Consider the following 44,190-nt stretch of genomic DNA (forward strand, 5'->3'; position numbering starts at 1 on the left):
CAGCACCGGGCCACTTCACGTGCTGCGCCCGTTCGGGGGAGACCCCCGGACCCCCCGGGCCCTAACCTGGCCCGTATGACCCTCTCTCTCGAAGTCTCCGAAGGCGTCGGCACCCTCCGCCTGGACCGGCCGCCCATGAACGCCCTGGACATCGCCACCCAGGACCGGCTGCGCGAGCTCGCGGTGGAGGCGACCGACCGGGCCGACGTCCGGGCGGTCATCATCTACGGCGGCGAGAAGGTGTTCGCGGCGGGCGCGGACATCAAGGAGATGCAGACGATGGACCACGCGGCGATGGTCGCCCGGTCCCGTGCGCTCCAGGACGCCTTCACCGCCGTGGCCCGCATTCCCAAGCCCGTCGTCGCGGCCGTCACCGGCTATGCGCTCGGCGGCGGTTGCGAACTCGCGCTGTGCGCCGACTACCGGATCGCCGCCGACAACGCGAAGCTCGGCCAGCCCGAGATCCTGCTCGGGCTGATCCCGGGCGCGGGCGGCACACAGCGGCTGTCCCGGCTGGTCGGCCCGTCCAAGGCCAAGGACCTGATCTTCACCGGCCGCATGGTCAAGGCCGACGAGGCGCTCACCCTGGGCCTGGTCGACCGCGTGGTGCCCGCCGCGGAGGTGTACGAGCAGGCGCACGCCTGGGCCGCCAAGCTGGCGCAGGGGCCTGCGATCGCGCTGCGCGCCGCCAAGGAGTGCGTGGACGCGGGCCTGGAGGCCGACATCGACACCGGCCTCACCATCGAACGCAATTGGTTCGCGGGCCTGTTCGCCACCGAGGACCGGGAGCGCGGCATGCGCAGCTTCGTCGAAGAGGGCCCGGGCAAGGCGAAGTTCGTCTGAGCCGCCGCCGGTCCTCCCTGGGGGTGGATTAGCCAGGCCTTAAGGCAGCCTTAAGCGAATATGGTGATCCACTCACGGTGATCATTCCCTTCCGGTCCGTCACCCCAGGTCAGGGCGCGTACCAAGGCCACCCGGTTGCCTCCCGCATATGACAGGACACCCCCTTGGATTCGTTGAATCCGGGGGGTGTTTTCCTCTGGAACGGCCCGGAGGGGCGGGCGGGCCGTCCATGATGGGTGCATGGCGGGCCTGGAGGGTGTGGAACAGCCGCGGCAGCGCGGCAGCGCTTCGGCGGTACGGCTCACGGCGGCTCTTGAGGACGAACAGGGTCTCAAGGCGCTGGAGTTGTACGGGAATCCGGCCGAGGCCGAAGTGACGTTGCCGTCCATGCCGGAGTCGGCGAGTACCGCGCGTCGGCTCACCCAGTGCGTGGTGATCCGCCTTTGGGGCCTCTCGCCGCAGATCGCCGAGCACGCCGTCCTGCTGGTGTCCGAACTCGTCGGCAACGCGGTCCGGCACACCGGCGCCCGCTCCTTCGGTTTACGGATGCTGCGGCGGCGCGGCTGGATCCGGGTCGAGGTGCGCGATCCCTCGCGCGGTCTGCCCTGTCTGATGCCGGTCCACGAGATGGACACCACCGGCCGCGGCCTCTTCCTCGTCGACAAGCTGTCCGACCGCTGGGGCGCGGACCTGCTGCCGCGCGGCAAGATCACCTGGTTCGAGATGCGGGTCGCCGACCGCCAGAACGCCTGAAGCCCCCGGGGCGCCGTGTGGGGCGGTGTGGGGGCTTCATGGGTGCGCCGAGGATCGAAGGGGGTGTGATCCTCGGCGTGGCGACTTCGCTCGGGTCAATGGGAAGTCGTGGTTCCGACTATGGCAGACGAGGGTCCAAACGCCAAAAGTCTCTACTTGGACATAAGTGTGCAAATCATAAGACTTTCTAGCTAAATCCTAGGTGAGATGGGCCACTCACCTCGCAATCCACGAATAAGTATCGACTGCTCTGTGTAAATCGTTGATCACATAGCGAGTGGGTCACTCTCTCGGCCCCTTCCGGTGAACGCCCCGAATTGGGTCAATCATTACCTTCCTGGTCATCCGCCCCTTAAATGGGCAGGTGCTCTCACATCCAGGCCGCCGCGCGGCCCTGCGTTCGGCCGTGCGCGCGGCCAGTCTCGGGGTGGCCGGTGCCGCGGCGGCCGGTCTCACCGCCGCCTGCGGGTCGGGCAGGCCCGCCCCCGCGTCCTCCGCCCCGCCCCCGGGTCCGGTCCGGCCCGCCCGGCCGCCGCAGGCCGCTCCGGCCGTCCCGCGCCGGTTCGCCGGGCAGCCCGTCGAGATCGGCCACGGCCCGCGCGACCGCCCCGAGGTCGCCCTCACCTTCCATGGCAACGGGGAGCCCGCCCTCGCCCGGGCGGTGCTGGCCGCGGCCGAAAGAGGCGGCGCGCGGGTGACCGTACTGGCGATCGGCACCTGGCTCGACGCCCACCCGGACATGGCCCGCCGGATCCTCGACGGCGGTCACGAGCTCGGCAACCACACCCAGCGCCACCTCGCGATCAACGACATGCCCGAGGCGGAGGCCTATGCGGAGATCACCGGCTGCGCCCAGCGGCTCAAGCGGCTCACCGGCTCCATCGGCACCTGGTTCCGGCCCTCCCAGACGCAGTACGCCACCCCGCTCGTGCGCAAACTCGCCCAGCGGGCGGGCTACCCCCACGTCCTGTCCTACGACGTGGACTCCCTCGACTTCACCTCGCCCGGCGCCGCGGCCGTCACCCGCACCGTCACCGGGACGATCCGGCCCGGATCGGTGGTGAGCCTGCACTTCGGCTACGCGGACACGGTCGACGCGATGCCTCCCCTCCTCGAAGAACTCGCGCGCCGCAGCCTGCGCGCGGTGACCACCACGGAGCTGCTGACCCCATGACGACCATCCGCCTTCCCCGGAAGGCCACCGTGCTGCTGGCCGGTCTGGTCCTCGCCGCCCTTGCCGGCTGTGGATCAGCCGGCAAGGGGCCCGCCGAGGCCATCGGCTCCAAGGGCCCGGCCCAGCCCGTGCCGGCCGTCCCGCCCGGGCTGCCCGGCATGCCGCCGCTCCTCGATCCGAACGACGTCTACGCCGCGGACCGGCCGGGCAAGCTCTCCCCGGTCGTCAAGGACTTCCCGTCGCGCGTCTACGTGCCGAACACCAACTCCAACACGGTGTCCGTCATCGACCCGGCGACCTACCAGGTCATCGACACCATCCCGGTCGGCGTCCAGCCCCAGCACGTGGTCCCCTCCTGGGACCTGAAGACCCTGTGGGTCAACAACAACCGCGGCCACACGCTCACCCCCATCAACCCGGCCACCGGCGAGGCCGGAAAGCCCGTCGAGGTGCACGACCCGTACAACCTGTACTTCACGCCGAACGGCAAGTACGCGATCGTCATGGCCTCGATGGACAAAGAGCTCGTCTTCCGCGACCCGCACACGATGGACCGCGTGAAAACCGTCCCCGTGACCTGTTATGGCGTCAATCACGCGGACTTCTCCGCCGACGGGCGCTACTTCATCGTGAGTTGCGAGTTCTCCGGCGAACTCCTCAAGGTCGACACGGAGAAGATGGAGGTCATCGGCCAGCAGAAACTGCCGTTCGAGGGCGCGATGCCGCAGGACGTCAAGGTCTCCCCGGACGGAAAGACCTTCTACGTCGCGGACATGATGGCGGACGGCATGTGGGTGCTCGGCGGCGACACGTTCGAGACGCCCAAACTGCTGCCCACCGGGAAGGGATGCCACGGCCTCTACGTGAGCCGCGACTCCAAGGAGATGTACGTGTCCAACCGGGGCGAAGGCACCATCTCGGTCTACGACTTCCCCCAGCACAAGCTCACCAAGAAGTGGACGCTGCCGGACGGCGGCAGCCCCGACATGGGCGGGGTCTCGGCCGACGGCAAGGTGCTGTGGCTGTCGGGCCGCTACAACTCCGAGGTCTACGCGATCGACACCGTCACCGGCAAGCAGCTCGCCCGGATCCCCGTGGGCGGCGGGCCGCACGGGCTCGCCGTCTACCCGCAGCCCGGCCGCTACTCGCTCGGCCACACCGGCGTCTTCCGGTAGCCGCCCCGGCCCCGCCCCGGCCCGGCCCCGCCCCGCCCCCGCCGCTGCGGACGGACGGGGACGACGGTGCCCCGGGGGCTCGCACAGCTCCCGGGACGCCGCCGCCCACCCGCCCACCCGTCCGGCCGCGGACTACCAGGCGACCGGAAGACGCTCCGGCAACCGCTTGATGAAGCCCGTGCGCCAGACGAGATTCTCGGCGGGCACCGCGAGCCGCAGTCCGGGCAGCCGCTCGACCAGCACCTCCAGCGCGATCTCGGCGTGCGCCCGGCCCAGCGCGGACGCCGGACAGAAGTGCCGGCCGGCGCCGAAGGCGAGGTGGGAGTGGGAGCTCTCGCGCTCGAGGTCCAGCTCGTCCGGGTCCTCGAATGCCTCCGGGTCGAAGTTGGCCCCCTCCAGGAGGACGAGGACGAGTTCGCCCTCCTTCACCAGGACGTCGCCGACCTGGATGTCCGCCAGGGCGATGCGCGGCAGCCCGTCGCCCACGGACAGGTTCCAGCGCAGCAGCTCGTCGACGGCCTTGCCCATGCGCTCCGGGTGCCGGCGCAGGTACCCGACGAGCTCGGGCCTCTGGAGCAGCGCGAGCACCGCGAGGGTGAGGAACGCCGAGGTGGAGACCGCGCCCGCGCCGAAGAGCGAGACGGCGACCGTCGCGAACATGTCGTCGGTCAGGTGAGCCGACTCCGGGTCGGCCTCCTTCAGCCCGGCGAACTTCCCGAGGAGCCCCGTACGCTCCTCGGGAGTCAGCGCGAGCTGGTCGCCGAGCCGGCCGGCGAAGTAGCCCACGTCCTTGTACCAGTTGAGCGCCGAGTCCGCGAACGGCTCGCGCGCGGTCATGAACGCGACGTCCAGACCCGACATCAGCCGGCGCCAGTCCTCGAAGGGCACCCCGAGCACCTGGCAGTGCAGGGCCGCCGAGAAGGGGTCGGCGAAGCCCGCCCGAAGGTCGGCCGGGCCGCCCTCGGCGACGATCCCGTCGATGAGTTCGCCGGCCTTGGCGCGCAGCCAGTCCTGGAGCCCCTTCTGGCGCGGGTTGAGCGCCTTCATGACGGCGTTGCGCAGGCCGGCGCTGTTGATGTTGCCCATGTTGTCGACGACCTCGGGCGGGATCGTCAAGGCGTACTGGCGCGGGACCCCGGCGTTCGCCGTGTCCTTGAGGCTGAAGCGCTCGTCCTCCAGTACCTGCTTGGCCAGGGCATAGCTGCTCACCAGCCAGGCCGGGTCCCCGGTGAGGGTGCGGACCTTGGCGACCGGAGCCTTCTCGCGCAGCCAGGTGCACTCCTCCGGGAGCACGTCACCGCGCCGCGAGAGCGGGAAGTCGAGGAGCGGCTGCTTCTGGATCTGCCGGCCCTCAAGCTGCTCGACGCTCATCGACGGTCCTTTCGGTCGGTGCGTGGTCCGTGGTGCTGTGGGGTGCCGTGGCCGCGGTGGCCGCGGCGGCCTCGGGCCGTACGACGGCGTACGCCTGGTTGCGAGTCGCGCGCAGTCCCCCACCGCGTGCGAAGAGGACGTCCGTGAGCGGCATCCTGACGTGGTAGGCCGCCACCGAGGACGGCACGTCGAGAATGCTCGGGGTGTCCACGAAGAACGGCAGCTCGGCCGCCATGTAATCGAAACAGACCTGCAACTGCTCGTCTGTGATCGATTCACCTTCCGGAACCTTGGACCCGACAAAGTGCAGGGCCATCTCCTCGCAGCCCTTGCGGAATTCGTCATCGGTTTCAAGAAAATGCAGGACGCGCCGGTGCAGCAGTTGGTAAACGGGGTTCGATTGGAACTCCGAAAGCGCTCTCACGCGGATTTCGGCCTGCGGAGGTCCTGACTCCTCCACGCCCTTGAGAATCCGCCGCCGGACCGCCTTGATTTCCTTCGCTGCGCGCTTCTCCGCATGCTCCCGGGTGTAGCCGAAGGCGGCGAACATCCGGTCCACATGGAGGTCTGCGTACACGAAGTCGACCTGTGCGAAGCGGGCCGTGGCCCACTGGGCGAGACTGGTGATGCGCTCGGAGCTGAAGTAGCTGTTTCCGGGACTCACTCCGATGAGCACATGGTCGCCGTCTTCCCAGATATGGCGGCAGGTGCGGGTGAAGGGCAGAACTTCGAATGATGCGTCAGCTGTGATCGTCACCTGTGTGATCGCCCTTGTTGCCGCTTGTCCCTGGGAGCCCTGCGCTCCTGGTGTGGCGGCAATGCCGTTACGTTATGCGGTGGCCCCGGAGCGTGACAAGTAGGGGCTGGATTTGTTGGCTGGAATTATCGCTTCCGTATTACGGAAGGGTAATGGAATTTCTATCTGCCGCTCGAACGGGACCCGCGGCGGGGACGGGCCCGCGAGGCCGCTACCCTGAGCCGGTCAACAAGCACCAAGAAGGGGTGGACCCAGTGGCGGACATCGAGAGCGCACGGACGACGTTCGGCAAGTTCGACGTGAACGGTGACGGCTTCGTCACGGCCGACGAGTTCAAGTCGGCCATGGCGGCCATGGGCGACCCGTTCGTCACCGGCCCGATCGCGGACGCCGTGATCGCCGCCAAGGACGCGAACGGCGACGGCCTGCTGAGCTTCGACGAGTTCTGGGCCTCCCTGAACAAGTAGTCCGAGTAGCCCCTCCGCGCCCGCACCGGCCCGCCGGCCGGTGCGGGCGTGTGTGTCAGGCCTGCGGTCCGGACATGTCCTCGACCTCGGCGAGGGCCTCCTCCAGCCAGTGCAGCCAGAACGTCTCCAGGGCGATCCCGCCGTGCAGGACGAGCCGGCGCAGCCGGTCCTCCACGGCGTCCCGCCCCGGCGGGAAGTCCTTCTCCTCGATGGCCTCGTACTGCGCCAGCTGGCGCTGGTGCAGGTCCAGATGGCGCCGCAGCTCAGGGCCGAGCCCCTGCGGCCCCACGACGCCCGCCGCACGGATCCGCAGCAGCAGCGGGTCGCGCATCGGCTTGGGGTCCTGGCTCTCGCCGACCCACCGGGCCAGCTCCGCGCTGCCGTCGGGGAGCACCTCGTACTCCTTCTTCTGCCCCCGCACGGGCACGTCGCTGGGCAGCTCCCGGATCAGCCCCGCCTCCTCCAGCCGCCCGAGCTCGCGGTAGATCTGCTGGTGCGTGGCCGACCAGAAGTACCCGATCGACTTGTCGAACCGCCGGGTCAGCTCCAGCCCGGACGAGGGCTTCTCGAGCAGGGCGGTGAGGATGGCGTGGGGCAGCGACATGCCGCCATCCTAGGTTTGCGGCGGCCGTCCCCGTACGGGCGCCGCCCGGTGGCGGCCCCGGCCCGCCCTGTCCAGGCTGAGGACGTGGCTGCCGAATACGACACTGCGAACCATGCGAACTACGCCGACCTCACCGCCGTCTACGTGAACTGCACGCTCAAGCGCTCGCCCGAGACCAGCAACACCGAGGGCCTGATCGGCAGGAGCCGCGCGGTCATGGAAGCGGCCGGCGCCCGGACCTCGCTGATCCGCGCCGTCGACCACGACATCGCGACCGGCGTCTGGCCGGACATGACCGAGCACGGCTGGGAGAGCGACCAGTGGCCGGTCCTCTACAGCCAGATCATGGACGCCGACATCCTCGTGCTGTGCGGCCCCATCTGGCTGGGCGACAACAGCTCCGTGATGAAGCAGGTGATCGAGCGGCTCTACGCCTGCTCCTCCCTGCTGAACGAGCAGGGCCAGTACGCCTACTACGGGCGGGTCGGCGGCGCGCTGATCACCGGCAACGAGGACGGGGTCAAGCACTGCGCGATGAACATCCTCTACAGCCTCCAGCACCTCGGCTACACGATCCCGCCGCAGGCCGACGCGGGCTGGATCGGCGAGGCCGGGCCCGGGCCCTCCTACCTGGACCCGGGCTCGGGCGGCCCCGAGAACGACTTCACCAACCGGAACACCACCTTCATGTCCTGGAATCTCATGCACCTGGCCGCCCTGCTCAAGCGCTCGGGCGGCATCCCGGCGCACGGCAACCAGCGTTCGCAGTGGGACGCGGGCTGCCGCTTCGACTTCCCCAACCCCGAGCACCGCTGAGCCCGTGCCGCGGCGGCGCGCCGAACGGTTGGTCCTACAGCGATGAGTTACTCCCGCCCGGGCGGTCTCATCCTCGTCGACAAGGCTGGAGGAAGCCGTGGATCAACTGCTGAGAGTCCAGAACTTCAACGTCTCGCGCGACGGGTTCGGTGCGGGAGAACACCAGAGCCTGGAGCGGCCGTTCGGCGACGCGGACCCGGGCGAGATGTTCGCCTGGGCCGGAGCCACGGCGAGCTGGCCACTTCGCACCGCCCCAGGAGGGAGCCGGGGTCTCGACGACTACTTCACGCGGGACTTCGCGCACAACATCGGCGTCGAGATCATGGGCCGCAACAAGTTCGGGCCGCAGCGCGGCCCCTGGCGCGACCACGACTGGCGCGGCTGGTGGGGGGAGGAGCCCCCGTTCCACACTCCGGTGTTCGTCATGACCCACCACGAGCGGCCTTCGTTCACCCTCTCCGACACCACCTTCCACTTCGTCGACGCCGACCCGGCCACGGTCCTCGGCATGGCACGGGAAGCGGCGCAGGGCAAGGACGTCCGGCTCGGCGGCGGGGCCACCACAATCCGGGAGTTCCTCGACGCCGACCTCGTCGACACCCTGCACGTGGCGGTCTCGCCGGTGGAGATCGGATCCGGGGCACGGCTGTGGGAGTCCCCCGACGAGCTGCTCGACCGGTTCCACCTCGATGTCGTGCCCAGTACGAGCGGCGTGACGCACCATCTGTTCTGGAGGCGGTGACCGCGGGCCGGCCGGGACGCCGGCGCGGGGGCCATAGGGGGTGTCCTGCCGTTCGCAGGGCCTGACCGGCACGACACGGACACGCCGGTTCCACCCGGCGAGGCCCGGGGCGCGCGCGACGCCCCGGGTCCGTCGGTCTGCAGTGGTTCAGTGCGCGATGTCCACGACGAACCGTTCCGGCGAGTGCAGGGTGTAGGCGCGGTAGTACGGCAGGGTGTCGAAGGCAGCGCCGAAGGTCACGTACCCCTCGTAGTCGCCGGTCATGGCGATGCCCTTGAGCTTGCTGAGGTAGATCTTCTGCAGCTTGGGCCCCTTGTAGACGCTCTCCCCTGCGTCGTTGTGCGCGGCGGCGGGGTTGAGGCGGATCTCCAGGAAGTGCTTTCCGGCCAGCGGCACGGGCTTCCCGGACCCGTCGTAGAACAACTGTGAGACGGGAGTGACGGTGACCGCGGGGACGTACCCCTGCAGGTCGATGACGATCCGGTCGAACGTGGCGTGCCCGCCCCAGCGGGCATTGACCACGAGCGGGGTCTGGGTCTGGGTGGCGGGGGTGTGGGTGGAGGCCGAGGCGGGCGCGGCGAACGAGAGGCAGGCGGCGAGCAGAGCGCCGGTTGCCAGGGCCGCGAACTGCCGGAGACGCGGGTGGATCATGACGTCCCCTCGATTCTCGAGAGTGGGGACTGGTGGCACAGCCTAGGACGCCACGAAGGATCCCGCAGTTCCGGTTCCGCCCGGTTGGTTTCCGGGCCGCTTGGTGTCACACGGACCGGACCCCCCGCGTCGGCAGGGGGCCTGAGGCCGTCGACGTGCCGGTGTCGCCGACGGTGGACCTCAGCGCTTCGCACGCGGGTTTCCGCGGGCTTGATTATCCGGAGGCGGTGTCGGGTCGATCGACGGCGAGGACCCGCGCACATTGTCGAGCAGGATGTTTCCCTGCTTGTCGAGCATGCGCGTCAGCGCTTCCTGGCCGATTCCGAAAGCGACGGCCCAAGCGGCTATCTGGGCTCCGCTGTCCAGCGCGGAAAGCCCCGGAATGAATTCGCCGTGTATCAGGACCAGGCCCAGGATGGCGGACAGGGCGCCGACGGGCACACGCAGGAGCAGGAGACTCATGGCCACCGTGTACGGGACGGCAGTGCCGCGCATCTTGTGTATCGCGACGGCACCGGCGAGAGCCGCGGCGCCGGCGCCGAGGGAAGCCACGAGAAGAACGTCGCCTCCCTGGGGCGAGACGGCCTGCCCGGGGCGTCCCGGCGGGCGCAGCGGGCATACCGTCGTCGTGGCGGCCGGATCCCGGGCGGTGGGTGTCGGCGGGTCGAAGCAGAGCTTGTCCGCGAGTGCGGCCGTGTTCTGGTATCCGGAGATGATGAACAGCACGACGATGATCGACATGATGGCGAATGCGAGCATCAAGGAATTGCGAAAGTTGCGAACTCGGGCTACTTCTTCTTCCTCGGTGTGATTTGCCTCGTGGAGAACGATGACTGCAAGGTCTCGGAAATCCGTGCCGAGCTTGTTGCCATTGTTGTGAAGGTGTTCTTCCAGGAGTTCCAGCCGGGGGTCGTCGGTTCTGAGATGCTGCTGCCCCATGGCCAGTACGGCGGGGCCGCGCCATCCGAGCTCGCATGGCGGGGCGATCTGCAGGAGTATCAGTTCGGCCTCGTGAATGCTGGCCAACGCGCGGTCCTTGGCCGATCCGATAGACCAGAAATGTCTCTTCGGCCACTTCTCCGTGGCATCCCGGGCCGCGTCCAGGAGGCTGTGGGCTTTTTTCGCGAGCTTCTCGTCCGGCTCCGCAAGTCCTTTGGCCTCGATGCGATCGAGCTGGCCCTGAAGTGCTGCGATGTGTGCGGACCACCGCTGACACCAGGGTCCGAACTGCTTGTGTGCAGCCACGTCTCGGTCGCTCATGGGTCGCTCCCCTTGGTTGACCCACCCCGCGTCACATACGACCAGTACAACGCCGTGCCAGACCCCCCGCAACTCAACGGGGGAGTGGATAGGGGCAGTTGACGCTTCACCTAGATTCCGGCGGGCTGCTTCCCGAGATGGCGGGCTGCCGCCGGCGGGGGAACGGCGAAGGGCCCGGCGGATGTGCCGGGCCCTTCGTGTCATGGGGACCGCGTCAGCACTCGATGACGTTGACCGCGAGGCCGCCGCGGGCCGTCTCCTTGTACTTGACCTTCATGTCGGCGCCGGTCTCCTTCATGGTCTTGATGACCTTGTCGAGGGAGACCTTGTGGGAGCCGTCGCCGCGCATCGCCATCCTGGCTGCCGTGACGGCCTTGACCGCGGCCATGCCGTTGCGCTCGATGCAGGGGATCTGGACCAGGCCGCCCACGGGGTCGCAGGTCAGGCCGAGGTTGTGCTCCATGCCGATCTCGGCTGCGTTCTCGACCTGCTCCGGGGTGCCGCCGAGGACCTCGGCGAGGGCGCCGGCCGCCATCGAGCAGGCGGAGCCCACCTCGCCCTGGCAGCCGACCTCGGCGCCGGAGATGGAGGCGTTCTCCTTGAACAGCATGCCGATCGCGCCCGCCGCCAGGAGGAAGCGGACCACGCCGTCCTCGTCCGCGCCCGGCACGAAGTTCATGTAGTAGTGGAGCACCGCCGGGAGGACGCCCGCGGCGCCGTTGGTCGGGGCCGTCACGACCCGGCCGCCCGCCGCGTTCTCCTCGTTGACCGCCATCGCGTAGATCGTCGCCCACTCGCTGCGGTGCAGCATCGGGTCGCCCTCGGTGCGCAGCTGGCGCGCCGTGGAGGCGGCCCGGCGCTTGACCCGCAGGCCGCCCGGGAGGATGCCCTCGCGGGACATGCCGCGCGCGACGCAGGACTGCATGACGCGCCAGATCTCCAGGAGGCCCTCGCGGATCTCGTCCTCGGTGCGCCAGGCCTTCTCGTTCTCCAGCATCAGCGAGGAGATCGACAGCCCGGTCTCGTTCGCGAGGCGCAGCATCTCGTCGCCGGAGCGGAACGGGTACTTCAGCACCGTGTCGTCGAGCTTGATCCGGTCCTCGCCGACCGCGTCCTCGTCCACGACGAAACCGCCGCCGACCGAGTAGTAGGTCTTCTCCAGCAGCGGGGTTCCCGCGGCGTCGTACGCGAAGAGCGTCATGCCGTTGGCGTGGTACGGCAGGGAGCGCCGGCGGTGGAGGATCAGCTGGTTCGGCTCGTCGAAGGCGATCTCGTGGACGTCGCCTATCTCCGCGCCCAGCAGCCGCAGGCGGCCGGTCTTGCGGATCCGCTCCACCTCGCCGTCCGCCGTCTCCACGTTCACCGTGCGGGGGGAGTGGCCTTCCAGGCCCAGCAGGACCGCCTTGGGGGTGCCGTGTCCGTGGCCGGTCGCGCCGAGGGAGCCGAAGAGCTCGGCCCGGACGGATGCGGTCTGGGCCAGCACGCCGTCCTTCTTCAGCCGCGTCACGAACATGCGGGCCGCGCGCATCGGACCGACCGTGTGGGAGGAGGAGGGACCGATGCCGATGGAGAAGAGATCGAAGACGGAGATGGCCACGGTGGCGGACTCCCTTGTCTGCTCGTGGGGTGGGAGGGGGCAGGAGAGGTGGATTGATCGGGTTTTGTCCGACAGACGAGCTTAACGCGGCAAGGTGAACGTTCTGCCTGCCGAGCGGGGTGGGAAGGATTACGCGGCCGGGTCGGTCGGGGTGCCGGCGCCGCGACCAGGGCGGCGGCCGTGACGATCGCGGCCGGGGTCTTCCCGCTGTGGGCGACGGTGACCAGGAGCGGGATGGAGAGGGGCGCAGCCCCGGTTTTCCTCCACAGGGCCCCGGGCCACTGGGCCGGGTGTCCCGGATGGCGCGGAGGCGGAGAAGGAGAAGGGCCCGGCCCTGTGCGCGAACAAGGCCGGGCCCTTCCAAGCCGTTGCCTAGAGCGACGGGTACAGCGGGAACTTCGCGGCGAGCGCCGAGACGCGCGCCTTCAGGCCCTCTCCGTCGTACGCGGGCTTCAGCGCGGCCGCGATGATCTCGGCGACCTCGGTGAACTCCTCGGCGCCGAACCCGCGCGTGGCCAGGGCCGGCGTACCGATCCGCAGACCCGAGGTGACCATCGGAGGCCGCGGGTCGTTCGGGATGGCGTTGCGGTTGACCGTGATACCGATCTCGTGGAGCCGGTCCTCGGCCTGCTGGCCGTCCAGCTCGGAGTTGCGCAGGTCGACCAGGACCAGGTGCACGTCGGTGCCGCCCGACAGGACGGAGACGCCGACCTCGGTGACGTCCGGCTGCACCAGGCGCTCGGCGATGATCTTCGCGCCCTCCAGGGTGCGCACCTGGCGCTCCTTGAAGTCCTCCGAGGCCGCGATCTTGAAGGAGACGGCCTTGGCCGCGATCACGTGCTCCAGCGGACCGCCCTGCTGACCCGGGAAGACCGCGGAGTTGATCTTCTTGGCCAGCTCCTGCGTCGACAGGATGACACCGCCGCGCGGACCGCCGAGGGTCTTGTGCGTGGTGGTGGTGACGACGTGGGCGTGCGGCACCGGGTTAGGGTGCAGACCCGCGGCGACCAGGCCCGCGAAGTGCGCCATGTCGACCATCAGGTACGCGCCGACCTCGTCCGCGATCCGGCGGAAGGCGGCGAAGTCCAGGTGGCGCGGGTAGGCGGACCAGCCGGCGACGATCAGCTGCGGCTTGGACTCCTTGGCGAGGCGCTCGACCTCGGCCATGTCCACCTGTCCGGTCTCGTCGACGTGGTACGGGACCACGTTGTAGAGCTTGCCGGAGAAGTTGATCTTCATGCCGTGGGTCAGGTGACCGCCGTGGGCCAGGTTCAGGCCCATGATCGTGTCGCCCGGCTTCAGCAGCGCGAACATCGCGGCGGCGTTCGCCTGCGCACCCGAGTGCGGCTGGACGTTCGCGGCCTCGGCGCCGAACAGCGCCTTGATGCGGTCGATCGCGATCTGCTCGACCACGTCGACGTGCTCGCAGCCACCGTAGTAACGGCGGCCCGGGTAGCCCTCGGCGTACTTGTTGGTCAGGACCGAACCCTGGGCCTCCATGACGGCGACCGGAGCGAAGTTCTCCGACGCGATCATTTCCAGGGTGGACTGCTGGCGCACGAGTTCGGCGTCGACGGCGGCGGCGACGTCCGGGTCGAGCTCGTGGAGAGGGGTGTTCAGTACAGACATCAGGGTCCCCTGGGGTCAGTTACCGGCGGTGAGCTTGGTGTACTCCTCGAAGGAGAGCGTGTCCTTCGGCTCCTCCGAGAGACGCACCTTGAAGAGCCAGCCACCCTCGAAGGGGGCGGTGTTCACGAGCGCCGGGTCGTCCACGACGTCCTGGTTGGCCTCGACGATCTCACCGGTGACGGGGGAGTACAGGTCGCTGACCGACTTCGTCGACTCCAGCTCGCCGCAGGTCTCGCCCTCGGTCACGGTGTCGCCGACCTCGGGGAGCTGGGCGTAGACGACGTCACCGAGCGCGTTGGCCGCGAACTCCGTGATGCCGACCGTCGCGACGCCGTCCACGGCGTCCGACAGCCACTCGTGCTCCTTGGTGTAACGCAGCTTCTCGGGGTTGCTCATGACCTGATTCTCCTGGATGCGGGGGAGTGGATACGAACTGTGGTCTTGGGTACTGAGACGGCGCCGTACGGGTACCCGTACGGCGGAGTCGTGAGCGGAACTACTTCTGCCGCTTGTAGAACGGCAGCGCCACGACCTCGTACGGCTCATGCGTACCGCGAATGTCGACGCCGACGCCGGAGGTGCCGGGCGCGGCGTGCGCCGCGTCCACGTACGCCATCGCGATCGGCCTGCCCAGCGTCGGAGAGGGGGCGCCCGAGGTGACCTCGCCGATCACCTGGCCGCCGGCGACCACCGGGAAGCCGGCGCGCGGGACGCGGCGGCCCTCGGCGATCAGGCCCACCAGCTTGCGCGGCGGGTTGGTGGCGGCGCGCTCGGCGGCGGACTCCAGCGCGGCGCGGCCGACGAAGTCCCCCTCCTTCTCGAACTTCACGACCCGGCCCAGCCCCGCGTCGAAGGGGGTCAGGGAGGTGGTCAGCTCGTGCCCGTACAGCGGCATGCCCGCTTCCAGGCGCAGGGTGTCGCGGCACGACAGGCCGGCCGGGACCAGGCCGACGCCCTCGCCCGCCTTGGTCAGCGCCTGCCACAGCTCCACGGCGTGCTCGGGGGCGACGAACAGCTCGAAGCCGTCCTCGCCGGTGTAGCCCGTACGTGCGATCAGCGCGGGCACGCCCGCGACGGTGCCCGGCAGGCCGGCGTAGTACTTCAGGCCGTCCAGGTCGGCGTCGGTGAGGGACGCCAGGATGCCGGGGGACTGCGGGCCCTGCACCGCGAGCAGCGCGTACGCGTCGCGGTCGTCGCGGACCTCGGTGTCGAAGCCGGCGGCCCGCTCGGTCAGGGCGTCGAGGACGACCTGCGCGTTGGAGGCGTTGGCGACGACCATGTACTCGGTCTCGCCGAGGCGGTAGACGATCAGGTCGTCGACGATCCCGCCGTCCTCCTGGCAGATGTGCGTGTAGCGGGCGCGGCCGACCCCGACGGTGGAGATGTTGCCGACCAGCGCGTAGTCCAGGGCCTTGACGGCCTCCGGGCCGGTCAGCGTGATCTCGCCCATGTGGGACAGGTCGAAGAGACCGGCCTTGGTGCGTACGGCGTTGTGCTCGTCGCGCTCGCTGGCGTACCGCAGCGGCATGTCCCAGCCCGCGAAATCGGTCATGGTCGCACCGAGCGAGCGGTGCAGCGCATCGAGGGCGGTCAGACGGGGGGCAGTGCTCATGGGTGTGGCTCCCGGGTCCCAGGGCATCGACATGACATGACGAGGACGTTCCTCCCCATCTGTCATCGGAACCTGAGAGGTTCGCCGAGAGTTCCGCCGATCGTCCGATCGCCGGAAACCCCGGTTTGCACCTTGGGTGGAGCTGTCGAACAGCTCGCTTTTCAGATCTGCCTCATCCACGCGGTACGGGGCCTGAGAGATTCAAGGGAGGTTCTTGCTCCTTCGGCGCCCGCGCACGGCCTTGCGGCGTGCCGGGACTCTCCCGCGCGGATTCAAGCGGCCGGTATGCAGTTGGTCCAGATGGCGCACATCATTGCACGCCATGTCCGTGATCGGGCGTGGGGGTCCGAAAGTTCGTACGGCCCTCCGAGCGGTCGGAGCGGAACCGGGGCTGCCGGATTACCGTCTCTTTACACTCAGTGGGCAAGGGTCCTTCGGACCCGATTCGGGGGAGGCGAACACTGTGCGGAGATTCGGAGTGGTGACGACGACGGGAACCGTGGACGCGGTGCCGACACAGCGCGGAGCGCGTCAGCGCCGGGGGGCGGCTGACGCGGGCCTCGGCCTCGTACGCGACCTGCGCGGACCGGCGGTCTGCGGCCCGCAGCTGCTCGGCTTCGCAGAGGGCGACATCGTCGTGGTGTCCGGCCTGCCCGGTGGCGGCAAGAGCACGCTGATCGCGCGCGCGGCGCCCGAGGGCGGGGCCGTCGACTCCCAGGACACCCGTGAGCTCTGGGAGCGCCGGATGCCGGGGGCGCTGCCGTACGCGGTGTACCGGCCGCTGGTGCGCGCCGCGCACTACTGGGGGCTGTGGCGGCTCCTGCGCTCCGGGGCCTCCGTGGTCGTCCACGACTGCGGCACGCAGACCTGGGTGCGCGGCCTGCTCGCGGTGGCCGCGCGAAGGCGGGGCCGGGCGCTGCACCTTCTCCTGCTGGACAGCAGTCCCGAGGAGGCCCTCTCCGGCCAGGCCGCGCGGGGCCGCCGGGTGTCGGCGTACGCCTTCGCCCGCCACCGGCACGCCGTGGGCCGCCTGCTGCGCGGCGCGGAGTCGGGCCTCCCTCCCGCGGGCTGCGCGTCGGCGACCCTGCTGGACCGCCGGTCGGCTGCCTCCGTGACCCGCATCGCCTTCCACGGCTGACCGCCGCCGCGGGCGGCCGAGCGGCGGCGGGGCAGCCCGGCCCGTGGGGGCGCGGCGCCGTTGCCCGAGCGGCGGGGCAGTCGGCCCGGCGGGGCGTGGCGCCCGGCCCGGCGGGGCGTGGCGCCCTTGCAGGGCCGGCCCCGGACCCCCCGCGCCTCGAACGACGGCGAGGCTGCACATGCCCCGTCCAGCCCCGCCGGCGTGGGGGCACGGGCTTCGGGGCGGAGCCCCGGGAGCGGCGCCGCACCGGGGCCGGTAGCCTGCGGGGCGACACGCGCGGGATAGCGGCGCGGGATATCGGACAGAGGCAGGGGCGGATGCAGGGCAGCGGCTGGCCGGGGAATGAGCTGGAGCAGGTGCTGGGGGCGGCGCTCGGGCAGCAGGACGCCGGGGCCCGGATCCTTGAGGTGCTCGGGCGCAGCCGGGTGTGGGTGCCCCTCCCCGGCGGCGGCGACCCCGCGTCGCCCGGCCTCGACCTGCCCACCATGGACATCGGCGGGGCGGCGTACGTCCCCGTCTACAGCTCCGAGACCCAGTTCCTCGCCTGCGTCGGCCCCGGCATGGACTTCGCCGTGGCCCCCGCCGTCGAATTCGCCCGCGGCCTGCCCCCGCAGCTCGGCATCGCGCTCAACCCCGAGGGAGCCGTCGGCGTCCCGCTGCCCCCGCCCGCGGTCGCGGAGCTCTGCCGCACCGGCCGGACCCCGCTCGACGGCCCCTCCACCGGTGGCCGCGTCCGGCTCTACGAGCCCGACTGGCAGGAGGACCCGGTGGATTTCCTGGCCGCCGCGGCCGAGGAGTTCCGCGCCACCGGCGTGGTCGCCGCCGCTCACCGCTGCCTCGCCAGCATCGAGGGAGGGGCGCCGGAACTGTTCATCGGTGTCCGCCTGGTGGGATGGGAACCCGAGATGCGGGGCGCCCCGATGGAGGCTCTCGGACGGGCCCTGACGCGTGTGTCGCCGCCGTGGCCGGTGCAGTTGATCCTCCTCGACGCCGCCCAGGACCCGGTCACGGACTGGATTCGTGAGCGCGTACGCCCCTTCTACCTCCCATAGGGCCGCTTAAGCTGAGGGGCACGCGTGGACGACGGGCGGACGAAGAGGGGTACCGGGTGAGTGCGTCAGGCACGGCCGCGGCCGGGCAGGTCGAGCACATGATGCGCCAGGTGACGCCCGGGCGCTATGAAAGCTACGAGTCACTCCTGCATGCCCTCTCCGAGGGCCGGCTGTGGATGCTGCTCTGGCAGGGGCAGCCGGGCTCCCCGGACGCCCAGTACGGCGGCATGGAGATCGAGGGCCTCGGATACGCGCCCTGCGTCACCTCCCCGCAGGAGCTGGCCGCAAGCGGCTGGAACCGGGGCTACGAGGTGGTCACCGGGCGGGACATCGCCCGCGCGCTCTACCCGGACCGCTGGGGCCTGTGGCTCAACCCGCACGCCCAGGGCGGCGGCCTCGGCGTCCCCTGGGCCGACCTGCGCCGGATCGCCACCGGCCTGGAACGCATGCCGGCGGGCCCGCTGCGGCTCTCCGAGCCCAGCATCGAGCTTCCGCAGTTCTACGGACTGCTGACCCAGCACGCGCACCGCACCCCCGCCGTACGGTCGCTGCGCCGCGCGTGGGTGCAGCCGGCGCTCGGGTCCCCGTACCTCGCGGTCGGCCTCGATCTCTACGACGCCTCCGCGCCCGCGCTGGAATCCGTACGGGAGATGATGCGCCAGTCGGTCGCGGTGGTCCCCGAGGGCGTTCCGGTGTGCACGGTCGCGCTGGCTGACGAGCACGACCCGGTGGCGATGTGGCTGCGCGCGCAGAGCCGCCCCTTCTACGACCGCGAGGGCCAGGCGCCGGCCTACTGAGGACCGGGGCGCCGAGCCCCGGCCGCCGGCGTACGGAGGACCGGGGCGCTCAGTCCCGGTCGGCCCCCGGCCGCCCCGCCCCGTCCGCCCCCCTGTCCACATCACGAGACGCCCGTCCCGAGGCCGCACCGGAGTTCTCCCGGTGCGGCCTGTGTCGTATGCGCTGATAACCGGCCAAAATCCCGGTGTCCTGAGGTCGTTGGCCGCGATGTCCGGTCCGTGTGCATCGGGCCCCGTTGTTCCGCTGAGCCGGGCGACGAGTCCGGATACCGGGAGGTTCGGCCGCAGATTACGGTTGCGCATCCATTCCCCGGCAGGTCTGGCGGGTGATCGAGAGCGCGATAAAGACTCCCCCCAACCGAAGGCCGGGCCATCCGGGCCCTCCGTAAGGAACAGCCCGTCAGGCTGACTTCAGGCTCGCCGTTCCACCCACGCCGACGCAGCCGCCGGCACCCACGCCAACAGTGCCACCGATGTGAACCAAGCCGCTACGGCGGCGGCCAGGGCCGGCCACCGTCGGCCGAGAGGGGTCCCCACCACGATGACGGCTTCACCCATAGCGCCCAGTGAGCCGGTGCTCCCGCAGCCCGACGGGATATCCGACGGGGCGACGCAGAAGCGGATCGAGGGGCGTTCGCTCGGCCACATCGCGTGGATCAGACTCAAGCGGGACAAGGTGGCGATGGCCGGCGGCACGGTCGTGCTGCTGCTGGTGGTCCTGGCCATGCTCTCGCAGCCGATCCAGTGGATGTTCGGCCTGGACCCCGACGCACTGCACCAGGACCTCATCGACCCCTCCCTTGCCACCCCCATCGGCTCCTTCGGCGGCATCAGCTGGGAGCATCCCCTCGGGGTGGAGCCGAAGTTCGGCCGCGACATCGCCACCCGCATCCTGGAAGGCTCCTGGGTCTCCCTGCTGGTCGCCTTCGGCTCGACCATCGTCTCGGTGTTCCTCGGCTCCGTGCTGGGCGTCATCGCCGGGTACTACGGAGGCTGGGCCGACACGGTGATCAGCCGCATGATGGACACCTTCCTCGCCTTCCCGCTGCTGCTCTTCGCGATCTCCATCTCCGCCGCCCTCCAGGGCGGGGCCTTCGGCCTCGAAGGGCTGCCGCTGCACATCAGCGTGCTGATCTTCGTGATCGGCTTCTTCAGCTGGCCCTACATCGGACGCATCGTGCGCGGCCAGACCCTCTCGCTGCGCGAGCGGGAGTTCGTCGACGCGGCCCGCAGCCTCGGCGCCCGCGGCCCCTTCATCGTCTTCCGGGAACTGCTGCCGAACCTGGTGGCCCCGATCCTCGTCTACGCCACGCTGCTCATCCCGACCAACATCCTCTTCGAGGCCTCGCTGAGCTTCCTCGGCGTGGGTATCCAGCCACCGCAGGCCTCATGGGGCGGAATGCTCAGCTCCGCCGTGGACTACTACAAGGTCGACCCGATGTTCATGGTCGTCCCGGGCATGGCGATCTTCATCACCGTGCTCGCCTTCAACCTCCTCGGCGACGGCCTGCGCGACGCCCTGGACCCCAAGAGCTCGCGCTGACCCTCCCGTTCCCCGGGCACCCGGCCGAGGCACCGCCAGTACCCACCATCACTCCGAATCAGGGGGCATCACTCCGCCATGAGAAGCAGGTCGAGAACAGCCGCGGTGCTCGCCGCCGCCATCACCGTCGTCCTCACCGCCTCCGCCTGCAATGGTGGTGACAAGACCGGCGGCGACGACAAGTCGGCCGGCTCCAACGCCGCCGTCAAGGCCGTGGTCAACGCCTCGGACAAGAAGGGCGGGACGGTCGTCTACGAGGCGTCCGACACCCCCGACTCCTTCGACCCCGGCAACACGTATTACGGCTTCGTCTTCAACTTCAGCCGTCTGTACGCCCGGTCGCTGACCACCTTCCCGCCCGCCCCGGGCGCCGAGGGCAACAAGGTCGTCCCGGACCTCGCCGAGGGCCTCGGCACGCCGAGCGAGGGCGCCACCACCTGGACGTACAAGCTCCGCAAGGGCGTGAAGTACAGCGACGGCACGGAGATCACCTCCAAGGACGTCAAGTACGCGATCGAGCGCAGCAACTTCGCCCGCGACGTGCACTCCAACGGCCCGAGCTACTTCGCGACGTACCTCAAGAACAACGAGACCCCGTACGAGGGCCCTTACAAGGACAAGTCCGACACCGGGCTGAAGTCCATCGAGACCCCCGACGACCAGACGATCGTCTTCAAGCTGAAGCAGCCGTTCGCCGAGTTCGACTACCTGCTGGCCAACCCGCAGTCGGCGCCCGTGCCGAAGGCGAAGGACAACGGCGCGGACTACGTCAAGAACATCGTCTCCTCGGGCTCGTACATGTTCGAGAGCTACGAGCAGGACAAGCAGGCCGTCCTGGTCCGCAACCCGCACTGGGACGCCTCCACGGACCCGCTGCGCAAGCAGCTCCCGGAGAAGATCGTCGTCAAGCTGAAGGTCAACCAGGAGACGATCGACTCCAACCTGAAGGCCGGCAACACCCACATCGACATCGTCGGCAACGGTGTGGCCCAGCAGACCCAGACCGAGCTGCTGACCTCGAAGGACCCCAACACCGACAACGCCGAGGGTGGTCGCCTGGTCTACATGGCGATCAACCAGAAGGTGGCGCCCTTCGACAAGCTGGAGTGCCGCCAGGCGGTCCAGTACGCGGTCGACAAGGTGTCGGTGCAGACCGCCTTCGGCGGCCCGACCCGCGGTGCCATCGCCAGCACGGTCCTGCCGACCGACATCCCCGGTCACGTGGACTTCAACACCTACGAGACCCCCGGTGACAAGGGCGACGAGGCCAAGGCCAAGGCCGCGCTGACCGCCTGCGGTCAGCCGAACGGCTTCGAGACCACCATCACCGCGCGCAACGACCGCGCCGGCGAGGTCGACATGGCCACGGCCATCCAGGCGTCCCTGAAGAAGATCGGGATCACGGTCAAGATCCAGCAGTTCCCGGCCGGCAAGTACTTCAGTGACTACGCGGGTGTCCCGCAGTTCACCGAGGACAACAAGATCGGCCTCATGATGATGCAGTGGGGCGCCGACTGGCCGAGCGGCTTCGGCTTCCTGCAGCAGGTCGTCCACGGTGACGCGATCGGCAAGACCGGTAACACCAACCTGTCGCAGCTGAACGACCCCGAGATCAACAAGATGCTGAACGACAACATCGCCAACACCGACGCCGCCGCCCGCGAGAAGGTCTACGGCGACATCGACAAGAAGGTCATGGACCGCGCGGTCATCGTGCCCCTCACCTACTTCAAGGTGCTGCACTACCGCTCGCCCAAGATCAGCAACGTGGTCTCCAACCCGGCGTGGAGCGGTCAGTACGACTACCTCAACATCGGCCTGAAGTAACCCCGGGCCTTACGTCCGCAGGCAGTTTGACCCTCTCAGCCAGATCTGCCAGAACCGTGGAAGGCAGGTGAAGGCAGCAGTGCGCGCCGGTCCGTCCCGCTCCCCCGACCGGGGAGCGGGACGGACCGGCGGACGCCGAAGCCGACCCTCGTGTTTGTGTACATCGTCCGGCGGCTGTTCGCCGCGGTGTTCCTGCTGCTCATCGTCAGCGCGATCACCTTCGCGATCTTCTTCCTGCTGCCCCGGCTGGCCGGCGGCACGGCCGACTCGCTGGCCACGCAATACATCGGCAAGAACCCCTCGCCCGAGTCCATCGCCGCGGTCAAGAAGAACCTCGGCTTCGACCAGCCCCTGTACGCGCAGTACTGGGAATTCCTGAGGGGCATCGTCGCGGGCCGCGAGTTCAACTTCGGCCCCAACCCCTCGCAGTGCCACGCCCCCTGCCTCGGCTACTCCTTCAAGGACCACGTCGAGGTCTGGCCCGACATCGTCACCCGGCTGCCCGTCACCGCCTCCCTCACCCTGGGAGCGGCCGTCATCTGGCTGATCACCGGTGTCACCACGGGCGTGATCTCGGCCCTGCGCCCCGGCTCGCTCTTCGACCGGCTCGCCATGGGCGTGGCCCTCGCCGGCGTCTCGCTGCCGATGTTCTTCACCGGCACCCTCGCGCTGGCCGTCTTCGTCTTCAACTGGCCCGTGTTCACCAACGTCTACGTGGACTTCTCCGACGACCCTGTCGCCTGGGTCCAGGGGCTGGTCCTGCCCTGGTGCACACTCGCCTTCCTCTACTCCGCGCTCTACGCCCGGCTCACCCGGGCCGGAATGCTGGAGACCATGAGCGAGGACTACATCCGCACCGCCCGCGCCAAGGGCCTGCGCGAACGGGTCGTCGTCACCCGCCACGGCCTGCGCTCCGCACTCACCCCGATCGTGACCATCTTCGGCATGGACTTCGGGCTGCTCCTCGGCGGCGCCATCGTCACCGAGACGGTCTTCTCCTACCACGGGGTCGGCGAGTACGCCTACCAGGCGATCGCGGTCAACGACCTTCCGAAGATCCTCGGCGTGACCCTCTTCGCCGCCTTCTTCATCGTGTTCTGCAACCTGGTGGTCGACCTCGTCTACGCCATCATCGACCCGAGGGTGAGGCTGTCGTGACCGACCCGACTCAGAAGGGGAACGGCGCCGGCGCGGGCGCCCGTACCACGGACACCGCCACCGGCACGGCCCTCGCGTCGGCACCGGCCGGCGGCCGTCCCTCCGAGGCCTTCCTCGACGTACGCGACCTCAAGGTGCACTTCCCCACCGACGACGGCATCGTCAAATCGGTGGACGGGCTCTCCTTCCAGCTGGAGAAGGGCCAGACCCTCGGCATCGTGGGCGAGTCCGGCTCCGGCAAGTCGGTCACCTCGCTGGCCGTCATGGGACTGCACCGTGTGGGCAGCACAGGTCGCTCCAACGTCGAGATGTCGGGCGAGATCTGGCTCGGCGGCAGGGAACTGCTCTCCGCCGATCCCGAGGAGGTGCGCAAGCTGCGGGGCCGCGACATGGCGATGATCTTCCAGGACCCGCTGAGCGCGCTGCACCCGTACTACTCGATCGGCGCCCAGATCGTGGAGGCGTACCGCGTCCACAACGACGTCGACAAGAAGACGGCGCGCAAGCGGGCCGTCGAGATGCTCGACCGGGTGGGCATCCCCGAGCCGGCCAAGCGCGTCGACGACTATCCGCACCAGTTCTCCGGCGGCATGCGCCAGCGCGCCATGATCGCCATGTCGCTGGTCAACAACCCCGACCTGCTGATCGCGGACGAGCCGACCACGGCCCTGGACGTCACCGTGCAGGCGCAGATCCTGGACCTGATCCGCGATCTGCAGAAGGAGTTCGGCTCCGCCGTCATCATGATCACGCACGACCTCGGCGTCGTCGCGGAGATGGCCGACGAGATCCTCGTGATGTACGGCGGCCGGTGCGTCGAGCGGGGCACCGCCGAAAAGGTCTTCTACGAGCCCCGCCACCCCTACACCTGGGGCCTGCTGGGCTCGATGCCGCGCATCGACCGCGAACAGACCGAGCGCCTGATCCCGGTCAAGGGCTCCCCGCCCAGCCTCATCAACATCCCCGGCGGCTGTGCCTTCAACCCGCGCTGCCCGTACGCCGACGTGCCCAAGGGCAACGTGACCCGTACGGTCCGGCCCGAGCTCACGCAGGACGACAGCCGCCACTGGTCCGCCTGCCACATGTCGCAGGAAGAGCGGACCCGGATCTGGACCGAAGAGATTGCGCCGAAGCTGTGACCGAGACGCCTGACATGAAGAAGACGGAAAAGGCGGTCATTCCCGCGCAGGCCAAGGACTCTCCCGAAGTCCTGCTCAAGGTCACCGGGCTGGCGAAGCACTTCCCGATCCACAAGGGACTGATCCGGCGGCAGGTGGGCGCGGTCAAGGCCGTCGACGGCCTCGACTTCGACGTCCGGCGCGGGGAGACCCTCGGCATCGTCGGCGAGTCCGGCTGCGGGAAGTCGACCATGGGCCGGCTGATCACGCGGCTGCTCGAACCGACCGGCGGCACGATCGAGTTCGAGGGCAAGGACATCACGCACCTGGGAGTGGGGGGCATGCGCCCGCTGCGCCGCGACGTGCAGATGATCTTCCAGGACCCGTACGGCTCGCTGAACCCGCGCCACACGGTGGGCACCATCGTCAGCGCGCCGTTCAAGCTCCAGAAGGTCACGCCGGAGGGCGGGCTCAAGGCGGAGGTCCAGCGGCTGCTGTCGCTCGTGGGCCTCAACCCCGAGCACTACAACCGCTACCCGCACGAGTTCTCGGGCGGCCAGCGCCAGCGCATCGGCATCGCGCGGGCCCTCGCGCTCAAGCCCAAGCTGGTCGTCGCGGACGAGCCCGTCTCTGCGCTGGACGTGTCGATCCAGGCCCAGGTGGTCAATCTGCTGGACGACCTCCAGGAGGAGCTCGGCCTCACCTACGTGATCATCGCGCACGACCTGTCGGTCATCCGGCACGTCTCGGACCGCATCGCGGTGATGTACCTGGGCAAGATCGTCGAGCTGGCCGACAACAAGTCGCTGTACGGGACTCCGATGCACCCGTACACCACGGCCCTGATGTCGGCCGTGCCGGTGCCCGACCCGAGGCGGCGCGGTGCGAAGAGCGGCCGCATCCTGCTCAAGGGCGACGTGCCGTCGCCGATCTCACCGCCGAGCGGCTGCCGCTTCCACACGCGGTGCTGGAAGGCCACGCAGATCTGCACGACGCAGGAACCGCCGCTGCTGGCCCTGAAGACGGGCCACCAGGTCGCCTGCCACCACCCGGAGAACGCCCCCGACCAGGCCCCGGGCGACAAGCCCCTGCCGGGCGCGGCAGAGGCAGTGGCCAAGCCCACGGACTGACGCGAACGCCGGCGGGGCACTGCGGCCCCGCCGGCGCACTTCCGGCACGGCCGCACACATGCAGCCCCGTCGGCGTTCGAGGCGCGGGGGCCGGGGCGGAGCCCGATCATCGAGCTGCGCGGCACTTATCCGGCTTCGCCGGTCCCCGTCCGGCCCCGCCGGCGATTGAGGCGCGGTGTCGGCGGCGGAACCCCGAGTCCTGAGGCCGCACCGCACCCGGCCCGACCCCACCACCCCGTCGGGAGCCAAGTGGCCCGTCACCCCGGCGGGAGCCGAGGGGCGACAATGAGCCGGTGCTCCACGATCTCTTCCCGCCCGGGATCCAGCATGCCCTGGACCTCGCCGGCATCTTCGTCTTCGCCACCGCAGGCGCCCTGCTCGCCGTCCGCAAGAACTTCGACGTCTTCGGCATCGTCGTCCTGGCCCTGGTCACCGCGCTCGGCGGCGGGCTCTTCCGCGACCTCGTCATCGGCGCCGTCCCCCCGGCCGCCTTCGGTGAGCTCAGCTTCTTCATCACCCCGCTGATCGCCGCCGCGATCGTCTACTTCCTGCACCCCGAGGTCCAGCGGATCAACCGCGCCATCAACGTCTTCGACGCGGCCGGCCTCGGGCTCTTCTGCGTGACGGGCACCACCAAGGCGTACGAGTTCGGCCTCGGCCTGACCGCGTCCGCGGCGCTCGGCCTCGCCACCGCCGTCGGCGGCGGCGTCCTGCGCGACGTGCTCGTCAACGAGGTGCCCTCGCTGCTCCGCGACCGCGAGATGTACGCCGTGCCCGCCATGGTCGGCGCCTCGATGGTCGCCCTCTTCATCCGCTTCGACATCCTCAACGCCGTCACCACCGGCCTGGCGATCGTCACCACGTTCGTTCTGCGGCTCCTCGCGATGCGCTACCACTGGCGGGCACCGCTGGCCTGGAACCGCCGGTCGGCGGTGGCCGAAGAGCCGTAGCCGAAGAAAGCTACCGCTTAGTAGCAAGCCGGTGTACCGTCGTTTTCATGTCACACGCAGCTGCCAAGGCATCCATCGGCGACAGTGAGTTCGACCGCGACACCACCATCACCGCACGCGCGGGCGAGCCCGGGGTGTACGACGCGGAACTCTCCGCCGGCTGGACGATCATCGCCGCCGTCAACGGCGGATACCTGCTGGCCCTGGTCGGCCGGGCCCTGTCCGCGGCCCTCCCGCACCCGGACCCCTTCACCGTCTCCGCGCACTACCTGACCTCCTCCGTGCCCGGCCCCGCCGTGATCCGCACGCAGGTCGTACGCGTCGGCCGCACCCTCTCCACCGGCCAGGCCTCGCTGTTCCAGTTCGACGACAGCGGCAACGAGGTCGAGCGCATCCGCGTCCTCGCCTCCTACGGCGACCTCGCGGCCCTGCCGGACGACGTGCGCACGGTCGCCAGGCCGCCCGTGATGCCCGCCTACGAGGACTGCATCGGCCCCGAGGCCGGCCCGGCCCCGATCCCCGGCAGCTCCGCGATCGTGGACCGGCTCAGGCTCCGGCTGGACCCGGCGACCGCGGGATGGGCCCTGGGCGCACCCTCGGGCAAGGGCGAGATGCGGGCCTGGTTCGAACTGGCCGACGGCCGTGACGCCGACCCGCTCTCCATGCTCCTGGCGGTGGATGCGCTGCCGCCGACCGCCTTCGACCTCGGCCTGGTGGCCTGGACCCCGACCGTGGAACTGACCACCCACATCCGCCGCCGCCCGGCCCCCGGCCCGCTGCGGGTCTCCATCACCACCCGCAACCTGGCCGGCGGATTCCTCGAGGAGGACGCCGAGGTCTGGGACTCGACGGACCACCTGGTCGCCCAGTCCCGCCAGCTGGCCCGCGCGCTCCGCACCTGACGGGACGGACTCCGTCCGTCGCCGTGTCCGTCGTCCCGTCCGGCGGTATGCCGGGGCCTCAACCGGTCGGATCCGGCCACGCCGGCCTGCGAGGTCAGGGGTCCGGGGCGGAGCCCGGGAAAGGCCGGGCAGGGGCAGGGCCGGAGCCCCCGGGAACGGATGGGCAGGGGCCCGGGGCGGAGCCCGGCGAGACGGCGCGGCGGGGTCGGACCCCGCTGCGCCCCACGGCCCGGGGTCCCGCCGGGCGAACCGGCACCGGCGGGCTCGTAGAATCGGGGGATCATGGCCTACCTCGACCACGCCGCCACCACCCCGATGCTGCCGGAGGCCGCCGCGGCGATGTCCGCGCAGTTCGCCGCCACGGGGAACGCGTCCTCCCTCCACGCCGCCGGCCGCCGGGCCCGCCGTACCGTCGAGGAGGCCCGCGAGGCCTTCGCCGAGGCGGTCGGCGCCCGCCCCAGCGAGGTGGTCTTCACCGCCGGCGGCACGGAGGCCGACAACCTCGCCGTCAAGGGCCTGTACTGGGCCCGGCGCGACGCCGACCCGGCCCGGACCAGGGTCATCGCCAGCCCCGTCGAGCACCACGCGGTGCTCGACGCCGTCCACTGGCTCGCCGAACACGAGGGCGCGCAGGTCGAATACCTGCCCGTGGACCGCTACGGGCGCGTGCACGCCGACGCCTTCCGGGAAGCCGTCGCACGCAACCCCGACGACGTGGCCCTGGCCACCGTCATGTGGGCCAACAACGAGATCGGCACGGTCATGCCGGTCCCCGAACTGTCGGCCGCCGCCCGCGAGTCCGGGATCCCGCTGCACTCCGACGCCGTCCAGGCCTTCGGGCAGCTCGACGTCCACTTCGGCGACAGCGGCCTCGCCGCCATGACCGTCAGCGGCCACAAGGTCGGCGGGCCGTACGGCATCGGAGCGCTGCTGCTCGGCCGCGACCAGAGCCCCGTACCCGTCCTGCACGGCGGCGGCCAGGAGCGGCACGTCCGCTCCGGGACGCTGGACGTGCCGGCGATCGCCGCCTTCGCGGTGGCCGCCGTCCTCGCCGCCGAGCGGCGGGAGCGCTTCGCCGCCGAGATCGGCGCCCTGCGCGACGAGCTGGTCGCCGCCGTCCGCGCGGCCGTGCCCGACGCCGTCCTCGGGGGGGACCCCGACGAGCGGCTTCCGGCCAACGCCCACTTCAGCTTCCCCGGCTGCGAGGGCGACTCCCTGCTCCTGCTGCTCGACGCCCAGGGCATCGAGTGCTCCACCGGCTCCGCCTGCACCGCCGGCGTGGCTCAGCCGAGCCACGTCCTGCTGGCCGCCGGCACCGACCCGCAGCTTGCCCGCGGCACCCTGCGCTTCTCCCTCGGCCACACCTCCACCAAGGAGGACGTGGCCGCCCTGGCCGCGGCCATCGGCCCGGCGGTGGAACGCGCCCGCACGGCCGGCCTCAGCTGAGGCGGGGCGGGCGAGGGCAAGGGCAAGGCGGGGGCGGGCGAGGCCGGGGTCCGGTCCTTTCGGGTCAGGTCAGGCCTTCCGCGCGCCGGTTCCCGTTCCGTCGAGCTCCGCGCGGACCAGGCGTATGTACCGGTCCCAGTCCCAGTGGCGGCCCGGATCCGTGTGGTCCGCGCCGGGGACCTCGGAGTGCCCGACTATGTGGGTGCGGTCCGCCCGTATGCCGTACCGGCGGCAGATGTCCGCCGCCAGCCGGGCCGAGGCCGCGTACATCGCGTCCGTGAAGTCCTGCGGGCGGTCCACGAAGCCCACGTGCTCTATGCCGACGCTGCGCTCGTTCATCGAGCGGTTGCCCGCATGGAAGGCCACGTCCAGCTCGCGCACCATCTGCTCCACATGGCCGTCGCCGCGCACGATGTAGTGCGCGGAGGCCTTGTGCCACGGGTTCTTGAAAGCGTCCACGGAGGACTGGAACCCGCCCTGGGTGACATGGACGACGATCCGGTCCACCCGGTAGTCGTCGGGTCGGTCCGCCAGCCGCCAGTTCGCCGGGGAGGCCGCCGTCCAGCTCGCGCCCACGTGGTCGAGCTCGCCTTCCTTGCGCGGCTTGGCCACGCCGGGCAGCAGCCACCAGCCGCGCGCGATCTCGTCCCGGCCGGCGACCGCCGCCACCGCGACGACCCCGAGCCCGCCGAAGAGCACGGCCCTGCGGGTCCGGCTCGGCGGCTTCTTCTCCTTGTTCCCCTGCTCGACGATGTGATCCACCCCCCGTACCCGACAACGCGCTGTGAGCCCGCTCGGTTCCCCCGTACTCTGGACGGTGCTATGACTGAGAACCCGCCGCGCACCGCCCGCCCCCTCCGCGTCCTGGCCGCCATGTCCGGCGGCGTGGACTCCGCCGTCGCCGCCGCCCGCGCGGTCGAAGCCGGGCACGACGTGACCGGCGTCCACCTCGCCCTCTCCGCGAACCCGCAGTCCTTCCGGACCGGCGCCCGAGGCTGCTGCACCATCGAGGACTCCCGCGACGCGCGCCGCGCCGCCGACGTCATCGGCATCCCGTTCTACGTGTGGGACCTGGCCGAGCGCTTCCGCGAGGACGTGGTCGAGGACTTCATCTCCGAGTACGAGGCCGGGCGCACTCCGAATCCCTGCCTGCGCTGCAACGAGAAGATCAAGTTCGCGGCCCTGCTCGACAAGGCACTCGCCCTCGGCTTCGACGCCGTCTGCACCGGCCACTACGCCACCGTCGTCCTGAACGACGACGGCTCCCGCGAGCTGCACCGCGCCTCCGACATGGCCAAGGACCAGTCCTACGTCCTCGGGGTCCTGGACGAGAAGCAGCTGGCCCACGCGCTCTTCCCGCTCGGTGACACGCTCACCACCAAGGAAGAGATCCGTGCCGAGGCCGAGCGGCGGGGCCTCGCCGTGGCGAAGAAGCCGGACAGCCACGACATCTGCTTCATCGCCGACGGCGACACCCAGGGCTTCCTCGCGAACCGCCTCGGCAAGGCCGAAGGCGACATCGTCGACGAGGCCGGGGAGAAGATCGGCACCCACGAGGGCGCCTTCGGCTTCACCATCGGCCAGCGCAAGGGCCTGCGCATCGGCCACCCGGCGGCCGACGGCAAGCCGCGCTACGTCCTCGACATCTCCCCTGTGAACAACACCGTCACCGTCGGCCCCGCCGAGGCCCTCGACGTCACCGCCCTCACCGCGATCCGCCCCCGCTGGTGCGGCTCCACGGCCGCTGCCCCGGGCACGTACACCGCCCAGCTGCGCGCCCACGGCGGCGAGACCGAGGTCTTCGCCGAGCTGGTGGACGGCGAGCTGCGCGTCTCCTTCACCGAGCCGGTCCGCGGCGTGGCCCCTGGTCAGGCGATCGTGCTCTACGACGGCACCCGCGTGGTCGGCTCCGCCACCATCGCGACGACGACGCGGGCCGCGGCCGCCTCCGTCTGACGGGCGCCCGGTCAGGCCACCGTCAGGACGATCTTGCCGGTGGTACGGCCCTGCTCGCCGAGCTCGTGGGCCTTCGCGGCGTGCTCCAGCGGCAGGACCGTGTCGACCAGCGGCTTCAGCAGGCCCTGCTCGACCAGGGTCGCGATCTCCTCGAGGCCCTTCAGGTCCGGCTCCACGAGGACCCAGGCCGCCTGCACGCCCCGGGTGTCGGCCGGGATGCCGTCCGGGCCGGGCAGGGTCACCAGGTGGCCGCCCGGCTTCAGCACCTTCAGCGAGCGCTGCCCGTGGTCCCCGCCGATGGCGTCGAGCACGACGTCCACGTCCGAGACGGCGTCCTCGAAGTCCGTGGTGCGGTAGTCGATCACCTCGTCGGCGCCGAGGCCGCGCAGCAGTTCGTGCTTGCCCGCGCTCGCGGTGCCGATCACGTACGCGCCCCGGGCCTTGGCGATCTGCACGGCAAGGTGACCGACGCCGCCGGCCGCGGCGTGGACCAGTACGCGCTGCCCGGCCGAGACTCCAGCGGTGTCCACCAGCGCCTGCCAGGCGGTCAGCGCCGCCAGTGGCAGCGCGGCGGCCTGCACGTGGTCCAGCGAGGCGGGCTTGCGGGCGAAGTGCCGGGCGGGAGCGGTCACGTACTCGGCGTACGCACCGGCCTGCTGCGGGAAGCGGGGCATCCCGTACACCTCGTCGCCCACCCGATAGAGGGTCACGCCCGGTCCGACGGCTGCGACCGTGCCGGACACATCCCAGCCGACCTGCGGGACCGGCCCCCAGGGGATCAGGGCGCCGGAGGCCCGGGTCTTCCAGTCGACGGGGTTCACCCCGGCCGCGTGGACCCGTACCAGGACCTCGCCCATGCCCGGCTCCGGCCGGTCGAGCTCGGTCTCGGTCAGAACCTCGGGCCCGCCCCACTGGCTGACGACGATGGCGCGCATGTGTTTCTCCTCAGGTGTGTCCGGTGCTGGTGCTGCCGTGGAACCAGCTTCGGCGCCGGAAGCAGGCCCTGGTGTTGGCCAGACGGCCACCATGTGACAGGATCTGGCCATGCACCGGATCGCAGTACTGGCCCTCGAAGGCGTCCCCCCGTTCGAGCTCGGGATTCCCTCCCGGGTCTTCGGAAACGCCCTCGACGAGGCCGGGAAACCGCTCTACGAGCTGACCGTCTGCACCGCCGACGGGCAGCCCGTGACCAGCGATGCCGGCTTCACCGTCGGCGTCTCGGCGGGCCCCGAGGCCCTCACCGCCGCCGACACCGTGATCATCACGCCCACGCACTCCATGGACGAGCTCGCACAGGGCGCCCCCCTGTCGCAGGCGCTGGTGGACGCCCTCGCCGCGATCAGGCCCGGCACCCGGATCGTCTCCCTCTGCACCGGCTCCTACGTGCTCGCCGCCGCCGGGCTGCTCGACGGCAGGCCCGCCACCACGCACTGGCTGCACGCGCCCGAGTTCCAGCGGGGCTTCCCGCGCGTCCGGCTCGACGAGGAGGTCCTCTTCGTCGACGACGGCGACATCCTCACCTCCGCGGGCGTGGCAGCCGGCGTCGACCTCTGCCTCTACATGATCCGCCACGACCACGGATCCGCCGTCGCCAACCGTGCCGCGCGGCTGTGCGTCGTACCGCCCTGGCGCGACGGCGGACAAGCCCAGTACATCGACCGGCCCGTCCCCGAGCCCACCGTCGCCACCACCACCGCCACCCGGGCCTGGGCCCTGGAGCGCCTCGCCGAGCCGGTCACCCTCGCCGAACTCGCCGCCCACGCCCGGATGAGCCTGCGCACCTTCACCCGGCGGTTCCGCGATGAGGTCGGGATGACCCCGGTGCAGTGGCTCACCGCCCAACGCCTCGAAGTGGCACGCCACTTGCTGGAGGACAGCGACCTGCCGGTCGACCTCGTCGCCCACCGGTCCGGTTTCGGCTCGGCCAACTCCCTGCGCCAGCACATGCGTGCGGCCCTCGGCATCTCCCCGATCGCCTACCGGCGCACCTTCCAGCCCGCCTCGGCATGACCTCCGGAGTAATCGCCGCCGCTGCCGCGCCCTGACACCATCGGATCAACGGCCCGCACCGGCGGGCCGGTCGGCAGGGGAGACCGCCATGACCGCGTACGCCATCGCCCACATACGGCCCCAGACGATGAACGAGGACATCCTCCGCTACATCGAGGAGATCCAGTCGACCATGACACCCTTCGGCGGCCGGTTCCTCGTCCACGGCGCGGAGGTCGAGGTCCTGGAGGGCCCCTTCCCCGGCACAGTCGTCATGATCGGCTTCCCGGACGTCGAGCAGGCCCGCGCCTGGTACGCCTCGCCCGCCTACCAGGCCATCCTCCCGCTGCGCACCGACCACATCGCCGGCGAGGTCATCCTCGTCGAGGGCGTCCCCGCCGGATACGACGCCACGAAGACGGCCGCCGCCCTGCGCGAGGCGGCGGGGCTCTGATGAACCCCGCCGTCTACGTCCTCGGCGGGCCGGACGGGTACCGCGCCATCACGGACGACTGGGGCGCCGCCGGCCTGGACCTCGACCTGCTGGCCGGCCCGGACACCATGATGGTGCTGATGGGCCGCGCCTCCGGGTACGGGCAGCCCTTGTCCGGGACCGGCGAAGGAGACGACGACGTCCAGGCGGGCGTCCTCGTGGACCCCGCACGCAAGGTCCTGCTGTTCTTCGCCCTGGAGGGCCCCTCCGTCGAGATGCGCACCCGCCGAGCCACCCTCGCCCTCCTGCGCGCCGCCTGGCCCGGCTGGGACGTGCGCTGGGCCTACGGCGGTCGGACCGGCCTGCGCGCCTACGCCGGCCTCGACCCGGCGGACGAGCCCGACCGGGACAAACGCGTGTGGGAAAGCGACTTGTTCGAGACGGACGCCGCCGGGCTGTCGGTCCGGGACGACCTCGAGGTCACCGTGGTGACCCTGGACGGCCCGGACCGCTGCCACCCGGTCTGCTACGCCTTCGACCACCCGGTGATGTACGGCCCGGCCCTGCTCGACTGGCTGGCCGCGGCCACCGACCACGGGGCGTACCACGAGCTCGCCGTGGCGGGCCTGCACGTCGACACGGAGCGGCGCCGGGTCGGCTGGTGGCTCACCAGCCACCAGATCCACCACGACACCGCGGCCGCTCGCTGGCCCGGCTGGACCGTGGAGTTCTGGGAGGACCGCTGGGCCGAGCACCGCACGGCCTCCGGCGGCCGCTTCGACCCGACCGAACCGGACGACGCCGCCGCGCTGACCGACGTACGGGACGCGGCACTGCGGCACTGGACGCCGGTCCGCCACGACCAGGACGGGCTCCCCTGTCTGGCCGGCCTGGACCAGCGGGGCCCCGTCTCACGGCAGGGCCCGGCCGCCCGCGCGGCGATCGAGGGGGCGTACCGCTCGGCCACCGGGGGCTGACGGGCACCGGTGGGGTGCGAGCATGGGCGCTATGGCTACTCACCTGATCACCGGTGCCGGATCCGGCATCGGCGCCGCCGTCGCGGCCCGGCTGCACGCCCGCGGCGACGACCTCGTCCTCCTCGCCCGGGACGCCGGCCGCGCCCGCCAGCTCGTCGACCGCTACCCGGGCTCCGCGGCCCTCGTGGGCGACCTCGCCGATCCCGACCGGCTCTCGTGGGCCTTCTCCAAGCAGGCCGTCCCGGAGCGCATCGACTCCCTGCTGCACATCGCCGGGATCGTGGACCTCGGACCGGTGGGGGAGCTGCGGCCCAAGACCTGGCACCAGCAGCTCAACGTGAACCTGATCGCCCCCGCCGAGGTCACCCGGCTGCTGCTGCCGACCCTGCGCGCCTCCAAGGCCACCATCGTCTTCGTGAACTCCGGCGCCGGCCTCACCGCCCACGCCGACTGGAGCGCGTACGCCGCCTCCAAGCACGGGCTGAAGGCCCTCGCCGACTCGCTGCGCGCGGAGGAGCGGGCCCACGGCATCCGCGTCACCTCCGTCTACCCGGGCCGGACCGCCAGCCCCATGCAGGCCAAGGTGCACTCCCAGGAGGGCAAGGAGTACGACCCCGCCGACTGGATCGACCCCGAGTCGGTGGCGACCACCATCGTCATGGCCGTCGACCTGCCCCGCGACGCCGAGGTCAACGACCTGAGCGTCAGGCCGGGCCGATGACCGCCGGCGCCACCGGCGTGGGTTCGCTGCCCGGCGGCGACGCCCGCGAGGCCGCGAAGACCGTCACCGGGTCCTTCGAGGAGTTCCCGTACCTCGCCGAGCTGCCCGCCCGGGGACCCGGCGCCGACATGATCGGCCGGTCCCTCGGACTGCTCGTCGACATGTACGCCCACGTCGAGCCCAGCGGCTGGCGGATCAGCGACCGCCCGGGGCGGGACTCGAAGCGGGCCCGGTCCTGGCTCGGGGAGGACCTCGACGCGCTGGAGGAGTTCACCCAGGGGTACACGGGGAAGCTCAAGATCCAGGCCGTCGGCCCGTGGACCCTGGCCTCCGCCCTGGAGATGCACGGCGGCGAGGCCATGCTGCAGGACGCGGGGGCCTGCCGGGACCTCGCCGGATCGCTGGCCGAGGGACTGCGCGAGCACCTCGCCGACGTGCGCAGGCGCATCCCCGGCGCCGACGTCGTGCTGCAGGTCGACGAGCCGTCCCTGACGGCGGTCCTGCTCGGCCGGGTCCGCTCCGCGAGCGGCTACCGCACCTACCGCGCGGTCGACCGGCAGGTGGTCGAGGGTGCGCTGCGCGACCTGTTCGCCGTCCACGACGGGGAGGTCGTCGTGCACTCCTGCGCGCCCGAGGTCCCCTTCGGCCTGCTGCGGCGGGCCGGCGCCACGGGCGTGTCGTTCGATTTCTCCTTGCTCACCGAGCGCGAGGACGACGCCATCGGCGAGGCCGTCGAAGGCGGTGCCAAACTCTTCGCCGGAGTGGTGCCGGGCACCGACGCCCCGTTGTCGGACCCTGCCGGTAGCGTCATGGGTGTCAGGAAGCTTTGGCGCAGGCTGGGGCTGGCCCCGGGGACTCTGGCGGAGTCCGTCGTGGTCACCCCGTCGTGCGGTCTGGCGGGTGCGTCGCCCGCCTACGCCCGGGCGGTGCAGGCGCATTGCGTCAGGGCGGCGAGGTCGCTCGCCGACAACCCTGAGTGACGGTTGAGACGGGCCACGGGAGGACACGGCATGGCAGCCGAACAGCAGGGCACGGCAGTACCGACGGCGGTGCGCGAGCAGCACCAGTTGCTGGCCGAGCAGGTCGAGGAGCACCGCTTCCGGTACTACGTGAACGACCAGCCGGTCGTCAGCGACGCCGAGTTCGACACGCTGCTGCGCTCGCTGGAGGCGCTGGAGGAGCAGTACCCGGAGCTGCGCACGCCCGACTCGCCCACCCAGAAGGTGGCCGGGGCGTATGAGACGGACTTCGCGTCCGTCGAGCACCGGGAGCGCATGCTCTCCCTCGACAACGCCTTCGACGACGAGGAACTGGACGCCTGGGCCGAGCGGGTGGCCCGGGACGTGAACACCAAGGACTACCACTACCTGTGCGAGCTGAAGGTGGACGGCCTCGCCGTCAACCTCACCTACGAGAACGGCCGTCTCACCCGCGCCGCCACCCGCGGCGACGGCCGCACCGGTGAGGACATCACGCCCAACGTCCGCACCATCGCCGAGATCCCGGACCGGCTGAAGGGCGACCGGATCCCGGCGCTCGTCGAGATCCGTGGCGAGGTCTACTTCCCGATGGAGAAGTTCGAGGAGCTCAACGCCCGGCTCGTGGCGGCGGAGGGCAAGCCCTTCGCCAACCCGCGCAACGCCGCCGCCGGTTCGCTGCGGCAGAAGGACCCCAAGGTCACCGCGAGCCGTCCGCTGCACATGGTCGTGCACGGCATCGGCGCCCGCGAGGGCTTCGAGATCGAGCGCCAGTCGCAGGCGTACGAGCTGCTGCAGGAGTGGGGTCTGCCCACCGCCCGGCACAACGCGGTGCTCTCCTCGCTCGCGGAGGTAAGGGAGTTCATCACCCGCTTCGGCGAGAACCGGCACTCGGTGGAGCACGAGATCGACGGCGTGGTCGTCAAGCTCGACGAGATCGCCCTCCAGGGCCGCCTCGGCTCCACCGCCCGCGCCCCGCGCTGGGCCATCGCCTGGAAGTACGCGCCCGAGGAGGTCAACACCAAGCTGATCGACATCAAGGTCGGCGTCGGGCGCACCGGGCGCGTGACCCCGTACGCGCAGGTGGAGCCGGTGACGGTGGCAGGCTCCGAGGTCGAGTTCGCGACCCTGCACAACCAGGAGGTCGTCAAGGCCAAGGGCGTGCTCATCGGGGACACCGTGGTCCTGCGCAAGGCCGGTGACGTCATCCCCGAGATCCTCGGGCCGGTGGTCGACCTGCGGGACGGCACCGAGCGGGAGTTCGAGATGCCAGCCGAGTGCCCCGCGTGCGGGACGGCGCTGCGGCCCATGAAGGAGGGGGACATCGACGTCCGGTGCCCCAACGCCCAAACCTGTCCCGCGCAGTTGCGCGAACGGCTCTTCTACCTGGCGGGCCGGCAGTCCCTGGACATCGAGAACTTCGGCATGGTGGCGGCGGCCGCGCTGACCGGGCCGCTGGAGCCGGCCCAGCCGCCGCTGCTCGACGAGGGAGACCTCTTCGGCCTGACCATCGAGCAGCTGCTGCCCATCAAGGCGTACGTCCTGGACCCGGACAGCGGGCTGCCCAAGCGGGACCCGAAGACGGGCGAGGAGAAGATCGTCACGGTCTTCGCCAACCAGAAGGGCGAGCCGAAGAAGAACGCCCTGGCGATGCTGGAGAACATCGCGGCCGCCAAGGAGCGCCCGCTCGCCCGCGTCATCAACGGCCTGTCGATCCGTCACGTCGGACCGGTCGCCGCTGAGGCCCTCGCCCGCGAGTTCCGGTCGATCGAGCGCATCGAGCAGGCCAGCGAGGAGGAGCTGACCGCCACCGACGGCGTCGGCGCGATCATCGCCGCCTCGCTCAAGGAGTGGTTCGCCGTCGACTGGCACCAGGAGATCCTGCGCAAGTGGCGGGAGGCCGGGGTGCGGATGGAGGAGGAAGGTTCCGGCGAGGAGGAGGGACCGCGGCCGCTGGAGGGGCTGACCGTCGTCGTCACCGGCACTTTGCAGAGCCACACGCGGGACGGGGCCAAGGAGGCCCTGCAGAGACGCGGCGCCAAGGTGACCGGATCCGTGTCCAAGAAGACCTCGTTCGTCGTGGTCGGCGACAACCCGGGCTCGAAGTACGACAAGGCCGTGCAGTTGAAGCTGTCCATCCTCGACGACGCCGGTTTCGCGGTGCTGCTGGAGCAGGGCCCGGACGCGGCCCGGGAAGTCGCGCTCGCGGTGGACGGCGGAGGCGAAGGGGAGTAATACCGAGGAGGACCGGAAGGCGAATCGCCGAAGGGGAGCAACGAAGGCGAACGGATGCGTGGCGTGCGGCCGTACGGGCGGGCGCACGCCAGGCGTGGCGGACGGTGGTAAACGGCCGGTACAAGGCTGGTCGCAGGGCGGTGACCTGTCGGATCATCGGATGGGTGACGGGGGGCTCTGGTCCAAACTCACCCGTTCGGCGGATACCGTACTGATGAGGATGGCCGGGTCGCATTCGGGCAACCACTGCCGACCGCTGCCCCTGGGAGCCTCCCGGGTCCTACTGTTGAGGGGTGCGCCTGTCGTGCGCGGCCGCAGCATGCGATGTCGGCCGTGGTGGCACGGCATCGGGGCCATCGCGTGACATCGGCATCGCCGGCTGTGAGAGGTACGGGCATGAAACCCACCGAAAGCGCCGACCCGTCACCTGAATTCGGCGGGGAACTCCCGTCCATGCGGGCGGGCAGGCTCGGTGTCCTGGGAGGCAGGACACCGGAGACCCGACCGATCGACACCGGCACGGGTGGTCAGGAACGGCGCGGAGTGCTGCCCTTCCTCGTCGTGGGCCTCGCGGTCGTGGTGCTCGGCGCCGGCATCGTGTCCGCGCTGAACGACCGTCATGCGCTGTTCCCCGGCGGGCCGGTCGGCTGGGCGCTGGCCCTCCTCACCGGCATCATCGTCGGCCACCTGGTCGCACTGGGCCGCGACCGCTGGTGGGGCGGCACCGGATCGGGCGCCGCGCTCACCCTCGGCGTGCTCCTCCTCTACGGATGGGTGCCCGCGGGACTGGTCTCCCTGGCCGTGGTCTCCCTGGTCGGGGCCGCGCGCTGGCACCGCTGGCGGCAGGGGCTGCTGCACGGCTCCGTGGACATCCTCGGCATCGGCGCGGGGGCCCTCGTCCTCGGCGCCTTCGGGGTGACGCCCACCGTCGAGACCCCCTGGCTGCCCAGCAGCTGGGGACTGGAAGCGGTCCCCGAAGTCGTCCTCGTCGCCGTCGCCTACCTGCTCGTCACCCGCGTCCTGCTCTGGATCGCGCTGGCCCGGCGCGGCAGCGGCCTGCCCACCGTCGCACGCACCGCCCTGCTCCGACAGGCGTTAGTGGCCGTGGCGCTGCTCGGCATCGCCCCCCTCATCTGCGTCGTCGCGGCCACGCAGCCGGTCCTGCTCCCGCTGTTCGCCGTACCCCTGATCGCACTGGACTCCACGCTGTGGATCGCCCGGGCGCGCGCCGAGGAGCAGCTGCGCGATCCCCTGACCGGGCTGCCGAACCGGCAGTGGCTGCTGGAGCGGGCCTGGTCCGCCCTGGACGAGGCTGAACGTCTGGGCACCCGGGCAGCTCTTGTGCTGATCGACCTGGACCGCTTCCGCGCGGTCAACGACACCCTGGGCCATCTGGCGGGCGACCGGCTGCTCCTCCAGATCGCAGACCGGCTGCGGCAGGCCCTGCCCGAGGACGCCGAGGCCGCCCGGCTCGGCGGCGACGAGTTCGCCGTCCTGCTCCCCGTCGCCGACTCCACCACCAGCGCCCAGCGCATCGCCCGTCACCTGGTCGCGGAGCTCAGCTCCCCCCTCGACCTGGACGGACTCACGCTCGTCCTGGAGGCCAGCGCCGGCCTCGCCGTCTTCCCCGACCATGCGCTCGACGCGGAGGGACTGCTGCGGCGCGCGGACGTGGCGATGTACCAGGCGAAGCGCGACCGTACGGGTGTGGAGGTGTACGAGTCCAAGCGGGACAGCAACACCCCCGACCGCCTGGGTCTCCTCGGCGACCTCCGCCGGGCCCTGGACGCCGGGGAAGTGGAACTCCACTACCAGCCGAAGGTCCGCTTCGACGGCCAGGTGGCCGGGCTCGAAGCCCTGGTGAGATGGGTGCACCCGGAACGCGGGCGGGTGTCCCCGGACGAATTCATCGCGATCGCCGAGACCTCCGGACTGATGCCGCACCTGACGGAGTACGTGCTGGAGACCGCCCTCGCCCAGGTGGCGCGGTGGCGGGCACAGGGTCTGAAGGTCCCGGTCGCCGTCAACGTCTCACCGCGCGACGTCCACACCCCCGGCTTCGCGGGCGCGGTCGCCGCGCGACTGGCCCGCCACGGAGTACCGGCGAGCGGGCTGCAGCTGGAGATAACGGAACACGTCCTGCTGGAGGACCCGCAGCGGGCGGCGGACACCATGGCCGGACTCACGGGCCACGGCGTGAAGATGTCCCTCGACGACTTCGGCACCGGCTACTCCTCGCTCGTCCACCTGCGCCGCCTGCCGGTCAGCGAGCTCAAGATCGACCGGTCGTTCGTGGGCCGGCTGGCGGTCGACGCCCAGGACGCGGAGATCGTCCGCTGCACGGTGGACCTCGCCCACTCGCTGGGCCTGCTGGTCGTGGCGGAGGGCGTGGAGGACGACGAGACGTGGGAGCGGCTGCGGGACCTGGGCTGCGACGCCGTACAGGGCTGGCTGGTCGCCGCCGCGATGCCGCCGCAGGAGGCCACCGCCTGGCTGCTGGCCCGCGGCGAACGCGGCTGGCGCCGCCCGGCGGACATCACGGCCGAACTGGCCGCCGCAGAGGCCGACGCGGTCTGATCCTGCGGCGCTGCCGCTGGGGCTGCGCCCCAGACCCGGCGCCTCAAACGCCGGCGAGGCGGAGATTCAGCCTCGCCGGCGTCTGGTCCGGGCGGTGCCCGGGAGGCAGCGCACAGCGGCCCGAGCCAAACCGTTTCGCAGGCCGGGGGCCGGGCCCCATAGGATTGGGTCCGAAACGAAACATCCGCCCACCCCCAGAGGATCGCTGCATGCCTGGCATTACGCGCGAGGAGGTCGTCCACCTCGCTCGGCTGGCGCGCCTTGAGCTGTCCAGCAACGAGCTGGATCACTTCGCCGGACAGCTCGGCGACATCATCGGCGCGGTCGCCCGCGTTTCCGAGGTCGCCGACCAAGACGTCCCGCCGACCTCCCACCCGCTGCCGCTGACGAACGTCATGCGCGCGGACGAGGTCCGTCCGTCGCTCACCCCCGAGCAGGCGCTCTCCGGTGCTCCCGCCCAGGAGCAGCAGCGTTTCAAGGTGCCGCAGATCCTGGGGGAGGACTAACAGCCATGGTCGACATCATCAAGCTCACGGCCGCCGAGACCGCCGAGAAGATCGCCTCCGGCGAGCTCACGGCCGTCGAGGTGACCGAGGCCCACCTGGCCCGCATCGAGGCCACCGACGAGAAGGTCAACGCCTTCCTGTACGTGGACCGTGAAGGTGCGCTCGCCCAGGCCCGCGCCGTCGACGCGAAGCGCGAGGCCGGAGAGAAGCTCGGCCCGCTGGCCGGCGTGCCCCTCGCCCTCAAGGACATCTTCACCACCGTCGGGGTTCCGACCACCGTCGGGTCGAAGATCCTCGAAGGCTGGATCCCGCCGTACGACGCCACCCTGACGCGCAAGCTCAAGGAAGCCGGCGTCGTCATCCTCGGCAAGACCAACATGGACGAGTTCGCCATGGGGTCCTCCACCGAGAACAGCGCCTACGGCCCCACCGGCAACCCCTGGGACCTCACCCGGATCCCCGGCGGCTCCGGCGGCGGTTCCGCGGCGGCCCTCGCCGCCTTCCAGGCCCCGCTGGCCATCGGCACGGACACCGGCGGCTCCATCCGCCAGCCCGCCGCCGTCACCGGCACGGTCGGCGTGAAGCCCACGTACGGCGGCGTCTCCCGCTACGGCATGGTCGCGTTCTCGTCCTCCCTCGACCAGGGCGGGCCCTGCGCCCGTACGGTCCTGGACGCCGCGCTCCTGCACGAGGTGATCGCCGGCCACGACCCGCTCGACTCCACCTCCATCGACGCCCCGGTCCCGCCGGTCGTCGAGGCCGCCCGCAACGGCTCGGTCGCCGGCATGCGCGTCGGCGTGGTCAAGCAGTTCGCGGGCGAGGGCTACCAGGCCGGTGTCGTCCAGCGCTTCAACGAGTCGGTGGAGCTTCTCAAGGAGCTCGGCGCCGAGATCGTCGAACTGGACTGCCCGTCCTTCGACCTCGCGATGGCCGCGTACTACCTGATCGCGCCGTCCGAGTGCTCCTCGAACCTGGCCCGGTTCGACGCCATGCGCTACGGCCTGCGCGTCGGCGACGACGGCACCAAGTCCGCCGAGGACGTCACTGCCCTGACCCGCGAAGCCGGCTTCGGCGACGAGGTCAAGCGCCGCATCATCCTCGGCACGTACGCGCTCAGCTCCGGCTACTACGACGCGTACTACGGCTCCGCCCAGAAGGTCCGCACGCTCATCACGAGGGACTTCGAGAAGTCCTTCGAGCAGGTCGACGTGATCGTCTCCCCGACGACCCCGACCACCGCCTTCCCGATCGGTGAGCGCACCGACGACCCGCTGGCGATGTACCTCGCGGACCTGTGCACCATCCCGACCAACCTGGCCGGCAACTCCGCCATGTCGCTCCCCTGCGGCCTGGCGCCCGAGGACGGTCTCCCGGTCGGGCTGCAGATCATCGCCCCCGCGATGAAGGACGACCGGCTCTACAAGGTCGGCGCGGCCGTCGAGGCCGCCTTCCTCGCCCGCTGGGGTCACCCGCTGCTCGAGGAGGCACCGTCGCTGTGAGTACCAGTGCACTGTCCAAGGCCAAGGGCTTCAAGAAGTCCAAGACCGGCACCTACCTGTCGATCGGCACCACCGCCTTCGGCGCCATCAGCGTGATCAAGCAGGTCAAGAAGGCCCGCACCGAGAACGACATGCTGAAGCTGGTCGACGCCGCCGTGTCCGCCGCCGCCATCGTCACCGGCCTCGCGATCCTGTACCGCGAGCTGAAGCGCCTGGGCGACGACGACGTCCTGCTGGGCTGAGAGGGAAAGTTTCACCGTGACCTTCACCGAACTGCTGTCGTACGAGGACGCTCTCGCCTCGTTCGACCCCGTCATGGGCCTTGAGGTCCATGTCGAGCTCGGCACCAAGACGAAGATGTTCTGCGGCTGCTCCACGGAGCTGGGTGCCGAGCCCAACTCGCAGACGTGCCCCACCTGCCTCGGCCTGCCCGGCTCGCTCCCGGTCGTCAACGCGATCGGCATCGAGTCCGCCGTCAAGATCGGCCTCGCGCTGAACTGCGAGATCGCCGAGTGGTGCCGCTTCGCCCGGAAGAACTACTTCTATCCGGACATGCCGAAGAACTTCCAGACCTCCCAGTACGACGAGCCCATCGCCTTCAACGGCTTCCTGGACGTCCAGCTGGAGGACGGCGAGATCTTCCGCGTGGAGATCGAGCGCGCCCACATGGAGGAGGACACCGGCAAGTCGCTGCACGTCGGCGGCGCCACCGGCCGTATCCACGGCGCGTCCCACTCCCTGCTGGACTACAACCGCGCCGGCATCCCGCTCATCGAGATCGTCACCAAGCCCATCGAGGGCGCGGGCGAGCGGGCCCCCGAGGTCGCCAAGGCGTACGTCGCCGAGCTGCGCGAGGTCATCAAGGCGCTCGGCGTCTCCGAGGCCCGCATGGACAAGGGCCAGATGCGCTGCGACGTGAACCTGTCGCTGCGCCCCACCCCCGAGTCCGAGTTCGGCACCCGCAGCGAGACCAAGAACGTCAACTCGCTGCGCTCCGTCGAGCGCGCCGCGCGCTTCGAGATCCAGCGGCACGCGGCCGTGCTGACCTCCGGCGGCTCGATCGTGCAGGAGACCCGGCACTTCCACGAGGAGGACGGCTCCACCACGGCCGGCCGCATCAAGGACAACGCCGAGGACTACCGGTACTTCCCGGAGCCCGACCTGGTCCCCGTGGCCCCGGCCCGTGAGTGGGTCGAGGAACTGCGCGGGGCGCTGCCCGAGATGCCGCGCGTGCGCCGCAACCGGCTCCGTGAGGAGTGGGGCGTCACCGAGCACGACATGCAGTCCATCCTCAACGCGGGCGCGGTGGACTCCATCGTCGCCACGATCGAGGCGGGTGCCGACGCGGCCGCCGCGCGCAAGTGGTGGATGGGCGAGCTGGCCCGCAACGCCAACGAGCAGGGCGTCGTCGTCGACGAGCTGCCCATCACCCCGGCGCAGGTGGCCCGGGTCGCGGCCCTGGTCGCCGACGGCTCGCTCAACGACAAGCTGGCCCGCAAGGTCCTCGAAGGCGTCCTCGCCGGCGAGGGCACCCCGGACGAGGTCGTCGAGAAGCGCGGCCTGAAGGTCGTCTCGGACGAGGGCGCGCTGGGCGCGGCCGTGGACGAGGCCATCGCCGGCAACGCGGCCATCGCGGACAAGATCCGCGGCGGCAAGATCGCCGCCGTCGGCGCCCTGGTCGGCGCGGTCATGAAGACCACCCGCGGCCAGGCCGACGCGGCGCGCGTCAAGGAGCTCATCCTCGAGCGACTGGGCGTCTCCGAGTAGATCCCGTACGCAGAAAGGGCGGCCCCCACCGGATTCCGGTG

At 70.8% G+C, this 44,190-nt stretch carries 41 protein-coding genes and 1 riboswitch; of the genes, 30 read left to right on the forward strand and 11 right to left on the reverse strand.

Annotation, left to right across the window (positions count from 1 at the left end; all coding sequences use genetic code 11):
• The first annotated feature begins 75 nt into the window (after positions 1 to 75).
• From ACWGIF_RS25130 to ACWGIF_RS25145, 4 genes are all read left to right on the forward strand, one after another.
• A complete protein-coding gene (locus tag ACWGIF_RS25130; protein ID WP_453500755.1) occupies positions 76 to 843 on the forward strand; it encodes an enoyl-CoA hydratase/isomerase family protein in 768 nt (255 codons plus the stop codon).
• A gap of 240 nt (positions 844 to 1,083) precedes the next feature.
• Positions 1,084 to 1,596: an ATP-binding protein gene (locus tag ACWGIF_RS25135; RefSeq protein WP_453500756.1), complete on the forward strand. Its 513-nt coding sequence runs from the start codon at positions 1,084 to 1,086 to the stop codon at positions 1,594 to 1,596.
• A gap of 364 nt (positions 1,597 to 1,960) precedes the next feature.
• Positions 1,961 to 2,770 carry a polysaccharide deacetylase family protein gene (locus ACWGIF_RS25140; protein ID WP_453500757.1) on the forward strand — a complete coding sequence of 270 codons (810 nt, stop codon included), beginning with the start codon at positions 1,961 to 1,963 and terminating at the stop codon, positions 2,768 to 2,770.
• Entirely contained in the window at positions 2,767 to 3,945 is a 1,179-nt protein-coding gene (locus ACWGIF_RS25145) for a YncE family protein (protein ID WP_453500758.1), read from the forward strand. The genes ACWGIF_RS25140 and ACWGIF_RS25145 overlap by 4 nt, the downstream gene beginning before the upstream one ends.
• A gap of 132 nt (positions 3,946 to 4,077) precedes the next feature.
• On the opposite strand, the gene ACWGIF_RS25150 is transcribed toward ACWGIF_RS25145, so the two are convergent.
• Positions 4,078 to 5,316: a cytochrome P450 gene (locus tag ACWGIF_RS25150; protein ID WP_453500759.1), complete on the reverse strand. Its 1,239-nt coding sequence runs from the start codon at positions 5,314 to 5,316 to the stop codon at positions 4,078 to 4,080.
• Positions 5,297 to 6,073: a tRNA-dependent cyclodipeptide synthase gene (locus ACWGIF_RS25155; protein ID WP_453500760.1), complete on the reverse strand. Its 777-nt coding sequence runs from the start codon at positions 6,071 to 6,073 to the stop codon at positions 5,297 to 5,299. Before ACWGIF_RS25155 ends, ACWGIF_RS25150 begins: the two co-directional genes overlap by 20 nt.
• A 254-nt stretch (positions 6,074 to 6,327) precedes the next feature.
• Here ACWGIF_RS25155 and ACWGIF_RS25160 point away from each other — a divergent pair, with 254 nt between their 5' ends.
• On the forward strand, positions 6,328 to 6,540 hold the full coding sequence (locus ACWGIF_RS25160; protein ID WP_453500761.1) for an EF-hand domain-containing protein: 213 nt from the start codon (positions 6,328 to 6,330) through the stop codon (positions 6,538 to 6,540).
• Between the two features lie 55 nt (positions 6,541 to 6,595).
• On the opposite strand, the gene ACWGIF_RS25165 is transcribed toward ACWGIF_RS25160, so the two are convergent.
• Entirely contained in the window at positions 6,596 to 7,144 is a 549-nt protein-coding gene (locus tag ACWGIF_RS25165; protein ID WP_453500762.1) for a PadR family transcriptional regulator, read from the reverse strand.
• Positions 7,145 to 7,228: 84 nt separating this feature from the next.
• Between ACWGIF_RS25165 and ACWGIF_RS25170 the strand changes: the two genes are divergently transcribed.
• Both ACWGIF_RS25170 and ACWGIF_RS25175 read left to right on the forward strand, forming a co-directional pair.
• On the forward strand, positions 7,229 to 7,960 hold the full coding sequence (locus ACWGIF_RS25170) for a flavodoxin family protein (RefSeq protein WP_453500763.1): 732 nt from the start codon (positions 7,229 to 7,231) through the stop codon (positions 7,958 to 7,960).
• Positions 7,961 to 8,057: 97 nt separating this feature from the next.
• Positions 8,058 to 8,702 carry a dihydrofolate reductase family protein gene (locus ACWGIF_RS25175; protein WP_453500764.1) on the forward strand — a complete coding sequence of 215 codons (645 nt, stop codon included), beginning with the start codon at positions 8,058 to 8,060 and terminating at the stop codon, positions 8,700 to 8,702.
• Positions 8,703 to 8,849: 147 nt separating this feature from the next.
• Here the strand turns inward: ACWGIF_RS25175 and ACWGIF_RS25180 are convergent, their stop codons facing one another.
• The 6 genes from ACWGIF_RS25180 to gcvT form a co-directional block, all read right to left on the reverse strand.
• Complete coding sequence (locus ACWGIF_RS25180; RefSeq protein ID WP_453500792.1) at positions 8,850 to 9,350, reverse strand: AMIN-like domain-containing (lipo)protein; 501 nt, start codon at positions 9,348 to 9,350, stop codon at positions 8,850 to 8,852.
• 183 nt (positions 9,351 to 9,533) lie between these two features.
• Positions 9,534 to 10,613, reverse strand: coding sequence for a hypothetical protein (locus tag ACWGIF_RS25185; protein ID WP_453500765.1), 1,080 nt, complete (start codon positions 10,611 to 10,613; stop codon positions 9,534 to 9,536).
• Positions 10,614 to 10,827: 214 nt separating this feature from the next.
• Positions 10,828 to 12,210 (reverse strand): L-serine ammonia-lyase, encoded by a 1,383-nt coding sequence (locus tag ACWGIF_RS25190; RefSeq protein WP_453500766.1) that lies wholly within the window; start codon positions 12,208 to 12,210, stop codon positions 10,828 to 10,830.
• 372 nt (positions 12,211 to 12,582) lie between these two features.
• Positions 12,583 to 13,839 carry a serine hydroxymethyltransferase gene (gene glyA, locus ACWGIF_RS25195; RefSeq protein WP_453500767.1) on the reverse strand — a complete coding sequence of 419 codons (1,257 nt, stop codon included), beginning with the start codon at positions 13,837 to 13,839 and terminating at the stop codon, positions 12,583 to 12,585.
• Positions 13,840 to 13,854: 15 nt separating this feature from the next.
• The gene (gene gcvH, locus ACWGIF_RS25200) at positions 13,855 to 14,235 is read right to left on the reverse strand and encodes a glycine cleavage system protein GcvH (protein ID WP_079406181.1); all 381 of its coding nucleotides are present in this window, start codon (positions 14,233 to 14,235) and stop codon (positions 13,855 to 13,857) included.
• Positions 14,236 to 14,335: 100 nt separating this feature from the next.
• Complete coding sequence (gene gcvT, locus ACWGIF_RS25205; protein WP_453500768.1) at positions 14,336 to 15,451, reverse strand: glycine cleavage system aminomethyltransferase GcvT; 1,116 nt, start codon at positions 15,449 to 15,451, stop codon at positions 14,336 to 14,338.
• Positions 15,452 to 15,622: 171 nt separating this feature from the next.
• A riboswitch (glycine riboswitch) is annotated at positions 15,623 to 15,726 on the reverse strand.
• 206 nt (positions 15,727 to 15,932) lie between these two features.
• On the opposite strand from gcvT, the gene ACWGIF_RS25210 reads away from it, so the two are divergent.
• From ACWGIF_RS25210 to ACWGIF_RS25260, 11 genes are all read left to right on the forward strand, one after another.
• The gene (locus tag ACWGIF_RS25210) at positions 15,933 to 16,589 is read left to right on the forward strand and encodes an AAA family ATPase (RefSeq protein WP_453500769.1); all 657 of its coding nucleotides are present in this window, start codon (positions 15,933 to 15,935) and stop codon (positions 16,587 to 16,589) included.
• Between the two features lie 317 nt (positions 16,590 to 16,906).
• A complete protein-coding gene (locus ACWGIF_RS25215; RefSeq protein WP_453500770.1) occupies positions 16,907 to 17,641 on the forward strand; it encodes an enhanced serine sensitivity protein SseB in 735 nt (244 codons plus the stop codon).
• A gap of 56 nt (positions 17,642 to 17,697) precedes the next feature.
• Positions 17,698 to 18,438 carry an enhanced serine sensitivity protein SseB C-terminal domain-containing protein gene (locus tag ACWGIF_RS25220; protein ID WP_453500771.1) on the forward strand — a complete coding sequence of 247 codons (741 nt, stop codon included), beginning with the start codon at positions 17,698 to 17,700 and terminating at the stop codon, positions 18,436 to 18,438.
• Positions 18,439 to 18,979: 541 nt separating this feature from the next.
• On the forward strand, positions 18,980 to 19,981 hold the full coding sequence (locus ACWGIF_RS25225) for an ABC transporter permease (protein WP_453500772.1): 1,002 nt from the start codon (positions 18,980 to 18,982) through the stop codon (positions 19,979 to 19,981).
• Between the two features lie 78 nt (positions 19,982 to 20,059).
• Positions 20,060 to 21,808: an ABC transporter substrate-binding protein gene (locus ACWGIF_RS25230; RefSeq protein ID WP_453500773.1), complete on the forward strand. Its 1,749-nt coding sequence runs from the start codon at positions 20,060 to 20,062 to the stop codon at positions 21,806 to 21,808.
• Between the two features lie 150 nt (positions 21,809 to 21,958).
• A complete protein-coding gene (locus ACWGIF_RS25235; RefSeq protein ID WP_453500774.1) occupies positions 21,959 to 22,966 on the forward strand; it encodes an ABC transporter permease in 1,008 nt (335 codons plus the stop codon).
• On the forward strand, positions 22,963 to 24,105 hold the full coding sequence (locus ACWGIF_RS25240; protein ID WP_453500775.1) for an ABC transporter ATP-binding protein: 1,143 nt from the start codon (positions 22,963 to 22,965) through the stop codon (positions 24,103 to 24,105). The genes ACWGIF_RS25235 and ACWGIF_RS25240 overlap by 4 nt, the downstream gene beginning before the upstream one ends.
• Before the next feature lie 14 nt (positions 24,106 to 24,119).
• Complete coding sequence (locus ACWGIF_RS25245) at positions 24,120 to 25,214, forward strand: ABC transporter ATP-binding protein (RefSeq protein WP_453500776.1); 1,095 nt, start codon at positions 24,120 to 24,122, stop codon at positions 25,212 to 25,214.
• 293 nt (positions 25,215 to 25,507) lie between these two features.
• Positions 25,508 to 26,164 (forward strand): trimeric intracellular cation channel family protein, encoded by a 657-nt coding sequence (locus ACWGIF_RS25250; RefSeq protein ID WP_453500777.1) that lies wholly within the window; start codon positions 25,508 to 25,510, stop codon positions 26,162 to 26,164.
• A 47-nt stretch (positions 26,165 to 26,211) separates the two neighbouring features.
• On the forward strand, positions 26,212 to 27,066 hold the full coding sequence (locus tag ACWGIF_RS25255; protein ID WP_453500778.1) for a thioesterase family protein: 855 nt from the start codon (positions 26,212 to 26,214) through the stop codon (positions 27,064 to 27,066).
• Between the two features lie 282 nt (positions 27,067 to 27,348).
• Entirely contained in the window at positions 27,349 to 28,512 is a 1,164-nt protein-coding gene (locus tag ACWGIF_RS25260; RefSeq protein ID WP_453500779.1) for a cysteine desulfurase family protein, read from the forward strand.
• A gap of 69 nt (positions 28,513 to 28,581) precedes the next feature.
• Here ACWGIF_RS25260 and ACWGIF_RS25265 read toward each other — a convergent pair whose 3' ends face one another.
• Positions 28,582 to 29,274 carry an N-acetylmuramoyl-L-alanine amidase gene (locus ACWGIF_RS25265; protein WP_453500780.1) on the reverse strand — a complete coding sequence of 231 codons (693 nt, stop codon included), beginning with the start codon at positions 29,272 to 29,274 and terminating at the stop codon, positions 28,582 to 28,584.
• 60 nt (positions 29,275 to 29,334) lie between these two features.
• On the opposite strand from ACWGIF_RS25265, the gene mnmA reads away from it, so the two are divergent.
• Positions 29,335 to 30,468: a tRNA 2-thiouridine(34) synthase MnmA gene (mnmA, locus tag ACWGIF_RS25270; RefSeq protein WP_453500781.1), complete on the forward strand. Its 1,134-nt coding sequence runs from the start codon at positions 29,335 to 29,337 to the stop codon at positions 30,466 to 30,468.
• 11 nt (positions 30,469 to 30,479) lie between these two features.
• Here mnmA and ACWGIF_RS25275 read toward each other — a convergent pair whose 3' ends face one another.
• The gene (locus ACWGIF_RS25275) at positions 30,480 to 31,403 is read right to left on the reverse strand and encodes an NADP-dependent oxidoreductase (RefSeq protein ID WP_453500782.1); all 924 of its coding nucleotides are present in this window, start codon (positions 31,401 to 31,403) and stop codon (positions 30,480 to 30,482) included.
• Between the two features lie 109 nt (positions 31,404 to 31,512).
• On the opposite strand from ACWGIF_RS25275, the gene ACWGIF_RS25280 reads away from it, so the two are divergent.
• From ACWGIF_RS25280 to gatB, 11 genes are all read left to right on the forward strand, one after another.
• Positions 31,513 to 32,478 carry a GlxA family transcriptional regulator gene (locus tag ACWGIF_RS25280; protein ID WP_453500783.1) on the forward strand — a complete coding sequence of 322 codons (966 nt, stop codon included), beginning with the start codon at positions 31,513 to 31,515 and terminating at the stop codon, positions 32,476 to 32,478.
• Positions 32,479 to 32,566: 88 nt separating this feature from the next.
• Positions 32,567 to 32,911 carry a DUF1330 domain-containing protein gene (locus tag ACWGIF_RS25285; protein ID WP_453500784.1) on the forward strand — a complete coding sequence of 115 codons (345 nt, stop codon included), beginning with the start codon at positions 32,567 to 32,569 and terminating at the stop codon, positions 32,909 to 32,911.
• Complete coding sequence (locus tag ACWGIF_RS25290; RefSeq protein WP_453500785.1) at positions 32,911 to 33,867, forward strand: hypothetical protein; 957 nt, start codon at positions 32,911 to 32,913, stop codon at positions 33,865 to 33,867. The genes ACWGIF_RS25285 and ACWGIF_RS25290 overlap by 1 nt, the downstream gene beginning before the upstream one ends.
• A gap of 31 nt (positions 33,868 to 33,898) precedes the next feature.
• Positions 33,899 to 34,588 carry an SDR family oxidoreductase gene (locus ACWGIF_RS25295; protein ID WP_453500786.1) on the forward strand — a complete coding sequence of 230 codons (690 nt, stop codon included), beginning with the start codon at positions 33,899 to 33,901 and terminating at the stop codon, positions 34,586 to 34,588.
• A complete protein-coding gene (locus ACWGIF_RS25300) occupies positions 34,585 to 35,568 on the forward strand; it encodes a methionine synthase (protein WP_453500787.1) in 984 nt (327 codons plus the stop codon). The genes ACWGIF_RS25295 and ACWGIF_RS25300 overlap by 4 nt, the downstream gene beginning before the upstream one ends.
• Before the next feature lie 30 nt (positions 35,569 to 35,598).
• Positions 35,599 to 37,800 carry an NAD-dependent DNA ligase LigA gene (gene ligA, locus ACWGIF_RS25305; protein WP_453500788.1) on the forward strand — a complete coding sequence of 734 codons (2,202 nt, stop codon included), beginning with the start codon at positions 35,599 to 35,601 and terminating at the stop codon, positions 37,798 to 37,800.
• A gap of 396 nt (positions 37,801 to 38,196) precedes the next feature.
• Positions 38,197 to 40,377: a putative bifunctional diguanylate cyclase/phosphodiesterase gene (locus ACWGIF_RS25310; RefSeq protein WP_453500789.1), complete on the forward strand. Its 2,181-nt coding sequence runs from the start codon at positions 38,197 to 38,199 to the stop codon at positions 40,375 to 40,377.
• Between the two features lie 209 nt (positions 40,378 to 40,586).
• The gene (gene gatC, locus ACWGIF_RS25315) at positions 40,587 to 40,883 is read left to right on the forward strand and encodes an Asp-tRNA(Asn)/Glu-tRNA(Gln) amidotransferase subunit GatC (RefSeq protein WP_030010586.1); all 297 of its coding nucleotides are present in this window, start codon (positions 40,587 to 40,589) and stop codon (positions 40,881 to 40,883) included.
• 5 nt (positions 40,884 to 40,888) lie between these two features.
• Entirely contained in the window at positions 40,889 to 42,382 is a 1,494-nt protein-coding gene (gene gatA, locus ACWGIF_RS25320) for an Asp-tRNA(Asn)/Glu-tRNA(Gln) amidotransferase subunit GatA (protein WP_453500790.1), read from the forward strand.
• Complete coding sequence (locus tag ACWGIF_RS25325) at positions 42,379 to 42,624, forward strand: hypothetical protein (RefSeq protein WP_326587877.1); 246 nt, start codon at positions 42,379 to 42,381, stop codon at positions 42,622 to 42,624. The genes gatA and ACWGIF_RS25325 overlap by 4 nt, the downstream gene beginning before the upstream one ends.
• A gap of 16 nt (positions 42,625 to 42,640) precedes the next feature.
• Entirely contained in the window at positions 42,641 to 44,149 is a 1,509-nt protein-coding gene (gatB, locus tag ACWGIF_RS25330; RefSeq protein ID WP_453500791.1) for an Asp-tRNA(Asn)/Glu-tRNA(Gln) amidotransferase subunit GatB, read from the forward strand.
• Positions 44,150 to 44,190 lie beyond the last annotated feature (41 nt).

Source organism: Streptomyces sp. NPDC054849 (assembly GCF_053610945.1).

What these genes read in the sequence shown, in the direction of transcription:
- gatA (WP_453500790.1), top strand. Translation starts at nt 40,889, where the DNA reads ATGGTCGACATCATCAAGCTCACGGCCGCCGAGACCGCCGAGAAGATC.
- ACWGIF_RS25260 (WP_453500779.1), top strand. Translation starts at nt 27,349, where the DNA reads ATGGCCTACCTCGACCACGCCGCCACCACCCCGATGCTGCCGGAGGCC.
- ACWGIF_RS25185 (WP_453500765.1), bottom strand. Translation starts at nt 10,613, where the DNA reads ATGAGCGACCGAGACGTGGCTGCACACAAGCAGTTCGGACCCTGGTGT.
- ACWGIF_RS25280 (WP_453500783.1), top strand. Translation starts at nt 31,513, where the DNA reads ATGCACCGGATCGCAGTACTGGCCCTCGAAGGCGTCCCCCCGTTCGAG.
- ACWGIF_RS25295 (WP_453500786.1), top strand. Translation starts at nt 33,899, where the DNA reads ATGGCTACTCACCTGATCACCGGTGCCGGATCCGGCATCGGCGCCGCC.
- ligA (WP_453500788.1), top strand. Translation starts at nt 35,599, where the DNA reads ATGGCAGCCGAACAGCAGGGCACGGCAGTACCGACGGCGGTGCGCGAG.
- gcvT (WP_453500768.1), bottom strand. Translation starts at nt 15,451, where the DNA reads ATGAGCACTGCCCCCCGTCTGACCGCCCTCGATGCGCTGCACCGCTCG.
- ACWGIF_RS25130 (WP_453500755.1), top strand. Translation starts at nt 76, where the DNA reads ATGACCCTCTCTCTCGAAGTCTCCGAAGGCGTCGGCACCCTCCGCCTG.
- ACWGIF_RS25230 (WP_453500773.1), top strand. Translation starts at nt 20,060, where the DNA reads ATGAGAAGCAGGTCGAGAACAGCCGCGGTGCTCGCCGCCGCCATCACC.
- ACWGIF_RS25145 (WP_453500758.1), top strand. Translation starts at nt 2,767, where the DNA reads ATGACGACCATCCGCCTTCCCCGGAAGGCCACCGTGCTGCTGGCCGGT.
- ACWGIF_RS25215 (WP_453500770.1), top strand. Translation starts at nt 16,907, where the DNA reads ATGCAGGGCAGCGGCTGGCCGGGGAATGAGCTGGAGCAGGTGCTGGGG.
- ACWGIF_RS25135 (WP_453500756.1), top strand. Translation starts at nt 1,084, where the DNA reads ATGGCGGGCCTGGAGGGTGTGGAACAGCCGCGGCAGCGCGGCAGCGCT.
- ACWGIF_RS25310 (WP_453500789.1), top strand. Translation starts at nt 38,197, where the DNA reads ATGAAACCCACCGAAAGCGCCGACCCGTCACCTGAATTCGGCGGGGAA.
- ACWGIF_RS25225 (WP_453500772.1), top strand. Translation starts at nt 18,980, where the DNA reads ATGACGGCTTCACCCATAGCGCCCAGTGAGCCGGTGCTCCCGCAGCCC.
- ACWGIF_RS25165 (WP_453500762.1), bottom strand. Translation starts at nt 7,144, where the DNA reads ATGTCGCTGCCCCACGCCATCCTCACCGCCCTGCTCGAGAAGCCCTCG.
- ACWGIF_RS25245 (WP_453500776.1), top strand. Translation starts at nt 24,120, where the DNA reads ATGAAGAAGACGGAAAAGGCGGTCATTCCCGCGCAGGCCAAGGACTCT.
- ACWGIF_RS25290 (WP_453500785.1), top strand. Translation starts at nt 32,911, where the DNA reads ATGAACCCCGCCGTCTACGTCCTCGGCGGGCCGGACGGGTACCGCGCC.
- ACWGIF_RS25275 (WP_453500782.1), bottom strand. Translation starts at nt 31,403, where the DNA reads ATGCGCGCCATCGTCGTCAGCCAGTGGGGCGGGCCCGAGGTTCTGACC.
- glyA (WP_453500767.1), bottom strand. Translation starts at nt 13,839, where the DNA reads ATGTCTGTACTGAACACCCCTCTCCACGAGCTCGACCCGGACGTCGCC.
- ACWGIF_RS25300 (WP_453500787.1), top strand. Translation starts at nt 34,585, where the DNA reads ATGACCGCCGGCGCCACCGGCGTGGGTTCGCTGCCCGGCGGCGACGCC.
- mnmA (WP_453500781.1), top strand. Translation starts at nt 29,335, where the DNA reads ATGACTGAGAACCCGCCGCGCACCGCCCGCCCCCTCCGCGTCCTGGCC.
- ACWGIF_RS25150 (WP_453500759.1), bottom strand. Translation starts at nt 5,316, where the DNA reads ATGAGCGTCGAGCAGCTTGAGGGCCGGCAGATCCAGAAGCAGCCGCTC.
- ACWGIF_RS25285 (WP_453500784.1), top strand. Translation starts at nt 32,567, where the DNA reads ATGACCGCGTACGCCATCGCCCACATACGGCCCCAGACGATGAACGAG.
- gatC (WP_030010586.1), top strand. Translation starts at nt 40,587, where the DNA reads ATGCCTGGCATTACGCGCGAGGAGGTCGTCCACCTCGCTCGGCTGGCG.
- gcvH (WP_079406181.1), bottom strand. Translation starts at nt 14,235, where the DNA reads ATGAGCAACCCCGAGAAGCTGCGTTACACCAAGGAGCACGAGTGGCTG.
- ACWGIF_RS25255 (WP_453500778.1), top strand. Translation starts at nt 26,212, where the DNA reads ATGTCACACGCAGCTGCCAAGGCATCCATCGGCGACAGTGAGTTCGAC.